The sequence below is a fragment of the Stenotrophomonas sp. Y-13 genome (assembly GCF_046267925.1).
GTDB lineage: Bacteria > Pseudomonadota > Gammaproteobacteria > Xanthomonadales > Xanthomonadaceae > Stenotrophomonas > Stenotrophomonas acidaminiphila_A.
The window spans coordinates 1-57,002 of the sequence record NZ_CP176501.1 but is presented as its reverse complement, the minus strand read 5'-3'; the positions used below and the strand labels follow the sequence as shown (position 1 = coordinate 57,002).

48 protein-coding genes (1 of these 48 running past the window's edge) are annotated in these 57,002 nt (G+C 69.2%); 16 read left to right on the top strand and 32 right to left on the bottom strand.

Annotated elements, in window-relative coordinates; genetic code table 11:
- A protein-coding gene (locus ACJ7VY_RS00240) for a benzoate/H(+) symporter BenE family transporter (protein WP_104937628.1) crosses the window boundary here: on the top strand, positions 1–851 show its 3' portion. Its footprint begins 334 nt before the window's first position; only the last 851 of its 1,185 coding nucleotides appear in the window; its start codon lies beyond the left edge, outside the window; it ends in the stop codon at positions 849–851.
- Between the two features lie 58 nt (positions 852–909).
- Here ACJ7VY_RS00240 and ACJ7VY_RS00235 read toward each other — a convergent pair whose 3' ends face one another.
- The 4 genes from ACJ7VY_RS00235 to ACJ7VY_RS00220 form a co-directional block, all read right to left on the bottom strand.
- Positions 910–3,069 carry a lytic murein transglycosylase gene (locus ACJ7VY_RS00235; RefSeq protein WP_409476104.1) on the bottom strand — a complete coding sequence of 720 codons (2,160 nt, stop codon included), beginning with the start codon at positions 3,067–3,069 and terminating at the stop codon, positions 910–912.
- Positions 3,070–3,134: 65 nt separating this feature from the next.
- Positions 3,135–4,109, bottom strand: coding sequence for an L-histidine N(alpha)-methyltransferase (gene egtD, locus ACJ7VY_RS00230; RefSeq protein WP_409476103.1), 975 nt, complete (start codon positions 4,107–4,109; stop codon positions 3,135–3,137).
- Between the two features lies 1 nt (position 4,110).
- The gene (gene egtB, locus ACJ7VY_RS00225) at positions 4,111–5,412 is read right to left on the bottom strand and encodes an ergothioneine biosynthesis protein EgtB (protein WP_409476102.1); all 1,302 of its coding nucleotides are present in this window, start codon (positions 5,410–5,412) and stop codon (positions 4,111–4,113) included.
- A gap of 55 nt (positions 5,413–5,467) precedes the next feature.
- Positions 5,468–5,863: a YchJ family protein gene (locus tag ACJ7VY_RS00220; RefSeq protein ID WP_240212980.1), complete on the bottom strand. Its 396-nt coding sequence runs from the start codon at positions 5,861–5,863 to the stop codon at positions 5,468–5,470.
- Positions 5,864–5,943: 80 nt separating this feature from the next.
- On the opposite strand from ACJ7VY_RS00220, the gene ACJ7VY_RS00215 reads away from it, so the two are divergent.
- The 3 genes from ACJ7VY_RS00215 (at position 5,944) to ACJ7VY_RS00205 (ending at position 10,594) form a co-directional block, all read left to right on the top strand.
- A complete protein-coding gene (locus ACJ7VY_RS00215; RefSeq protein WP_104937623.1) occupies positions 5,944–6,720 on the top strand; it encodes a sulfite exporter TauE/SafE family protein in 777 nt (258 codons plus the stop codon).
- A gap of 98 nt (positions 6,721–6,818) precedes the next feature.
- A complete protein-coding gene (locus tag ACJ7VY_RS00210) occupies positions 6,819–7,562 on the top strand; it encodes an SDR family NAD(P)-dependent oxidoreductase (RefSeq protein WP_409476101.1) in 744 nt (247 codons plus the stop codon).
- A 161-nt stretch (positions 7,563–7,723) separates the two neighbouring features.
- Positions 7,724–10,594: a TonB-dependent receptor gene (locus tag ACJ7VY_RS00205; protein ID WP_409476100.1), complete on the top strand. Its 2,871-nt coding sequence runs from the start codon at positions 7,724–7,726 to the stop codon at positions 10,592–10,594.
- 94 nt (positions 10,595–10,688) lie between these two features.
- Here the strand turns inward: ACJ7VY_RS00205 and ACJ7VY_RS00200 are convergent, their stop codons facing one another.
- From ACJ7VY_RS00200 to ACJ7VY_RS00155, 10 genes are all read right to left on the bottom strand, one after another.
- Positions 10,689–10,844 carry a hypothetical protein gene (locus ACJ7VY_RS00200; protein ID WP_158681773.1) on the bottom strand — a complete coding sequence of 52 codons (156 nt, stop codon included), beginning with the start codon at positions 10,842–10,844 and terminating at the stop codon, positions 10,689–10,691.
- An 80-nt stretch (positions 10,845–10,924) separates the two neighbouring features.
- Complete coding sequence (locus ACJ7VY_RS00195) at positions 10,925–11,302, bottom strand: MAPEG family protein (RefSeq protein ID WP_104937620.1); 378 nt, start codon at positions 11,300–11,302, stop codon at positions 10,925–10,927.
- Between the two features lie 69 nt (positions 11,303–11,371).
- A complete protein-coding gene (folE, locus tag ACJ7VY_RS00190; protein ID WP_054661311.1) occupies positions 11,372–11,971 on the bottom strand; it encodes a GTP cyclohydrolase I FolE in 600 nt (199 codons plus the stop codon).
- Positions 11,972–12,100: 129 nt separating this feature from the next.
- Complete coding sequence (locus tag ACJ7VY_RS00185; protein ID WP_313247948.1) at positions 12,101–12,739, bottom strand: RpiB/LacA/LacB family sugar-phosphate isomerase; 639 nt, start codon at positions 12,737–12,739, stop codon at positions 12,101–12,103.
- Between the two features lie 69 nt (positions 12,740–12,808).
- The gene (gene kduD, locus ACJ7VY_RS00180) at positions 12,809–13,564 is read right to left on the bottom strand and encodes a 2-dehydro-3-deoxy-D-gluconate 5-dehydrogenase KduD (protein WP_104937618.1); all 756 of its coding nucleotides are present in this window, start codon (positions 13,562–13,564) and stop codon (positions 12,809–12,811) included.
- A 203-nt stretch (positions 13,565–13,767) separates the two neighbouring features.
- Entirely contained in the window at positions 13,768–14,826 is a 1,059-nt protein-coding gene (locus ACJ7VY_RS00175; RefSeq protein ID WP_104940059.1) for a LacI family DNA-binding transcriptional regulator, read from the bottom strand.
- 204 nt (positions 14,827–15,030) lie between these two features.
- Positions 15,031–16,314, bottom strand: coding sequence for a TRAP transporter large permease (locus tag ACJ7VY_RS00170; RefSeq protein ID WP_293758815.1), 1,284 nt, complete (start codon positions 16,312–16,314; stop codon positions 15,031–15,033).
- A 3-nt stretch (positions 16,315–16,317) separates the two neighbouring features.
- Entirely contained in the window at positions 16,318–16,836 is a 519-nt protein-coding gene (locus ACJ7VY_RS00165) for a TRAP transporter small permease (protein ID WP_409476099.1), read from the bottom strand.
- 12 nt (positions 16,837–16,848) lie between these two features.
- Positions 16,849–17,853, bottom strand: a complete 1,005-nt coding sequence (locus tag ACJ7VY_RS00160; protein WP_409476098.1) for a TRAP transporter substrate-binding protein — start codon at positions 17,851–17,853, stop codon at positions 16,849–16,851.
- 36 nt (positions 17,854–17,889) lie between these two features.
- Positions 17,890–18,714, bottom strand: a complete 825-nt coding sequence (locus ACJ7VY_RS00155) for a 2-keto-4-pentenoate hydratase (RefSeq protein WP_409476097.1) — start codon at positions 18,712–18,714, stop codon at positions 17,890–17,892.
- A 129-nt stretch (positions 18,715–18,843) separates the two neighbouring features.
- Here ACJ7VY_RS00155 and ACJ7VY_RS00150 point away from each other — a divergent pair, with 129 nt between their 5' ends.
- From ACJ7VY_RS00150 to ACJ7VY_RS00140, 3 genes are all read left to right on the top strand, one after another.
- Complete coding sequence (locus ACJ7VY_RS00150) at positions 18,844–19,842, top strand: alpha/beta hydrolase (protein ID WP_409476096.1); 999 nt, start codon at positions 18,844–18,846, stop codon at positions 19,840–19,842.
- Positions 19,839–21,446 (top strand): carboxylesterase/lipase family protein, encoded by a 1,608-nt coding sequence (locus ACJ7VY_RS00145; protein ID WP_409476095.1) that lies wholly within the window; start codon positions 19,839–19,841, stop codon positions 21,444–21,446. Before ACJ7VY_RS00150 ends, ACJ7VY_RS00145 begins: the two co-directional genes overlap by 4 nt.
- 68 nt (positions 21,447–21,514) lie before the next feature.
- On the top strand, positions 21,515–22,114 hold the full coding sequence (locus ACJ7VY_RS00140; RefSeq protein WP_409476094.1) for a cysteine dioxygenase: 600 nt from the start codon (positions 21,515–21,517) through the stop codon (positions 22,112–22,114).
- A gap of 1,166 nt (positions 22,115–23,280) precedes the next feature.
- On the opposite strand, the gene ACJ7VY_RS00135 is transcribed toward ACJ7VY_RS00140, so the two are convergent.
- Positions 23,281–27,087 carry a LamG-like jellyroll fold domain-containing protein gene (locus ACJ7VY_RS00135; protein WP_409476093.1) on the bottom strand — a complete coding sequence of 1,269 codons (3,807 nt, stop codon included), beginning with the start codon at positions 27,085–27,087 and terminating at the stop codon, positions 23,281–23,283.
- A 135-nt stretch (positions 27,088–27,222) separates the two neighbouring features.
- Positions 27,223–29,973 carry a TonB-dependent receptor gene (locus ACJ7VY_RS00130; protein WP_409476092.1) on the bottom strand — a complete coding sequence of 917 codons (2,751 nt, stop codon included), beginning with the start codon at positions 29,971–29,973 and terminating at the stop codon, positions 27,223–27,225.
- Between the two features lie 272 nt (positions 29,974–30,245).
- Here ACJ7VY_RS00130 and ACJ7VY_RS00125 point away from each other — a divergent pair, with 272 nt between their 5' ends.
- The 3 genes from ACJ7VY_RS00125 to adhP all read left to right on the top strand — a co-directional run bounded on the left by ACJ7VY_RS00125 (position 30,246) and on the right by adhP (position 33,034).
- The gene (locus ACJ7VY_RS00125) at positions 30,246–31,268 is read left to right on the top strand and encodes a sugar kinase (RefSeq protein WP_293758832.1); all 1,023 of its coding nucleotides are present in this window, start codon (positions 30,246–30,248) and stop codon (positions 31,266–31,268) included.
- Complete coding sequence (gene eda, locus ACJ7VY_RS00120; RefSeq protein ID WP_312344701.1) at positions 31,255–31,893, top strand: bifunctional 4-hydroxy-2-oxoglutarate aldolase/2-dehydro-3-deoxy-phosphogluconate aldolase; 639 nt, start codon at positions 31,255–31,257, stop codon at positions 31,891–31,893. The genes ACJ7VY_RS00125 and eda overlap by 14 nt, the downstream gene beginning before the upstream one ends.
- 112 nt (positions 31,894–32,005) lie before the next feature.
- Complete coding sequence (gene adhP / locus ACJ7VY_RS00115; RefSeq protein WP_104937609.1) at positions 32,006–33,034, top strand: alcohol dehydrogenase AdhP; 1,029 nt, start codon at positions 32,006–32,008, stop codon at positions 33,032–33,034.
- 66 nt (positions 33,035–33,100) lie between these two features.
- On the opposite strand, the gene ACJ7VY_RS00110 is transcribed toward adhP, so the two are convergent.
- Complete coding sequence (locus ACJ7VY_RS00110) at positions 33,101–35,227, bottom strand: TonB-dependent receptor family protein (RefSeq protein ID WP_409476091.1); 2,127 nt, start codon at positions 35,225–35,227, stop codon at positions 33,101–33,103.
- Between the two features lie 164 nt (positions 35,228–35,391).
- Here ACJ7VY_RS00110 and ACJ7VY_RS00105 point away from each other — a divergent pair, with 164 nt between their 5' ends.
- Positions 35,392–36,594 (top strand): aromatic amino acid transaminase, encoded by a 1,203-nt coding sequence (locus tag ACJ7VY_RS00105; RefSeq protein ID WP_409476090.1) that lies wholly within the window; start codon positions 35,392–35,394, stop codon positions 36,592–36,594.
- Between the two features lie 81 nt (positions 36,595–36,675).
- On the opposite strand, the gene ACJ7VY_RS00100 is transcribed toward ACJ7VY_RS00105, so the two are convergent.
- On the bottom strand, positions 36,676–37,911 hold the full coding sequence (locus ACJ7VY_RS00100; RefSeq protein WP_409476089.1) for an MgtC/SapB family protein: 1,236 nt from the start codon (positions 37,909–37,911) through the stop codon (positions 36,676–36,678).
- Between the two features lie 187 nt (positions 37,912–38,098).
- On the opposite strand from ACJ7VY_RS00100, the gene ACJ7VY_RS00095 reads away from it, so the two are divergent.
- Together ACJ7VY_RS00095 and ACJ7VY_RS00090 are read left to right on the top strand one after the other, a co-directional pair.
- A complete protein-coding gene (locus ACJ7VY_RS00095) occupies positions 38,099–39,112 on the top strand; it encodes a class 1 fructose-bisphosphatase (RefSeq protein WP_104937606.1) in 1,014 nt (337 codons plus the stop codon).
- A 181-nt stretch (positions 39,113–39,293) separates the two neighbouring features.
- A complete protein-coding gene (locus ACJ7VY_RS00090) occupies positions 39,294–39,656 on the top strand; it encodes a nuclear transport factor 2 family protein (RefSeq protein ID WP_409476088.1) in 363 nt (120 codons plus the stop codon).
- A gap of 19 nt (positions 39,657–39,675) precedes the next feature.
- Here ACJ7VY_RS00090 and ACJ7VY_RS00085 read toward each other — a convergent pair whose 3' ends face one another.
- On the bottom strand, positions 39,676–40,767 hold the full coding sequence (locus ACJ7VY_RS00085) for a PA0069 family radical SAM protein (protein WP_313232061.1): 1,092 nt from the start codon (positions 40,765–40,767) through the stop codon (positions 39,676–39,678).
- A 112-nt stretch (positions 40,768–40,879) separates the two neighbouring features.
- Between ACJ7VY_RS00085 and cls the strand changes: the two genes are divergently transcribed.
- The 3 genes from cls (at position 40,880) to ACJ7VY_RS00070 (ending at position 43,440) form a co-directional block, all read left to right on the top strand.
- Positions 40,880–42,340 (top strand): cardiolipin synthase, encoded by a 1,461-nt coding sequence (cls, locus tag ACJ7VY_RS00080; RefSeq protein ID WP_312344706.1) that lies wholly within the window; start codon positions 40,880–40,882, stop codon positions 42,338–42,340.
- 69 nt (positions 42,341–42,409) lie between these two features.
- Entirely contained in the window at positions 42,410–42,688 is a 279-nt protein-coding gene (locus ACJ7VY_RS00075; protein WP_237723493.1) for a hypothetical protein, read from the top strand.
- Positions 42,685–43,440, top strand: a complete 756-nt coding sequence (locus ACJ7VY_RS00070; protein ID WP_312344709.1) for a pyridoxine 5'-phosphate synthase — start codon at positions 42,685–42,687, stop codon at positions 43,438–43,440. The genes ACJ7VY_RS00075 and ACJ7VY_RS00070 overlap by 4 nt, the downstream gene beginning before the upstream one ends.
- Before the next feature lie 302 nt (positions 43,441–43,742).
- Here the strand turns inward: ACJ7VY_RS00070 and ACJ7VY_RS00065 are convergent, their stop codons facing one another.
- From ACJ7VY_RS00065 to dnaA, 13 genes are all read right to left on the bottom strand, one after another.
- Complete coding sequence (locus ACJ7VY_RS00065; RefSeq protein ID WP_313232086.1) at positions 43,743–44,069, bottom strand: biopolymer transporter ExbD; 327 nt, start codon at positions 44,067–44,069, stop codon at positions 43,743–43,745.
- A gap of 251 nt (positions 44,070–44,320) precedes the next feature.
- Positions 44,321–44,731: an ExbD/TolR family protein gene (locus ACJ7VY_RS00060; RefSeq protein WP_055768671.1), complete on the bottom strand. Its 411-nt coding sequence runs from the start codon at positions 44,729–44,731 to the stop codon at positions 44,321–44,323.
- A 3-nt stretch (positions 44,732–44,734) separates the two neighbouring features.
- Positions 44,735–45,160, bottom strand: coding sequence for an ExbD/TolR family protein (locus tag ACJ7VY_RS00055; RefSeq protein WP_104937600.1), 426 nt, complete (start codon positions 45,158–45,160; stop codon positions 44,735–44,737).
- Between the two features lie 45 nt (positions 45,161–45,205).
- A complete protein-coding gene (gene exbB, locus ACJ7VY_RS00050) occupies positions 45,206–45,949 on the bottom strand; it encodes a TonB-system energizer ExbB (RefSeq protein ID WP_054661248.1) in 744 nt (247 codons plus the stop codon).
- An 85-nt stretch (positions 45,950–46,034) separates the two neighbouring features.
- Positions 46,035–46,706, bottom strand: a complete 672-nt coding sequence (locus tag ACJ7VY_RS00045) for an energy transducer TonB (protein WP_104937599.1) — start codon at positions 46,704–46,706, stop codon at positions 46,035–46,037.
- A gap of 146 nt (positions 46,707–46,852) precedes the next feature.
- Positions 46,853–48,046 carry a heme biosynthesis protein HemY gene (locus tag ACJ7VY_RS00040; protein WP_240212998.1) on the bottom strand — a complete coding sequence of 398 codons (1,194 nt, stop codon included), beginning with the start codon at positions 48,044–48,046 and terminating at the stop codon, positions 46,853–46,855.
- Positions 48,047–48,199: 153 nt separating this feature from the next.
- Positions 48,200–49,006 carry a M48 family metallopeptidase gene (locus ACJ7VY_RS00035; protein WP_104937597.1) on the bottom strand — a complete coding sequence of 269 codons (807 nt, stop codon included), beginning with the start codon at positions 49,004–49,006 and terminating at the stop codon, positions 48,200–48,202.
- 72 nt (positions 49,007–49,078) lie between these two features.
- Positions 49,079–49,921, bottom strand: coding sequence for a CPBP family intramembrane glutamic endopeptidase (locus ACJ7VY_RS00030; protein ID WP_161614261.1), 843 nt, complete (start codon positions 49,919–49,921; stop codon positions 49,079–49,081).
- A gap of 73 nt (positions 49,922–49,994) precedes the next feature.
- Positions 49,995–52,454: a DNA topoisomerase (ATP-hydrolyzing) subunit B gene (gyrB, locus tag ACJ7VY_RS00025; protein WP_240212999.1), complete on the bottom strand. Its 2,460-nt coding sequence runs from the start codon at positions 52,452–52,454 to the stop codon at positions 49,995–49,997.
- Positions 52,455–52,563: 109 nt separating this feature from the next.
- Entirely contained in the window at positions 52,564–53,664 is a 1,101-nt protein-coding gene (gene recF, locus ACJ7VY_RS00020) for a DNA replication/repair protein RecF (RefSeq protein WP_409476087.1), read from the bottom strand.
- A 254-nt stretch (positions 53,665–53,918) separates the two neighbouring features.
- On the bottom strand, positions 53,919–54,236 hold the full coding sequence (locus tag ACJ7VY_RS00015) for a hypothetical protein (protein WP_409476086.1): 318 nt from the start codon (positions 54,234–54,236) through the stop codon (positions 53,919–53,921).
- A gap of 15 nt (positions 54,237–54,251) precedes the next feature.
- On the bottom strand, positions 54,252–55,352 hold the full coding sequence (gene dnaN / locus ACJ7VY_RS00010; protein ID WP_409476085.1) for a DNA polymerase III subunit beta: 1,101 nt from the start codon (positions 55,350–55,352) through the stop codon (positions 54,252–54,254).
- Positions 55,353–55,673: 321 nt separating this feature from the next.
- On the bottom strand, positions 55,674–57,002 hold the full coding sequence (dnaA, locus tag ACJ7VY_RS00005; RefSeq protein ID WP_104937592.1) for a chromosomal replication initiator protein DnaA: 1,329 nt from the start codon (positions 57,000–57,002) through the stop codon (positions 55,674–55,676).

The following is a 57,002-nucleotide window of genomic DNA, read 5'->3' as shown; positions in this document are numbered from 1 at the left end:
CGCTGGCCGGCTTCTCCGGCGTATTCGAGAAAGCGATGCGGCGCATCCCGGTGTCGCTGGCCTCGGGCATGCTGGCCGGCGTGCTGCTGCGCTTCGGGCTGGACGTGTTCGTCTCGGTGGGCACCCAGCCGTTGCTGGTCCTGGCGATGTTCGCCACCTACCTGGGCGGACGCCGGCTGGCGCCGCGCTACGCGGTGATCGCCACCCTGCTGGTGGGCGTGGCCATCGCCGGCAGCCAGGGGTTGATGCACATGGACCAGGTGCAGCTGCAGTGGGCGCGGCCGCTGTTCACGATGCCGACGCTGTCGTGGGCGGCGGTGTTCGGCATCGCGTTGCCGCTGTTCATCGTCACCATGGCCTCGCAGAACGTCCCCGGCGTGGCGGTGTTGAAGGCTTCCGGCTACGACGCGCCGATATCGCCGGTGGTGGGCTGGATCGGCGTGGTCAATACGCTGCTGGCGCCATTCGGCGGGTACGCACTGAACCTGGCCGCGATCACCGCGGCGATCTGCATGGGCCGCGACGTGCACGAGGACCGGGCGCGGCGCTACCCGGCGGCGGTGAGCGCGGGCGTGTTCTATATCGTGATCGGGCTGTTCGGGGCGACGGTGGCGGCAGTGTTCGCCGCCTTCCCCAGGGAGCTGGTCGCCACCCTGGCCGGCATTGCGCTGCTCGGGACCATCGGCAACAGCCTGGCGGTGGCGCTGAAGGATGAGGGCGAGCGCGAACCGGCGCTGGTGACGTTCCTGGTGACGGCCTCGGGGCTGTCGATGGCCGGGATCGGGTCGGCGTTCTGGGGGCTGGTGGCGGGGGTGGTCGCGTTGCTGGTGTTGCGGCGGCCGGCGCGCTGACGTTCCGGCCCTCTCGCCCACCCCTCTCCGGCGGAGAGGGGCTTCAAAGGCAAGGGCGTTACAGCGGCCGGACCTCGAATACCTGTTTCAGCGTGTGGCGGCCGCCCGGCGCCAGTTCGATCACGTCCGGGCCGACGTTGCCGGCTTCGACGCACACGTAGTTGCGCCAGCCGGCGCCGATGTCGTCCATCTTCGCGGCGGCCGCTTCACCGGCGTTCCAGACAACGGCGGAACGGCTGCCTTGGGTGGTGATGTCGATGCTGCGGCCGAAACCCGGGTCGCGCAGCACGTAGTGACCGCGCGCCTGGGTGTAGATGCGGTCGCTGCGGCCGGGATCGCGCGGGTCGCGCAGGTTCCAGTCGCCCTGCTGGACATGGGCGTTGCCGCCGTCGAGCTTGTCCAGGTAGGTCAGGCCATCCAGCCCGGCGACGTCGACCTTGAGCGCATCGCTGACGTTGAAGTAGTTGTGCAGCGCCTGGGTGAAGACCGCCGGCTGGCTGCCGGTGTTCTCGGTGATGAGTTCCTGTTCCAGCGTGCGGCCGATGCGCAGGTTCATGGTCAGGCGCAGCGCCAGGCCTTCCAGCGCCGGCGGCGCCAGGGTCAGCAGCACGGTGCCGTCGGCCTCGCGCCGGGCTTCGCGCAGTTCCCATGGCACGGTGCGCACGAAACCGTGCGAGGGCACGTCGCTGCCCTGGCCCTGCCTGGCGAAATACGGCCAGCACACCGGGCTGCCGCCACGGATAGGCGTGGGCGGCTGCTTCGCGGCAGGCGAGAGCCACAGGACGTCGCGGCCGCCCGCGGGCACGAACGACAGCAGCTGGCCGCCGAATACGCTGATCGCCGCGGTGGAGAACGGGGTTTCCACCTTCCAGGCGGTGAAGCCGTTGAAATCGCCTGTGGCCAGGCCCTGCACATCCTTCATCGGAACCTTGCTCCGTACGATTGCTGAGTGGACGAACCGCGAATGGTCGGCGGGCAGCCGGAACACGGTGGGGGTTGCCTGCGTGGCCTCGCGCAACGCCTGCAGGATGCGGCTGCCGGCACGGCCATCGGCATCCTGCCAGCCCAACCGCTGTTGTTCGAGGCGGATCGCACGGCGGGTGGCGTCGCCGACCATGCCGTCGGCGCTGCCGATGTCGTGGCCACGCGCGAGCAGCAGGCCCTGCAGTTCACGGCGCTCGGCGCGGCCCAGGCCGGGGTCATCGGTGGGCCAGGCGGCCAGCAGTCCCGTGCCGCCGCGCAGGCGGTCGGCCAGGGTGGCGATGGCCAGTGCGTAGCTCTCGGCCGCGTTGTAGGAATAGATCGCGTCGTAGTTGCGGAACACCAGCAGCGCCGGCCCCGCGCTGCCCGCCGGCAGCAGCAGCGCGGCGGGGCTGTCGTCGGCTATTGCGGTGGCCTGCAATGCGCCCCCGTCGACCCCGGTGATGCCCAGCGCGCGCCATGCCGCCAGCGGCCTGCGCTTGCCGCGCCCGGCCACGCTGGCGTCGAAACCGGCGGGAATGCGTACTTCGATGCCCCAGGGCTGGCCGCTGCGCCACCCCGACTGCTTGAGGTAGTTGGCGGTGGAGGCCAGCGCATCGGGGATGCTGGCGACCAGGTCACGGCGGCCATCGCCGTCGCCGTCGACCGCGATGCGCGCGTAGGTGGATGGCATGAACTGGGTCTGCCCGAAGGCGCCGGCCCAGGAGCCGGTGAGGCCATCGGCGACCAGGTCGCCCTGGTCGATCAGCCGGAGCAGCGCCAGCAGTTCGCTGCGGAAGAACGCCTGGCGGCGCCCGTTGCAGGACAGGGTCGCCAGCGACTGCAGCAGCGGGCGCTTGCCGGCAACCCGGCCGTAGTCGCTCTCCACGCCCCATACCGCGACCACGGTGGCCGGATCGACGCCGTACCCGGTGGCGATCCGCTCCAGCAATGCGCGATGCGTGTCGAGCATGGCGCGGCCGTCGGCCACGCGCTGTGCATCCACCAGCGCGGCGAGGTAGTCCCAGATCGGGGTGGTGAATTCGGGCTGGGCATCAAGCAGCGCCAGCACGCCCAGGTCCGGCGTGACTTCGGCGAACAGCGCGTCGAAGCGTTCGCCGGCCATGCCCTGGACCTGCGCCGCGGCACGCAGGCCCGCGCCGCAGCTGCCGAAGTCGGCGATGGCGGCATGCGCCTGCGGCGCCACGGCAAGCACGGCGGCCAGGCCCAGTGCCGGCAATCCCCGCAACGATTTCATGCAACGGCTCCCTGCCAGCGCGGAACGGACCCCGATGATAAGAGGCACCGCGCCTGCCGTGGGGTTCAGGCCGGCCGCAGCAGGCGCAGGCCGAACATGCGCGCGGGCGCGTCCCAGGCCGCGGCCACCCGCAGTCCGGCCGCCGCGGCCATCGCCGCGAACTGCGCGTCGTCGTACTTGTGGCTGTATTCCACGTGCATGGCTTCGTCGCGCGCAAAAGCGAAGGCCTGCCCGGCCACGTGCACCACCTGCGCGCGGCGGCTGACCAGCGAGGTTTCGATGCGGCGCCATGGCACCACATAGCGCGCGCGATGGGCGAAGCCGGCCAGGTCGAAGTCGCTGCCGATCTCGCGGTTCAGCCGCACCAGCAGGTTGAGGGTGAAGTCGGCGGTGACCCCGGCGGCATCGTTGTAGGCGGCCTCGATGAGCGCGGGGTCCTTGTCCAGGTCGATGCCGATCAATGCCAGCCCATCCGGCCCCATCGCCTGGCGCATGCCATGCAGGATCGACACCGCCGCCGCTTCGGTGAAATTGCCCAGGGTCGAGCCGGGGAAGAACAGCAGCGTGCGCCGCGCCGCGCGGCGTGGGGGCGGCAGCGCGGGCAGCGCGGTGAAGTCGGCGCAGACCGGCAGCATCTCGATGGCGGGAAAGTCCACCGCCAGCGCGCGGACGCTGTCCAGCAGCGCGGTGCGCGAGATCTCCACCGGGGTATAGGCCACCACGTCTTCCAGTGCCTGCAGCAGCAGCCAGGTCTTGCGGCCGCTGCCGCTGCCGTACTCCACCACCCGCACCCGCGGCCCCGCATGCGCGGCGATCTGCGGCAGTACCCGCGGCAGCAGGTCCAGCTCGGCCCGGGTGAGGTAGTACTCCGGCTGCCGGGTGATGCACTCGAACAGCGCCGAGCCGCGCGCATCGTAGAAATACTTGGAGGGCAGCGCGCGCGGCCGCGCCGACAGCCCGGCGAGCACGTCGGCGGTGATGGTGGCCCGGTCGGGACGGTGGTCCAGCAACCCCTCCAGCAACGGATCGGCACTGCCCATTTCAGAGGTCCCTGGCCAGGCGCAGGCCGGCGAACTGCCAGCGTGCCGACGGCGGGAAGAAGTTGCGGTAACTGGCACGCACGTGTCCGGCCGGCGTGGCGCAGCTGCCGCCGCGCAGCACGAACTGGCCGCACATGAACTTGCCGTTGTACTCACCCGCACTGCCGGGCAGCGCGCGGAAGCCGGGATAGGCGGCATACGCGCTGCCGGTCCATTCCCAGACATCACCGAACAGCTGCCGCGGCATGCCGGGTTCAATGGCCGCGGCGGCAGCCGGGTGCAGCAGGCCGGCGTCGGCGAAGTTGCCGGCCAGCGGCGCCGCCGCAGCCGCGGATTCCCACTCGAATTCGGTGGGCAGGCGCGCGCCGGCCCAGCGCGCGCAGGCGTCGGCTTCGAACCAGCTGAGGTGGCAGACCGGCGCATCCGGATCCAGCGCGCGCCAGCCGCCCAGGGTGTATTCGCGCTCCAGCGCCGGGTCCCAGTACAGCGGGCGGCACCATCGCCCGGCCTGCAGCTGCGCCCAGCCGTCGCTCATCCACAGCAGCGGGTCGCGGTAGCCGCCGTCGTCGATGAAGGCGCGGTATTCGGCGTTGCTCAGCGGACGGTCGGCCAGCGCGTGCGCCGGCACCAGCACGCGGTGCCGCGGCGACTCGTGGTCGTAGGCGAAGGCGGCGCGCGCCGGCCAGGCGGGGGCGCCGATCTCGACGAGGCGTTCGGGGCGTTCGATCCACAGCGCGGGCCCGCCTGCCGGCGCGGCGCGCGGCGCCGGCAGGTCGTCGCGGTAGGCCGGCTGCAGCGGGTTGCTCCACAGTGCGTGCTTGATGTCGGTCAGCAGCAGCTCCTGGTGCTGCTGCTCGTGTTGCAGGCCCAGCAACAGCAGCCGTTGCGCCTGGTCATCCAGGCTGCCGGCGCGCAGGCACTGGCCGATGCGCTCGTCGACCCGGGCGCGGTACGCCAGCACCTGCGCCAGCGCCGGCCGCGACAGCAGCCCGCGTTGCGCGCGTGCATGCGCCGGGCCCACGCTCTGGTAGTAGCTGTTGAACAGGACCTGCCACTGCGGGTGCAGCGGCTGGTAACCGGGCTGGCGGGCGAGCACGAACTGCTCGAAGAACCAGCTGGTGTGCGCCAGGTGCCATTTGGCGGGGCTGGCGTCGGCCATGCTCTGCACCATGGCGTCCTCGGCCGACAGCGGCGCGGCCAGGTCCAGGCTGGCCTGGCGCACGGCGCGGTAGCGCTCGGCCAGCGTGGGCGGCGTTGTCGCAACGCTGGACGCCTTCAGCAATGCGGCACTGGAAATCTGCATGCCCCCGAGCTTAGCGATGCCCGGTTAGCGCGGCGTCATCGGCGCCGGGCGGGGTTCAGGCAAGCGCGTCCAGGTAATACCAGCGGCCGTCCTGGCGCACGAAGCGGCTGTGTTCCTGCAGGCGCACGGCACTGCAGCCGCCGATGCGGTAGCGGGCGACGAACTCCACCTCGGCGGTGTCGGTGCCGGTGACCCGGTGCCGCTTCACGTCCAGGCCCAGCCATTGCGTGCGCTGGCCCGGCGCATCCTCCAGCGACAGCACCTGCGGCCGCGTATCGGCATGCCAGGTGGCCAGCAGGTAGTCGCGGTTTCCGCTGACGTAGGCGCAGTAGCGCGAACGCATCAGCGCCTCGGCATCCGGCGCGGGCTCGCCGGCATGCCAGCGCGCGCAGCAGTGGCCGTGGGGGCGGCCGGAGCCGCAGGGACAAGGGGAGCTCGGGGTGATCGGCATGCGCGTATTTTCCCTCCCCGCCAGCGCCGCGGCCAGCCGGCACCGGCGTATGCTGTCGCGCCCCCCGTTCAGGTCCGACCATGCTGGAACTCCTGCCTGCCGAGCTGCCCTGGCTGCTCGCCATCGCCTTCATCGCCGGGCTGGTGGACGCCGCGGTCGGTGGCGGCGGGTTGATCCAGCTGCCGGGCCTGTTCACGGTGCTGCCACAGCACACGCCGGCCGCACTGCTGGGCACCAACAAGTTCAGCTCGGTGTTCGGCACCGGTGCGGCGACCTGGCGCTACGCACGTTCGGTGCGGTTCCCGTGGCGGCCGGTGCTGCTGGCCGCGGCGACCGCGTTCGTGTTCGCCTTCCTCGGCGCCACCGCGGTCAGCCTGCTGGCCAAGGACGCGGTGCGCCCGCTGGTGCTGGCGCTGCTGATCGTGATGCTCGGCTACACGCTGGCGAAGAAGGACTTCGGCGCCCTGCACCGCCCGCGCGAGGTCGGCCGCCGCGAACTGGGCATCGCGCTGGCGATGGGCGCGGTGATCGGCTTTTACGACGGCTTTTTCGGTCCGGGCACCGGCAGTTTCCTGATCTTCCTGTTCATCCGCTTCTTCGGCCTGGATTTCCTGCGTGCGTCGGCCGCCTCCAAGGTGGTCAACCTGGCCACCAACGTGGCCGCGCTGTCGTTCTTCGTGCCCAGCGGCAATGTGCTGCTGGCCTTCGCGGTGCCGATGGCGGCGGCCAACGTCGCCGGTTCGGTGACCGGCACCCGGCTGGCGCTGCGCGGTGGCACGCCGCTGATCCGCAAACTGTTCCTGCTGCTGGTGGTGGTGCTGATCGCGCGCATGGCGTGGGACACGTTCGCCGGCTGAACGCAGCAGAACGGCCGGACCGCAGCCGACGCCACCACCACGGGCGGATGTGGATGATGGGGTGATGGCGGCCCTCCCCGGCCGCCCGGAGACCCCCCATGCAACTGGATTTTTCCGGCAAGGTCGCGCTGGTCACCGGCGCCGCCTCGGGCATCGGCGAGGCCGTCGCCCGGCAGCTGGCCGCCGGCGGCGCGCAGGTCGTCGTCGCCGACCTCCACCGCGACGCCGCCGAGCGGGTGGCCGCGAGCATCGGCGCCCGTGCCCGTGCGCGCCAGCTGGACATCAGCGACGCCGACGCGGTGCGGCAACTGGTGGACGCCACCGTGGCCGAGTACGGCGGGCTGCACCTGGCGGTCAACAACGCCGGCATCGGCGGCGCCAGCCAGGCCACCGCCGACTACCCGCTGGAGGAATGGCACCGCGTGCTGGGAGTGAATCTGCACGGGGTGTTCTATTCGATGAAGTACGAGATCGCCGCGATGCTGGCCGGCGGCGGCGGGGCGATCGTCAACATGGCCTCGATCCTGGGCAGCAACGGCTGGGCCGGTTCCACCGCCTACGTGGCGGCCAAGCATGCGCTGGTGGGCATGACCAAGACCGCGGCGCTGGAGTACTCGGCGCGCGGGCTGCGCATCAACGCGGTCGGCCCCGGGTTCATCGACACGCCGCTGCTGGCCGGCATGGACCGCGCGGCCTACGACGGCCTGGTCGCGCTACACCCCGCCGGGCGCCTGGGCAAGGCCGAGGAGGTGGCGGCGCTGACCTGCTTCCTGCTTTCCGAGCAGGCGTCGTTCATCAGCGGCAGCTACCACCTGGTCGACGGCGGCTACTCGGCGCGCTGAGCCGCCGCGGCCGGTGGTGGCCGCATGCGCGGGGCCCGGCGGTTGCCGTCCGTCGGGTCCAACGGCGTCTTCACTTGTCCGCTCCTAACGAATTGCTTACATATCGCCCACGCCCGTCATGGTGGCGGGCGAGGTAGTCCGGCAATCCAAGGAGCTTCCCGATGACGTCGTTATCGCTGCATCCGCACCGCCTGACCAGAGCCATACAGCTTTCCCTGTTGTGCCTGTTGCCTGCCGTCGCCACCGCACAGGAAGCCACCAGCGCCCGCACCCTGGACACGATCCAGGTCACCGGCACCCGCATCAAGAAGGCCGAACTGGAAACCCAGGTGCCGGTGCAGGTGCTCACCCGCGAGACCATCAACCGTACCGGCTACACCTCGGTGGCGGACGTGGTGCAGCACCTCACCGCCAGCGGCGCCTCGTTGAGTACCAAGCTCAATTCCAGCGGCAACTTCGGCTTCCCGCCCGATGGCGGCGGCGTCGGTGCCGGCGCGGCGACGGTGGACCTGCGCCATCTCGGCCCCAAGCGCGTGCTGGTGCTGGTGGACGGCATCCGCTGGGTCAATGAATCCTCCGGCTCGGGCGTGGGCGCGTCGGTGGACCTGAACACGATTCCGCTGGCGCTGGTCGAGCGCATCGAAGTGCTGGAGGACGGCGCCTCGTCGATCTACGGTTCCGATGCCATCGCCGGCGTGGTCAACATCATCACCCGCAAGAATGTCGACGGCGGCCACGTCGAGGTCCAGTACGGCGACTACAACCTCAAGGGCGGCGGCACCACCGGCGTGGACTTCAGCTTCGGCGGCAGCGGCGACCGCGCGCAGTGGGTGGTCGGCGCGTCGTACTTCAAGCAGAAGGAAATCTCCTCGGCCGAGTACCTGTGGGCACGCGAGCCGGTGCCGGGCACCGGGCTGGCCAACGGCAGCTCGGCCACGCCGCAGGGCCGGCTGGTGTTCGCCGACCCGGGCGGCAATACCTACAGCATCACCTCCAACACGGGCGTTACCAGCCCGCGCTTCGATCCCACCCAGACCGGGTGCGTGCGCACCGACGACTATCACTGCTTCGCGACGCCGGACCGCTTCAACTTCGCGCCGTACAACCTGCTGCTGACCCCGAACGAGCGCAAATCGGTGTTCGGCCAGGTGCGCTTCGACTTCACCCCGGCGGTCAGCGGCTGGTTCCGCGGCCTGTACAGCGAGCGCACGTCGGCCAACCAGGCGGCGCCGGAGCCGATCTTCCTGGGCACCGATGCCGGCGTGTACAACGAATGGGCCGAGACCCGGCTGGTGATTCCCGCCAACCAGCGCTACAACCCGTTCGGCTTCGACCTGACCACCATCGGCCCGGACGCCAACCTGTTCCTGATCGGGCGCCGCCCGGTCGAAGGCGGGCCGCGCCGCTACGAGCAGGACGTCAAGACCTGGTACGCCGCCGGTGGGCTGGACGGCAGCTTCGAGGTCAACGGCCGGCCGTGGAGCTGGGACATCAACGCCATGTCCAGCCAGAGCAAGGCCACCCAGACCAACACCGGCAGCTACAACATCAAGCACATCAACCAGGCGCTGGGCGACCCGGCGGCGTGCGCGGCCATCGCCGGCTGCGTGCCGCTGAACATCTTCGGCGGCCCCGGCACCATCACCGCGGACATGCTGGCGTGGATCTCGCCGGTGGTGCGCGACCGCAGCAAGAACACCCTGAGCCAGGCCTCGGCCAACATCACCGGCGAACTGGCCGACCTGTGGGCCGGGCCGCTGTCCTTCGCCGCCGGTGCCGAATGGCGCCGCTACAAGGGCGAGTACTACCCCGACCCGATCACCGTGGCCGGTGAATACAACGGCGTGCCGTCGGGCGTCACCATCGGCAGCTATTCGGTGAAGGAAGCCTATGCCGAATTCGACGTGCCGCTGGCGCGCGGCGGCTTCTGGGGCAAGAGCGTGGACCTGAGCGTGGCCGGCCGTTATTCGGACTATTCCACCTTCGGCGGCACCGGCACCGGCAAGATCGGGCTGCGCTGGCAGCCGGCCGATGAACTGCTGCTGCGCATGTCCTTCGCGCAGGGCTTCCGCGCACCGTCCATCGGCGAGTTGTACGGCACCCTGAGCCGCTTCGACGCCACCCTGGTGGACCCGTGCAACAACGCCGCGTCCACCACCCCCAAGTGCGTGGCCGATGGCGTGCCGCCCGGTTACGAGCAGGTCAACCCGCAGATCTCGGTGGTCACCTCCGGCAACCGCGACCTGCAGCCGGAGAAGAGCCGTTCGTTCATGGCCGGCGCAGTGTGGAGCCCGGGCTGGGCCGAGGACAGCGGCTGGGCCAGCAAGCTGGACCTAGGCGTGACCTTCTACCGCCACACCATCGACGGCGCGATCCAGGCACCGGACGCACAGGCGATCCTCAACCGCTGCATCGACAGCCGCGACGCGGTGGCCTGCGCCAGCTACACCCGCAACGAACGCGGGCAGATCGTGCGTTTCGAGGACATCCTCGCCAACCTGGGCACGATCAACACCAGCGGCTGGGACTTCAGCGCGCACTGGCTGCTGCCGGAAACCGGCTGGGGGCAGCTGGGCCTGGACTGGAAGGCCACCTGGGTCACCCGCTACGAGCTGGTCAACGAGTCCGGGCAGGCCGAACCCAAGCGTCCCGGGGTGGAGGTCAACGACAGCTCGATCCCGGAATGGACCTCCAACCTGACCGCCAACTGGGACTACCGCAACTGGAACGCGAGCTGGTCGCTGCGCTACGTCGACCGCCTGCGCGAAAGCTGCGCCGGCGCCAACGGCTTCCCGATCTGCACCGACAGCGCGGCCGACCTGCACTGGCTGGGTGCCACCACCCTGCACGATGCGCAGGTCAGCTGGCGCACCGATGCGTGGATGAAGGGGCTGAAGATCACCGTGGGCGTCAACAACGTGTTCGACAAGAACCCGCCGATCTGCCTGAGCTGCACGCTCAACGGCTACGACCCGGGCACGTACGACCTGCCCGGCCGCTACAGCTACGCCCGGCTCAGCCTGGATTTCTGAGCCGCGGCACCGGCAACGCCGACAGGACGACAAAGGGAGCCGCCAGGCTCCCTTTGTCTTTTGCTGCTCTGCTCCGCTCCGTGACGGCCGCCGCTTACCGGCGGTGCTGGTGCGCCGCGTCCAGCTGGGCCAGCCGGCGCGCGGTGGCGTCATGCACGTCCAGCAGGTCGGCGCGGATTTCCCACAGACCGGCCAGCAGCAGCAATGCCAGCCAGGGCCAATGGCGGCGGAACAACGCGCGCATCGTCATCGCAACCTCCTGTCGTCAACGCATCCATCGTGAAACGCAGCCCCGGAGCCGCGCAACGCGGCTCCGGGCGGCCCCCGGCCCTAGCGCAGCAGCGCGCCGGCCAGCCCCATCAGCACCAGCAGCGTCACCGGCAGCATCGACAATACGAAGCCCAGCCCGCGGCTGGACGGGGCGCTCACGTAGGCGCGCCAATAGATGAAACGGCCGACCAGGTACACCGCGCCGATGCCGGCGACCCAGGCGGCCGGCCAGAAGCGCGCGGCGACGAACAGTGCCGGCAGCAACGCGACCAGCAGCTCCAGGGTGTTCATCTGCACCCGGTAGGCGCGCTCGAAGCCCTCGTGGCCACTGACCGCCGGCGCCTTGACCCCGTAGCGGCCGCGCGCGCGCCCGACCATCGCGCCGAAGAACAGGTACTGGGCCACTGCCAGCAATGCCACCAACTCTACGTAATGCATGGTTTCTCCGGGATGTTCGCGGGAATGCGGGGCGCGGGCTCCGCGCCTGCCGGTCGCCTGGCGCGCGGCTCAGCGCCGCGCGTGGCCCACTTCGATGAAGCGCAGGAACTCGGCGCGGGTGCGGGCATCGTCGTGGAAGCTGCCGCGCATGCGCGAGGTGACCATGCTGACGCCGCGCTTGTGGATGCCGCGGGTGGTCATGCACTCGTGCGAGCCCTCCACCACCACGCCCACGCCCAGCGGCTGCAGCACGTCCTGGATGACGTCGGCGATCTGCGCGGTCATCTTTTCCTGCACCTGGAAGCGGCGTGCATAGGCCTCGACCACGCGCGCCAGCTTGGAGATGCCTACCACGCGGCCGTTGGGCACGTAGCCCACGTGCACGCGGCCGATGATCGGCGCCATGTGGTGCTCGCAGTGGCTTTCGTACTCGATGTCGCGCAGCACGATCATCTCGTCGTAGCCGGCCACTTCCTCGAAGGTACGCGCCAGGTATTCACGCGGATCGTCCTGGTAGCCCTTGAACCAGTCGCCATAGGCCTCGGCCACCCGTCGCGGGGTGTCCAGCAGGCCCTCGCGGGCGGGGTCTTCGCCGGCCCAGCGCAGCAGGGTGCGCACGGCCTCCTCGGCCTGGGCCTGGGTGACGGACGGGTTGTTGGAGTCGGCCATGGGTGACGGCGCCTGGATTGCGGGGGTGGACATGCTACCAGCCGGGTGCCGCCGGGGCATCGCGGGCGGCGCCCGGAAACGACGAAGGCGCCCGCGGGCGCCTTCGTCCTCGGCGTCGACGCGCTGCGGTTACTGGCCGAGCACGCCCTTCACGTAGGCCACGATCTCCGCGTCCTGCGCGCTGTCGAAGAACGCCTGCTGGAAGCGCGCGCCGCCCACGGCCTGCTTCACCAGCGCCGGGTCGATCGACTTCAGGCCGGCGATGAAGTCCTTCGAGGCGCCCTGCTTGACCTGCGCCAGGATGCCGGCGTTGGTCATCTGCGACTCCCGGCGCTCGGCCGGGTAGCCCTGGCCACGCTCGCCGGCGAAGGCCTTCTCGAAGATGTAGCGGATGTTGATCTCCGCGCCCCAGCCGTAGCCCTTGGCGAACGGCAGCGACAGCGCGTTGCCGTTGTTGACCTGGGCGAACAGGAAGGCATCGGTCGGCTCGATGCAGTAGCCGCAGTACACGCCCGGCCAGGCGTTGAGCGACATCAGCGCGCCCTGCCCGGTGCCGCAGCCGGCGACCACGAAGTCCACGGCCCGGGCGTTGAGCAGCAGCGCGGCGCAGATGCCCAGGTGGATATAGGTCAGGCGGTGGTCGTTGTCGCCGTCCATGCCGACGTTGAACACCTGGTGGCCCTGCGCGGCGGCCACGGTCTGGAGCTGTTCCAGCACCACCGGGTTCTTGGCGGCCTGGCTGAACTCCTGCATCAAGGCGATCTTCATTGCGTCACTCTCTGTTCGATGGGGAAATGCGTGGCGCGCGGCCGTGGCCGCGCGCCGGGGAATGCCGGATCAGCGCGCCAGCCAGCCGCCGTCGACCGGGATGACCGCGCCATTGACGTAGTCCGAGGCGCTGGAGGCGAGGAACACGGCCGTGCCGCCGAGGTCTTCCGGCCTGCCCCAGCGGCCGGCCGGGATGCGGTCCAGGATCGCCTTGTTGCGGTCCTCGTCGGCGCGCAGCTGGGCGGTGTTGTCGGTGGCCATGTAACCGGGGGCGATGGCGTTGATGTTCACCCCCTGCTGCGCCCATTCGTTGGCCAGCAGCCGGGTGATGCCGGCGATGCCGCTTTTGGACGCGGTGTAGGACGGCACCCGGATGCCGCCCTGGAAGGACAGCATCGAGGCGATGTTGATGATCTTGCCGCGGCCCTGGGCGATGAAATGCCTGCCGGCGGCCTGGCACATGAAGAACGCGGACTTGATGTTGACGTTCATCACGTCGTCCCAGTCCTTTTCGCTGAACTCCACCGCGTCGGCGCGGCGGATCAACCCGGCGTTGTTGACCAGGATGTCCAGCCCGCCCAGGCCCTCGACGGCTTCGCGCACCACGCGCTCGACCGGTTCGATGCTGATCAGGTTGGCCTCGATGTTGACGAAGCGGCGGCCCAGCGCACGCACCTTCCCGGCGGTCTCCTCGGCCGGGACGATGCCGGCGCCGGCGATGTCGGCCCCGGCGGCGGCCAGCGCCAGCGCGATGCCCTGGCCCAGGCCGGTATTGGCACCGGTTACCAGCGCGACCTTGCCTTCGAGGCTGAATGGATTCGTCATGGTGTTCCTCTCCCTGAGCGGTGGTACGGGGGTGGGTTGCAGTGCCGCGTCCGGCCCGGTGGGCGATGCGGCGCGGTGGGTGCGCGTGGCGGTCATGGTCGGTCCCGCCGGCTGCGCTGCGGGGCCATCATAGCCAGTTTGGTAACCGGTGTCATTCTGCGCCGCAGAATACTGGCTTTCCTTTCCGGAACAATGGCTTGGGGTCAATCCAGGGGCGGTTGGCAGGAATCGCGCACGATCAGGTGCGGGCGCACGCTGGCGATCTGCAGTGCGGCCTGGCCCTCGGGCTGGATCAGCATCGCCGCGGCGGTGCGGCCGGTATCGCGGGTATTGCGCCGCACCGAGGTCAGCGACGGCCACAGCCGCGAGGCCAGCGGGCTGTCGTCGTAGCCGACCACCGACAGCTCGCGCGGGATGTTGATGCCGGCGCGCATGGCGACCTTGTAGACGCCAGCGGCCATCTCGTCGTTGCCGGTGAAGATCGCGGTCGGGCGCTGCTTGCCAAGCAGCAGCTTCTCGGCCGCGGCCACGCCCGATTCGAAGGTGTAGCCGGCTTCGATGATGCGTGCCGGCGGCAGTTCGATGCCGCGCCGCTGCAGCGCGTCGATGAAGCCGGCGGTGCGCTCGTGCGCCGAGCGGTAGGCCGACGGGCCGGTGATCAGGGCGATGTCGCGGTGGCCGAGCGAAAGCAGGTAATCGGCGGCCTCGGCGGCGCCGTCGCGGTCATGGGTGATGACCATCTGCGAGGTGTCGTCCAGCGGCAGCGAGGCGATGCGCGTGTAGCGGCAGCCGATCTCCTCCAGCATGTCGGCCAGCGCCTGGTCCTCGGACGCGCGCGGCACCAGGATCACGCCGTGCAGCTTCTGCTGCTGCACGAAGCGCTTCACGCCCTCGATGTAGCCGGGGCTGCGGGTGTCGCAGGGATGCACCACCAGCTCGAAGCTGGAGCCGCGCAGCGCGTCGAGCGCGCCGTACTGCATGTCCACCACGTACTGCGCGGTGGGGTTGTCGTAGACCATGCCGATCAGGAACGAGCGCCGGAACGCCAGCCCGCGCGCCAGCGGATCCGGTGCGTAGCCGACCTCGCGCATCAGCGCCTCGACCTTCTCGCGGGTGTCTTTGCGCACCAGCGGCGAGTTGTTGATGATCCGCGACACCGTCTTCTTGGACACACCGGACAGGCGCGCGATGTCGTTGATGGTCGCGGCCCTGCCCAGCGGCCGGGTCGTGGCGTCGGAATCGGCCTTCTTGCGCAATGACATGTCCTTGCAAACCATCCAGCGGAACGGGGTTCTGGCGGCGCCGCGCCCCCGTGGGGCACGGCGATGTGAGCGGCGCGGCGGCTTCCTGTCGCTGCCGGCGGCATCCGCCGGCGGCAGGGCAGGGAACCCGCGCCAGGCAGTGATGTTAGCCCGAGACGCCGCCGCGGGCCGGAAACGACGCCGGCCCGTTGCGGCCGGCCCGGCTCAGCCGCGCAGCAGCGCCGGCAGCCACAGCGACAGCTGCGGGAAGAACGTCACCACCAGCAGCACCGCCAGCCCGGCCAGCCAGAACGGCCAGATCGTCTTCATGCTCTGGCCGACGGTGATCTTGCCGATGGCGGTGCCGATGAACAGCACCGAGCCCACCGGCGGCGTCACCAGGCCCAGGCCGCCGGTCAGCACCAGCACCAGGCCGAAGTGGATCGGGTCGATGCCATAGGCTTTGGCCACCGGCAGGAAGATCGGGGTGCAGATCAGGATCATCGGCGCCAGGTCCATGAACGTGCCCAGCAACAGCAGCATCACCACGATCATCAGCAGCACCATGAACTTGCTGTGCGCGAACGACTGCAGGAACGCCACCGCCGCCGCCGGTACCTGCAGGTAGGCCAGCAGCCAGCCGAACACCGCCGCGGTGGCGATCACGAACAGGATCACGCCGGTACTGCGCGCGGCATGGGTCACCGTGTCCAGGAACGCGCGCCAGCGCAGCTGCCGGTACAGCACGGTGGTGACCAGCAGCGCGTAGACCACGGCGATGGCCGCCGACTCGACCGCGGTGAAGATGCCGGCGCGGATGCCGACGAAGATCAGCGCCACCAGCCCCAGCCCGGGCAGCGCGGCGACCAGCCGCAGCAGCACCGCGCGCAGGCCGGGGAAGGCTTCCACGCCATAGCCACGGCGCCGCGCCACGGCGTAGCCGGTGAGCATCAGCACCACCGTCATCAGCAGCGCCGGCACCACGCCGGCGGCGAACAGGTCGGCGATGGACAGGCCGCCGCCGGCCGCGGCCGAGAACAGGATCAGGTTGTGCGACGGCGGCACCAGCAACGCCACCAGCGCCGCGGTGATGCTGACGTTGACCGCGAAGTCGCGGTCGTAGCCACGCTGCACCATCTGCGGGATCATCGTGCCGCCGACCGCCGAGACATCGGCGATGGCCGAGCCGGAGACGCCGCCGAAGAACAGCGAGGACAGGATCGAGACCTGGCCGAGGCCGCCGCGCAGGCGCCCGACCAGCGACGCGGCCAGCGCGATCAGGCGCTCGGAGATGCCGCCGCGCATCATGATCTCGCCGGCGAAGATGAACAGCGGGATGGCGATCAGCGAGGCCGAACCGGTGCCGGCCGAGATCTGCTGCACCAGCACCACGCTGGGCAGGTCCAGGTAGAGCAGGGTGGCCAGCGCGGCGGCGGCCAGCGCATAGGCGACCGGCACGCCGATCAGCAGCAGCGCGGCGAACACCGCGAACAGGATTGCGATACCCATGGTTCAGCGGTCTCCTTCGATGGCGGCCGGCCGCAGCGCCAGCCACAGCCGGTTCAACGCGAACACCACCATCAGCGCGCCGCCCAGGCTCAGCGGCAGGTAGTTCACGCTCTGCGGCAGGTGGGCGCCGGCGGCCTTTATGTGCAGGCCGTCGATCCACAGCACCCAGCCCCACCAGGCGATCACCGCGCCGATGCTGGCCACCACCAGCGGCACCAGCGCATCGACCACGCGCCGCGCCAGCGGGTTGAGGTGCTCGGCCAGCAGGAAGAAGCCGAAGTGGCGGTGGGTATGCACGCCCGCGGCCGCGCCCATGCTCATCGCGGTGCTCAGCAGCAGCAGCGTCACCGGCTCGGTCCAGCTGGGCGAGTCGTTGATCACGTAGCGGGCGAACACCTGCCAGCCCTGCACCACCACCAGCCCCAGCAGGGCGACGACGGCAACGTGGATGACGACGGTGGCCAGGGCCTCCAGCGCGCGCTGCGGGCCGGCCTGGGTACTGCGGAAAGTGGCTTCGGTCATCGCGGCGGATCCTCAGGCGAAATCGCGGATGCGGCGGTGCAGGGCGGCGATCTCCGGCTGCTGCAGGTAATCGCGCAGCAGCGGCGCGGCGGCCTCGCGGAACGCGCCGATGTCCACCGCGTTGGCCTTCACGCCATGCGCCAGCACCGCCTGCCGCGCCTTGTCCTCGGACGCATCCCATTCGCCACGCATCACCTGCACCGACTGCCCCGCCAGCTCCAGCAGCAGGCGACGGTCGCCCGGCGCCAGCGCGTCGAAGCTGCGCCGCGACATCAGCAGCACGTCCGGCGCGTACGAATGCTGGCTTTCGGACCAGTAGTGCGCGGCCTCGAAATGGCGGCTGGAGTGGAAGCTGCGCATGTTGTTCTCGGCGCCGTCGATCATGTGCGTCTCCATGCCGGAGAACGTGTCGCCCAGCGACATCGGCGTCGGGTTGGCGCCGAACAGGCGCATCAGCTGCAGGAAGATGTCCGAGCTGGCCACGCGCAGCTTCAGGCCGTGCAGGTCGCGCGGCACCACGATCGGATGCTTGGTGTTGTAGAAGCAGCGCGCGCCGGAATCGTAGATCGCCAGGCCGACCAGGCCGCGCTGCTCGAAGCCGGCCAGCACCGCGTCGGCGATGCCGCCGTCCAGCGCGCGGCGCATGTGCGCGACCGAATCGAACACGTAGGGCAGGCACAGCGCGCGGGTCACCGGGAACGCGTTGTTCAATGCCCCCGAGTAGACCCGGGTGATGTCGATGGCGCCGAAGCGCGCCATGTCGATCGCCTCCGACTCGCGGCCAAGCTGGCCGGAGTGGTACTGCGCCAACCGCAGCCGGCCGCCGGTTTCGCGCTCGAGCTGCTGCCCGATCCATCGGACCGCGGTGACGGTGGGGTAGTCCGCCACGTGGACGTCGGAGGCGGTGAGCAGGCGGCCCTCGCCGGCAGCCCCGCGGCCACCGCCCGCACAGGCCACCAGCGCCGGCGCGGCAAGCGCGCCCAGCCCGGTGGCAAGAAAATTTCTGCGATTGATCATCGAACCCCCTCCACGTGCATCCATCGTGGCCGCCGCTCAGCCGGCGGCCACCGCTCTGCAGGCAATCTCGCCATGGCCCTCGAAGCGGATCACGGCCTGCTGGCCGACCGCAATGTCGTGGATGCCGGTGGCGTTGCCGGTGGCGATCAGGTCGCCGCGGCGCAGCGGCCGGCCGCGGCGCGCCGAGCGCGCCAGCGCGAACGCATAGGCCGCGCGCAGGCCGCCGGGCAGGTTGCCGGCGCCGCCGGTGCCCACGACCACCCCGTCGATCTCGGTGCGCGCCAGCAGCCGCGCTTCGTCCAGCCGCGTCCAGTCCACGATTTCCGTGCCCAGCACCAGGCCATTGTTGTTGCCGAAGTCGGACACCACCACCCGCGGCCCCAGTACGTTGATCGTCGCCAGCGGGCTGCTGGCCACTTCCACCCCGGTGAACAGGCGCGCGGGCAGGGCGGCGGCCTCGGCTGGCGTCCAGTCGAGCTTGCCGGCCGGTGCGTCGGCGTCGAGCCGCAGCACGTACTCGGCCTCGACCGCGGCGAACCCGCCGGCGCCGGAGAACACCGGGATGTCCACGATGCCACCGGTAGCATTCCAGAGCTGGCGCGCGAACACCGGGCCCAGCAGGCGCTCGTCGCCGGACGCGTCGCGGCGCTCGGGCGCGATATAGCCGACCTTCCAGCCGACCACCGCATCGTCCCAGCGGCCGATCGCCAGGTCCTGCACCTGGTAGGCGGTGACCAGGTCGGCCGGGATCGTGCCGGGAAAATCATCGAGCGAACGCCCGGCGCGGCGCGCGTCCACGAACTGGCGGGCGATGTCGTCCAGCGCGGCGGTCGGGGCCGGTCGGCCTTGGTCGATGCTCAAGTGGCTCTCCTGGTGGCGTTGCTGCACCGCCCATCGACAGTGCTGTGGGTGCTGTATATGGTAAACCGGTGTCATCTGGCAATACGCATCGCATCACGGCCATCCCCGTTCCGCATCGCGAGACTCCCCATGTCCCTGACCCTGCTTGGCAGATCCTTGTTGTCATTGGCTTTTTGCCTGAATTGCGATGGCGCCAGCGCCGCCACGGGCGACGGCCCGGACGGTGAACCGGTCGCGGGATCGGCGCGGCGGATCGCGCTGTGGCCGAACGGGGTGGCACCGGGGGACAAACCTCTCGCCCAGGCCGCGCGGATCGTCGAACGCAGCACCGACCCGGCGCTGCCGGACCGCTACATCACCCATGTCAGTGCGCCCTACCTGGTCATGTACCGGCCGGCCCGGCCCAACGGCACCGCACTGCTGGTGACGCCCGGCGGCGGCTATCAGCGCGTGGTGCTGGACAAGGAGGGCTCGGCGCTGGTGCCGGCCTTCGTCGAGCAGGGCGGCATCACCCTGTTCGTGCTGCGCTACCGGCTGCCGGGCGAGGGGCGCGACGACCGCGAAGCGGCGCTGGCCGATGCGCAGCGCGCATTGCGCCTGATCCGCGCGCGCGCCGGCGAGTGGCAGCTGGACCCGCGGCGCATCGGCGTGATCGGCTTCTCCGCCGGCGGGCACCTGGCCGCGCGGCTCGGCAACGGCTTCGACCAGCCCGCCTATCCGGCCACCGACGCCATCGACCGCGCCAGTGCGCGCCCGGATTTCCAGCTGCTGGTGTATCCGGTGATCGACATGGCCGGCGCGGACGCGCACCCCGGTTCGCGCGAACGGCTGCTCGGCGCGCGACCGGAGCCGGCGCTGCAGCGGCGTTATTCGATGCAGGACCAGGTCCGTGCCGACACGCCACCCACTTTCCTGGTGCATGCCGGCGACGATGCGGCGGTGCCGGTCGGCAACAGCCTGGCGTTCTACTCCGGCCTGCTCCGCGCCGGGGTCCCGGCCGAGTTGCACGTGTTCCCGCACGGCGGCCATGGCTTCGGCACCCGTGGCATCGCCGGCCTGACCACGGCCGCGTGGCCGCGGCTGGCACTGGACTGGATCGCCGCGCAGGGAACGGAGCGCACGCCATGAACGCCAGGACCGACGATCCGCAACGGCGCCGGCTGCTGCGCGCCGGCGCACTGTGTTCGCTCGGCGCGGGGCTGGCCGCTGCGGTCCCGGCCGGCGCCGCGCGCGGGCAGGCGAGCCCGCTCGCACGCGTGCGCGGCGGCCGTATCGCCGGGCAGACCGAGCAGGGCATCCATGTGTTCCGCGGCATTCCCTACGGCGCGGACACCGCACCGCGGCGCTTCCAGCCGGCAGTACAGGAAGCCCCCTGGCGCGGCATACGCGACGCCTTGGCCCATGGCCCGGCGGCGCCGCAGACCAGTGGCGAAGGCCCGGGCAGCGAGGATTGCCTGTATCTCAACGTGTGGACGCCGGCCCTGCGCGACGGCGGCCGCCGCCCGGTGCTGGTGTACCTTCACGGCGGCGCCTACAACAACGGCTCGGGCAGTGATCCGCTGTATGACGGCGGCAACCTGTGCCGGCGCGGCGACGTGGTGGTGGTCAGCGTCAACCACCGGCTCAACGTGTTCGGCTACCTGTACCTGGGCGGCCTCGGCGGCCCGGCGTTCGCCGATTCCGGCAACGTCGGCCAGCTGGACCTGGTGCAGGCGCTGCAGTGGGTGCGCCAGCATGCGGCGGAGTTCGGCGGCGACCCCGGCAACGTCACCGTGTTCGGCCAGTCCGGCGGCGGCGCCAAGATCGCCACGCTGATGGCAATGCCGGCGGCGGCGGGCCTGTTCCACCGCGCCTGGACGATGAGCGGCCAGCAGGTCACCGCCGCCGGGCCACGCGCGGCGACGCAGCGCGCGCGGCGCGTGCTGGAACACTTCGGCCTGCGCGACCCGCAGGCGCTGCGCACGCTGCCGATGGAAACGCTGCTGGACGCGATCAAGCTGCGCGATCCGTCGTGGGTCGAGGACACCGGCCTGTACTTCGGCCCGGTACTGGACGCGCGGCACCTGCCGGTGCACCCGTTCTGGCCGCAGGCGCCGCTGCAGTCGGCCACCGTCCCGATGGTCATCGGCAATACCCGCGACGAAACCCGCGCCTTCCTCGGCAACGATGCGCGCAACTTCACACTCGACTGGGAGGCGCTGCCGGCGAAGCTGGAGCGCGAGCAGTTCGTGGACCTGCCGGTCGCGGAGGTGATCGCCGCGTACCGGCGGATGTACCCGCACTACACCGCCTCGGAGGTGTTCTTCGCCGCGACCACCGCCGGCCGCTCCTGGCGCGGCGCGGTGGAGGAGCTGGAAGCGCGCGCACGCCAGGGCGCGCCGACCTGGGCCTACCAGCTGGACTGGTACGACCGCGGCGGCGAGGCCGACCGGCTGCGCGCCTTCCATACCCTGGACATCCCGCTGGTGTTCCACAACACGCACCAGCCCGGTTCGCGCACCGGCACCCGCGCGTCGGCCATGCGCATGGCCGACGCGATGAGCGATGCGCTGCTGGCGTTCGCCCGCCACGGCGACCCCAACCACGGCGGGCTGCCGCGCTGGGAACCGTACTCGCTGCAGCGCCGGCAGACCCTGGTGTTCGACGACGACAGCCGCCTGCAGGACGACCCGCGCGGCGGCGAGCGCCGGCTGTACGGACAGGTGCCGTTCGTGCAGCGCGGCACGTCATGAGCCGCACATGCCGCCCGGCCATGACGGCAGCGAACGGTTCGTTCACCGTTTTGCCCTAGACTGGCGGCATGATTTCAGATGCAAACGGTTACCCCGGCTTCACCGGCCGCGAACGACTGGTGGCGGCGATCGATGCCGCCATGGGCGCGGCCGATGTCGGCGGCACGGTGGCGCGGATCGAACACGCGCTGCGCGAGGCCATCGCCGACCCGGCGATCGTGCTGCCGGCATGCGTGCACGAGCCGATCACCGACCACTACGCGCGCCGCGAGCTGTACCGCAGCGCGCGCCACGGCTACAGCATCATCGCCATGACCTGGGGGCCCGGCCAGGGCACCCCGCTGCATGACCACGATGGCCTGTGGTGCGTGGAAGGCGTGTGGCAGGGCGCGCTGCGGATCACCCCGTACCGGTTGCGCGAAGACCGCGGCGACATCGCCCGGCTGCAGCCCCTGCCCGGCGTGGACGGTACGCGCGGCAGCGCCGGCAACCTGATCCCGCCGGATGAGTTCCATGTGCTGCGCAACGCCAGCGACACTGAGCTCGCGATCTCGGTACATGTCTACCAGCGGCCGATGGAGCACTGCACGGTGTTCGTTCCGGAAGCGGGGCAAGCGGACTGGTACAGGCGCGAAAGCCGGCAGATGCAGACAGACACCGCCGCGTAGATGCGGGGCTTGCCCCGCATGAATGCTCGCGGTAATGCCCCGTGCCGGGCAAGCCCGGCACCTACGGTGGTGTTCGCAGCGGCGCGCGAAGGCCGAAGATGCATACCGATACCCACATGGATGCGGGGCTCGCCCCGCATGCAACGCCCCCGGCAATGCCCCGTGCCGGGCGAGCCCGGCACCTACGGTGTGTTCGCGGCGGCGCGCGAAGGCCGCAGATGCACACCGATATCCCCGTAGATGCGGGGCTTGCCCCGCATGCAACGCACCCGGCAATGCCCCGTGCCGGGCGAGCCCGGCACCTACGGTGGTGTTCGCGGCGGCGCGCGAAGGGCCGAAGATGCACATCGATACGCCGTAGATGCGGGGCTTGCCCCGCATGAACGCACCCGGTAATGCCTCGTGCCGGGCAAGCCCGGCACCTACGGTGTGTTCGCGGCGGCGCGCGAAGGGCCGAAGATGCACACCGATACCCCCGTAGATGCGGGGCTTGCCCCGCATTTAACGCACCCGGTAATGCCCCGTGCCGGGCGAGCCCGGCACCTACGGTGTGTTCGGGGTGGCGTGCGAAGGGCCGAAGATGCACATCGATACGCCGTAGATGCGGGGCTTGCCCCGCATGAACGCACCCGGTAATGCCTCGTGCCGGGCAAGCCCGGCACCTACGGTGTGTTCGCAGTGGCGCGCGAAGGCCGCAGATGCACACCGATACCCCGTAGATGCGGGGCTTGCCCCGCATTTAACGCACCCGGTAATGCCCCGTGCCGGGCGAGCCCGGCACCTACGGTGTGTTCGGGGTGGCGTGCGAAGGGCCGAAGATGCACATCGATACGCCGTAGATGCGGGGCTTGCCCCGCATGAACGCACCCGGTAATGCCCCGTGCCGGGCAAGCCCGGCACCTACGGGGGTGTTCGGGATGGCGCGCGAAGGCCGCAGATGCACACCGATACCTCCGTAGATGCGGGGCTTGCCCTGCATTTAACGCACCCGGTAATGCCCCGTGCCGGGCGAGCCCGGCACCTACGGTGTGTTCGCAGCGGCGCGCGAAAGGCCGCGGATGCACACCGATACCCACATGGATGCGGGGCTTGCCCCGCATGAACGCTTCCGGCAATGCCACGTATGAACGCACCCGGCAAGGCCCCGTGCCGGGCGAGCCCGGCACCTACGGCAGCGGCAGGTGGTTGTTGAGCAGGGTCACTTCCTCGGCGTCGCCGTCCTGCAGCACCCGCACGCTGGCGCCACGGCGGTCGAAACCGGCGGGCAGCGGCAGTTCCAGGGTGAGCGTGCGCGGCTGCAGGTCCGATGGCGCTTCCAGTGCCGGGATCGCGACGCGCGCCACCTCGCGGCCGCGCGCATCCTCGAGCCACGCGTGGCCGGGCCGGGTGGCGACGTGGCCCAGGCTGTGCACGGTCAGGCGCACGCGTCCGTCCGCGACCTGCAGGTCGCCGCGGCCGATGCCGAGGTCGGCACGGGTTTCCACCGGCGTGCCCGCGGCGATCCGTTCGAACTCGAACACGTGCGCCTGCTTCGGCGCGAAACGCAGCGCGGTGGACGCGCTGCGCTCGAGCGCCACCTCGCGCACCTGCGGCTTGCCGTCGATCCGGTCGTCGCCGTCGCGGTCGATGCCGCTGCGGATGCGCCAGGTGCCGGCGGCGATGTTCCAGCCGGTCATTGTCGCCTCCAGCGGCACGTCTGCCATGTTCCAGGCGATCACCTTGAAGCGTTCGCGCGAGGGCGCGTGCACCAGCAGCGCCACCTGCTCGGCCGCGCCGGGGCGGGCGAAGCGCCAGCTCACGGTGTGCCCGGGGAAACTCTGGTTGCGCTTGAGCGCGATGCCGCCCAGGCGCAGGCGCTGCAGGAACTCGCTGGGCGCCTCGACGCGGTCGCTCCACCAGTGGCCCTCGGTATTCATGTACTCGCGCAGGGCCTTGGCCTGGATGCCTTCGGCATGCAGGGCTTCCAGATACGATTTGTCGCCGCTCAGCTGCCACGCGGTGATGGCGGCGAAGCCGGTGTCGCCCTTGTCGGCGGCGGCGACCAGCTGCCGGCCCCAGTCCTGCTGGCGGCCGAGCACTTCGATGATGTTCTCGCCCAGGTTGGACAGCGCGCCGGGGCCGCCACGCTGGACGCGGTAGTCCAGCGCCTTCAGGTAGCGGTCGTCGCCGCTCCAGCGCCACGCCGCCCAGAACGTGTGCATGACGTCGCCGGCGCCCGAACCCTGGTTCAGTTCGCCACCCCGGGTCTTGCCGGTGGCCCAGTGGATCTCGTTGGGCAGCGTCCAGCGGCCGGTGTCGTCGGTATAGGCGTGGGCGAGGTAGCTGTCGGCCAGTCCGGTGACCAGGGTGCGGCCGGTCGGGTCGGCGTTGTACTCGCCCAGCAGGAACGCCGGGTGCAGCGCCGGGAACGAGTAGGGCTTCTGCCACTGCCAGTTCGGCTCGCGGTAGACCTTGTTGCCACCGAACCAGTTGCTGGAGAACAGCAGGTGGCCCTGCGGGTTGCGCAGGATGATGCGCTCGTCGAACGCGCGCACCGTTTCCATCAGCCGCTCGACGGTCAGCGGGTCGCCCCAGTTGAGGTAGAGCATGGCGCTGTTGGTGTTGATGCCTTCCTCGTAGGCGTGCAGTTCGTCGGTCTCGATGGTGCTCAGGCCGTTGGCGAACATGCCGTTGCGGTACACCGCGTCGGACAGTGCGGTCAGCGAGGCATTGAGGCGGTCCGGCTCCACGCCCATCAACGCCAGCCCCGGCCACTGCTGGGTCAGGTCGGTGTCGTCGGAAATGCCGCCGCCGAAGTCGCCATACTCGACCTGGCGGTGGTCGATCCACCAGTCGACGAAGCGGCGCACGCGCCTGAGGTCCTCCAGCTGCCGGAACGCCCACAGCGGCACGCCCTTCGGTGGCTGCGGCTGCTGGAACGGCGGCCGGCCCTGGCTGTTGTAGCTGATGTAGTTCCAGTACAGCCGGCCCAGCGCGTGGTCCGGGTCCACCCGCAGCAGGTCGCTGAGGTCGGCATATACCCGCGCGTACAGGCGCTGGCGCTTGGAAGTGGTGTGTTCCTCCACCAGGAAACCCCAGTTGTCGCGCACCTGGTTGAAGCGGTCGGCGACATGCTCCCGCAGCGCCTCGCTGCGGTCCTTGAACACCAGCCGCACCTCGGCGCCGTCCAGCGAGGCGGCGTTGAAGCCGGGCGCGGCCGCGGCGATGGCGATCCACAGACTGTCAGCGGTAAGGATGCGGTCGCGCAGGTCCAGCCACAGCGTGCGCGGCTGCCCGGGGCGGACCGAGACCGACACGTCGATCAGGTCGCGCGCCGGCCAGATCGGGTCCTTGATGCGGATGTTCAGCGGGATCACGCCGCCGCCGGGGCCGTCGTGGGTGGCGGGCAGGTCCAGCGCCGGCAGGTCGATGGCGATGCCGTCCAGGCCATCGTGCATGTTCTCCCAGCTGTGCGCCCAGCTGCGGATCAGCGGCTGCGCCGCCGGGGCGTCGCCGACCCCGGACGGCACCAGTACGTGGACGATGGGCCGCGGCTGCGCCGGAAGCGTGTCGGCGCTTCGCTTGCGCGAACCGGCACCCTTGGGGAGCGCCATCACCACGCTGCGCTCGTCCGGCGCGAAGCGGCCATCGATGTAGTCGCGCAGCGCGGCGATGTTGGTGTAGTCCGGCAGTACGCGGCTGTCGATCAGGTAGCGCTGCTTGACCGTGCCCTGCGGCTCGGCGGCATCGCTCACGTGGTAGCCCCAGATCTCCTGGATCGGCGTTTCCTGCTCGGCATTGGAAAAGCGCAGCGTGCCGCCGGTCTGGGCGGGGAACTCATCGACGCTGCGGACCACGCCCCGCGGCCGGGTGAACAGGGTGCCGGCATCGCCGCCGAGCGTGCCGAAGGCGGCACCGCGGATCTCGATGCGGTTGATGGCTTCGCCATCGGGCACGGTCAGGTCCAGGTGCTGGCCACCTTCGACATAGGTGTTCCAGTCCGGCAGCTGGAAGTAGTCGTTGCGGCCGGGCAGGCGCGAGCGGTTGTAGACGCCGGGCCAGGTGGTCTCGGCGATGCCGTCGGTCCCCTTCCACATCCACTGCTTCTTGTCCTTGACGTCGGCGAACTCGACCTTGCGGATCGTCGTCACCGCCGCGTCCAGGAGCGGCGGCGGCGCGCTCTCCCAGCCGTAACGGTGCCACCACGCACGCTGCGTGGCAGCCGCGGTCTGGCCCGCGTCCGGTGCCGCATTGCGTGCCAGTGCGGCCACGCCGGTAGCGTCGAGCATGCGGTCATAGACGCGTATCTCGTCGAAATCGCCGCCGCGCAGGAAGTTGTAGCGGCTCTGCACCTGGTAGGGCGCCATCACCCGCCCGGCCAGGCCGAGCTGGTCGAGCGCGGCGTCGTAGTCGCCGGTGGTATCCACGCGTGCCACTTCGCGGCCGTCGAGGAACAGGCGCACGCCCTGGTCCTCGTCCCAGGCGAAGGCGATGTGCTGCCACTGGTCGGGCGACGGGTTGCGGTCCAGGCGGAAGGAGACACGGGTCCGCGCCAGGTTGGCATCGGTGACGAAGGCATCGAAACCGTGGCCGTTCCAGTCGATGCGCAGCCAGGTCATGTCCCAGCTGCTGTGGTCGGCGTAGCCGACGCGGAAGATCACGAACGGCGCCTCGCCCACGGCGTAGCGCGGGCGCCAGAAGAACGACAGGGTGCCGCGTTCGGCGCGGATGTTGCCCGGTGCGTTCCACGACAGCACGCCGTCGTCTTCCCAGCGGATCGCGCGGCCATGGGCACCGTCGTCGACCAGGCTCACCTTGTCCTGGAAGTTGGGAACGGCATCGCCCTGCGCCTGGTCGGCGACGAAGCCCTGGTCGGCCGATACGCGGAACAGCAGGTTCGGCGGGGAAGAATGCGCCGCCGCCGGGAGCGCGGACGACAGCGCGCAGGCCAGCAGCAGGGTACGCGACAGCGGGCGGGTGGAACGTGGTGACATCGGGCGTCTCTTGGAAGCGCGCGGCGCGTGCCTGCGCCGCGCGCGGTGGGCCAAGTTAGCGACGCCAACGCGTCATCACATCCTGCGTCGCACCATCGGCTGGCTCCCGGCAACATGCCGGCAGCGCAGCCCGGATCAGAACCGGTAACGCAGCCCCAGGGTGTAGGTGCGCCCGGTCTGGCTGTACTCCAGCGGCAGCGACACCGACGGGTTGGCCACCCACGATTCCTGCGCCTCGTTGGTCAGGTTGGCGCCCTCCAGGCTCAGCTCCAGCTGGTCGCTGATGCGGTAGTGGATCGACGCATCGACGATGGTGGTGCCGCTCTGGCCGTGCACGCCGTTGGCGTCGCTGTTGAAGCCGGCCTCGGTGCCGGGCACCTGGATCAGGTAGTCGTTGCGGTTGGTCGCCGAGACGCGCCCGGAGAAGCGCTCGCCTTCGTAGAACAGCGTCGCGTTCCACGAATTCTTGGACTGGCCGGTCATCGCCGCCTTCTGCGCCGTCGCGCCGGAGGACAGCAGGTACTGGATGTCCGAATCGACGTAGGTGTAGTTCAGCTGCGTACCCAGGTTGGACCACTTGCCCGGCAGGAAGGTGAACGGCTGCACGTAGTTCAGCTCCACGCCCTGCAGCTTGCCGCCCGGGGTGTTGACCGGCACGGTGAAGGTGAACTCGTCGCTGGGGCTGGCGTTGAGGTTGTCCAGCAGGCTGGCCGGCAGGCCGCTGTCGGCATAGACCCGGGTTTCGCGGGTGTTCTGGATGTAGCTGCCGATATCCTTGTAGAACACGGTGGCGCCGAGCATCGCGCCTTCGTCGAAGTACCACTCCAGGCTCAGGTCGTAGCTCTTGGCGCGCACCGGGTCGAGCATCGGGTTGCCGCCGCTGACCGTCTTCGCGCTGCCGCTGACGTTGACGGTGACGCCCGGGGTCAGGCTACCCAGGCCGGGACGCGACATCACCTTGGCCGCGGCGAAGCGCAGCAGGAAATCCGGGGTGAGTTCGGCCACCACGTTCAGCGAGGGCAGGGTGTCGTTGTACTCGCGGGTCACAGTGGCGGCCACGGGCGTGCCACTGGCGGTGGCGATGCCCGACGAGGTCTGCTTGGTACGGACGTGGCGCACGCCGAGGTTGCCGTACACCGGGATCGAACCGATCTCGGTGGAGAACTTGCCCATCAGCCAGCCGCTGCGGTCCTGCTCCTCGACGCCGCGCATGCTGGCCGCGTAGTCCGCCAACGCGTAGATGCCCTCGCCGTTGAGGACGCCGAACATATTGGCGATGGCACCGAAGTTGGGCACCACCCACGTGCCGGGCGAGCCGGCCAGGCCGCCGAGGCTGGCCAGCTCGGTCATGTCGGCCGGCACGATCCTGTTGCCGGTGCTGAAGTTCGGCACCGTGGTCTCGTTGCCGACGCGCCGGCGCTCCATCGAATCGAAGCTGTAGTTCTTGGCCTGCACGCCGCCGCTCAGGGTGAACGAGGGGCCGATGACCCAGGAGAAATCCAGCTCGCCGTTGTTGAACTCGTTGGTCACGTAGTTCTGGCGCAGGCGGATGGTGGACAGGGTCCAGCCGTTCGGATCGGTCGGGCTGACACCGTAGTTGAACACCGGCTTGTTGGCGTTGCCACGGTAGTCGTAGCTGTAGCCCTTGACGTTGAGCTTGTCCATCATGATGGTCGCCTGGACCGGGTTGTCATGCTTGGACCGCGAGGTGCCGACCCTGCCGCTGACGGTGAAGCTGTCGCTCAGCCTGTGCTCGCCGTCGAGGCTGACCTGGTAGAAATCCGTGCTCCATTCGTCGTGGCGGTTCTCGGCGCGGATATCCACGTTGTCCATCTGCGCGTAGACCAGCGCGCCATTGCGCACTTCGCCGGCATTGACCAGGATTTCCCGCTTGCCCAGTGCGTCGGACTTGCTCAGGCCATTGGCCTCGATGTACTTCTCGTCACGCTGCGCGTCGATCTTCGAGTACAGCGCATCCAGGCTGAAGGTGGTGCGGTCACTGGGCTTGAACTGCAGCGAACCGGTCACGCCCAGGCGCTTCTGGTCGTGCTCCATCAGCGTGTAGCGCGGGAAGCGCGGCGCATAGACGTCGGACCTGAGCGCTTCCTTGAACGCGGAATTCGGATTGAAGCCGCCATTGGTGGTGCCGCCGGCCCAGCGCACGGTGCCGGTGCCTTCTTCCACGGTCTCGCGCTCGGAGTACGCCACCGACAGCAGCGCGCCGACCTTGCCGTCGGCCCAGCTGTTGGCGATCAGGCCCGCGAAACGCGGCATCGCCGCCTGCGAGGCGTCGTTGTAGGCGGTCTGCACGTTGGTCACCAGGGTGAAGCCGTCGTAGTCGAACGGCCGCGCGGTGCGCAGGTCCACGGTGGCGCCGAGCGAGCCTTCCTCGACGTCGGCCGAGGCGGTCTTGCGCGCGATCAGCTGCGAGAACAGATCCGAGGCGAACACGTTGAAGTCGAAACCGCGGCTGCGGTTGGTGCCGCCCTGGCCATCGCTGCTGCCGACGGTGCTCAGCGCTTCCATGCCGTTGATGCGCACCCGGGTGAAATCCGGGCCCAGGCCGCGCACGGTGATCTGGCGGCCTTCGCCGCCGTCGCGGGTGATGACCACGCCGGGGATGCGCTGCAGCGATTCGGCCAGGTTGCTGTCCGGGAACTTGCCGATGTCCTCGGCGACCACGGCGTCGACCATGCCGGCTTCGCCGCGCTTGATGTCCAGTGCCTTCTCCACGCTGGCGCGGTAGCCGGTGACGGTCACGGTATCCAGTTCGGTGGCGGCGGCGCCCGCGTCCTGGGCGGCGGCAGCGCCGGCCTGCAGCGCCAGCGCGATCGACAGCGCGAGCAAGGTAACCGGTGTCTTTTTCTGCTTGCTGTGTGGATACATGTGTTTCCCCCTCTCCAAAGGTTTACATGCGAAACGGCGATTCCTGTAGTGCCAAAGGCATATGACACCGCTGGTCAAAACCGAAAGTAGCAGGAGCTCCGGGAGCGAGCATCTTGCACTGCAACAGGCGAGGAAACACCTGCAACCCCTTGTCTTTGGGACATTACGGCGCCGATATCGACAGGGACAGGAGACATTTGGCTTTAGATGACACCGATGGTCAAACTATCGTGCCATCATTCCCGCCCGTGTAGACCGCGACAGGAGTCCCGATGAGTTCCCCCCGTGTTGTCTGTTTCGGCGAGCTGCTGTTGCGGCTCGGCGCCCCCGGCCACCAGTTGCTGCTGCAGAGCCCGGCGCTGGAGGTGCACTGCGGCGGTGCCGAGGCCAACGTCGGCGTCTGCCTGGCGCATCTGGGCCATGCGGTGGCGATGGTCGGCGTGGTCGCCGACAACCCGCTGGGCGCGGCGGCCACCGGCGAGCTGCGCCGGCACGGGGTGGATACCACGCGGGTGCGGCGCGGCGACGGCCGCATGGGCCTGTATTTCCTGACCACCGGTGCCGGCCACCGGCCCAGCGAGGTGGTCTACGACCGCGCCGATTCGGCGTTCGCCAGCGCGCGCGCCGACAGCTACGACTGGCCGGCGCTGCTGCACGGCGCGCAGTGGCTGCACCTGTCCGGCGTCAGCCCGGCGCTCGGCGCCGAGGCCGCACAGGCCACGCTGGCCGCGGCACGCGCGGCCAACGCCATGGGCATCAAGGTGTCGTTCGACGGCAACTTCCGGCCGAAGCTGTGGGAGCGCTGGGGCGGCGACGCCAGAGCGATCCTGCGCGACCTGTTCGACTGCGCGCACATCGTGTTCGCCGACTATCGCGACATCGGCGTGGTGCTGGGCGGGGAGTTCGCGCAGGCCGAGGCGCAGGCGCGCGTGGACGCGGCGGCGGCGATGGCGTTCGCCGCGTTCCCGCGGCTGCAGTACATGGCCTGCACCCAGCGCACCGCGCACAGCGCCGGCCACCATTCGATCGGCGCGATGCTGCTGGGCCGTGACGGTACCCGTGCGGTCGCGCCGGCGATGGAGTTGACCGCCATCATCGACCGCATCGGTGGCGGCGACGCCTTCGCCGCCGGGGTGCTGCATGGCCTGATCGAAGGCTTCGACGCCGATGCCACGGTCCGCTTCGGGCTGGCTTGCGGCTGCCTGAAGCACTCCATTCCCGGCGACTTCAACCCGGTCGGCGTGGCCGACGTGATGGCCCTGTTGGGCGAAGGAAAGTTCGATGTCCGGCGCTGATCCGCGCGTACGCGCCGTGCTCAAACTGGCCCCGGTGATCCCGGTGTTCACCCCCGACGCCATCGACGATGCGGTGCAGGTGGCACAGGCGCTGTTCCGCGGCGGCCTGCCGGTGATCGAAGTGACCCTGCGCACGGCCACCGCGATGGACGCGATCCGGGCGATGGCCGAAGCAGTGCCCGACGCGGTGATCGGTGCCGGCACCGTGCTCGATGCGCGGCAGATGGCGCAGGTCAGGGACGCCGGTGGCCGCTTCGCGGTCTCTCCCGGTGCCACCGACCGGCTGTATGCCGCCGCGCGCGACATCGACCTGCCGTTCCTGCCCGGCGTGGCCACCGCGTCGGAGCTGATGCGCGGGCTGGAGCAGGGGCTGGACACGTTCAAGTTCTTCCCGGCGGTGCAGGCCGGCGGCGCAGCGATGCTGGCGGCGTGGAACGGCCCGTTCGGCGACGTGCGCTTCTGTCCCACCGGCGGCATCGGCGTGCAGACCGCCGCGCAGTTCCTGCACCTGCCCAACGTGCTGTGCGTCGGTGGCTCGTGGCTGACCACGCGCGATCTGCTGGCGGCGCGCGACTGGGCCGGGATCGAACGGCTGGCGCGCGAGGCGGCGTTGCTGGCCGGCTGAACGGGCTGCCGTCCGTCGGGCCGCGCGCGTTTGCCGCCAGGGCGTGATCACGATCAATGCGCCGGCCCGCGGACGGCGCCAGAGTAGGCGCGTTCCCCCACGGAGATCGCGCATGGACAGGACAATGAAGGCCGCGGTGGTGCGTGCGTTCGGCCAGCCGCTGGTCATCGAGGAAGTACCGGTGCCGCGCCCGGGTGCCGGCGACATTCTGGTGAAGATCGAAGCCTGCGGCGTCTGCCACACCGACCTGCATGCCGCCGAAGGCGACTGGCCGGTGAAGCCGGAGCCGCCGTTCATTCCCGGCCACGAAGGCGTCGGCCACGTGGTCGCGGTGGGCGCGGGCGTCCACCATGTCCGCGAAGGCGACCGCGTCGGCATTCCCTGGCTGTACTCGGCCTGCGGCCATTGCGAACACTGCCTTGGCGGCTGGGAGACGCTGTGCGAAAGCCAGCGCAACACCGGCTACTCGGTCAATGGCGGGTTCGCCCAGTACGCGCTGGCCAACGCCGACTACGTCGGCCACCTGCCCGACAGCGTGGGCTTCGTCGAGATCGCGCCGGTGCTGTGCGCCGGGGTGACCGTCTACAAGGGCCTGAAGGTCACCGACACCAAGCCCGGCGACTGGGTGGTGATCTCCGGCATCGGCGGGCTCGGCCACATGGCCGTGCAGTACGCGCGGGCGATGGGGCTGAACGTGGCCGCGGTGGACGTGGACGAGGACAAGCTGGCCCTGGCGCGCCGTCTGGGCGCGACGGTCACCGTCGACGCCCGCGCCACCGACCCGGCGGCCTTCCTGAAGAAGGAGATCGGCGGCGCCCATGGCGCACTGGTGACCGCGGTATCGCCCAAGGCATTCGCCCAGGCGCTGGGCATGGTCCGCCGCGGCGGCACGGTGTCGCTCAACGGCCTGCCGCCAGGTGACTTCCCGCTGGACATCTTCGGCATGGTGCTCAACGGCATCACCGTGCGCGGCTCCATCGTCGGCACCCGCCTGGACCTGCAGGAATCGCTGCAGTTCGCGGCCGACGGCAAGGTCGCCGCGACCGTCTCCACCGATGCGCTGGAAAACATCAACGCGGTGTTCGCGCGCATGCGCGCCGGCCAGATCGAAGGGCGCGTGGTCCTGGACCTGAACGCCTGAGCGTCCCTGCATGGCCGCCGTCGCCCGCTCCCCCTCCCGCGGGCGCGGCGGCCGTGCATTGCCGCCTCAGTGCGGTGACCACTGCCATTCCACGCCCAGGGTCCAGCCGCGGCCGCGGCCGGGTTCGTAGTAGCGACGGTTGCCGTCGTTGACGATGACCGAGCCGATGTAGCGCCGGTCCAGCAGGTTGTCCACGCGCGCGAACAGGCGCAGCGGGCCGTTCGCGGTGCGCCACTGGCGGGCCGCTTCCAGGTTCAGGAGTGCGTAGCCCGGCGCGCGTCCGTCGCCCAGGTCGGTGCTCGTCGTGGCGCCCGCGGCCAGCGCGTCGGCGGCCAGTTGCCAATGGCCCGGCTGCCAGTCCCATCGTGCCTGCAGCAGTTGCCGCGGGACCCCCGGCAGGGCGGTGCCGGGTGCCACCGGGTTGCGCGGCACGGTACAGGGCGCCGGCACGCCCGTGCAGGTCAGGTAGCCCTCGCGCACGCTGGCCTGCAGCCAGGTCCAGGCCAGCTGCAGGTGCTGGGTGTCGCCCAGCGGCTGCCGCCAGCCCAGTTCCATGCCGCGGCGGCGGGTGGCGCCGATGTTGCGGTAGCTGGCGCGGCCACCGCTGTTGCTGGCGACCGCCAGTTCGTCGTCGGTATCGGTGTGGAACAGGGCCAGGTCCAGCCGGGTGCCGGCCTGGGTGCGCCATTTGGCGCCAACCTCCAGGTTGCGGCTGGTGGCCGGCGCAAGATCCAGCGCCAGCCCGGCAGCGCCATCGGCGCGGTAGCCGAGCTCGTTGAAGGTCGGGGTCTCGAAACCGCGCCCGGCCGAGGCATACAGGCGCAGGTCCGGGCCGGCGCGGAACACCACGCCGGCCACCGGCGTGGTGGCGGCGTACTGGCGGCGGCCACTGTCGTCCGGATTGCCGGCGGCGATATAGCGGTCATCGGAGCGGAAATGCACCCGGCTGTGGCGCGCGCCGGCCAGCAGCGACCAGCGCGGCGCGACCTGCCACCAGGCCTGCGCGAACTGGTCGACGTTGCCGACCCGGTCGCGCTGGTCGCGGCGCAGCCGGCCGCTCACGCCCAGCACCTCGCCGACGAAGTTCTCGTGGCCGGTGCGGTGCTGCCGCTGGCGGTCGGCGTTGGCTCCAAGCACCAGTTCCAGCGGGCGCGCGGCCAGGCTGCCGTGCCAGGCCCAGCGCGCGTCCACGCCGCCGTAGCCACCGTCCAGGCCGATCACCCCGCCGGCATGCAGCGGGTTGGCCTGCGCCGCGGGCGGAATGGCCAGGAACTGCGCCACCGTGCGCTGCCCGGCATAGGCCATCAGCCGCCAGGTCTGGCCGCTGCGCTGCAGCGTGTACACCGCGCCGGCCTGCGCCTGCCGCACCGACTTTCGGGTGTCGTACAGGGAGGCGACGGCGGTGGCCTGGCGCGGGTCCTCGCGCACCTGCTCGCGGTCCAGGCCCAGCGGGTCCTGCGCGCGCGGCGCATCGAGCACGTTGAACAGCAGGTCCAGGCGCTGGCCCGGGGCCAGCTCGAACCCGAGCCGGGCGTTGAGCGATTGCCGCCGCGCCGCACTGTGCCTGCGCCAGCCGTCGGTGCGGTAGTCGCTGGCGGCGACGTTGTAGTGCATGGCACCGGCCTGGCCGCGCAGCTGCACGCCCAGGCTGCGGCTGTGGTCGCTGCCGGCACTGGCGCGCAGCCGCCACGGGTCGCCCGCCTGGCCATCGGCACTCCACAGCTGCACCACGCCGCCGGAGGAGTTGCCGTACAGCGCCGAGAACGGCCCGCGCAGCACCTCGATGCGTTCGGCACCGAGCAGGTTGAAGTGCGACAGCTGGCCCTGGCCGTCGGGCATGGTCGCCGGCACCCCGTCGACCAGCAGGCGTACGCCGCGCACGCCGAAGGTGGAGCGCGCGCCGAAACCGCGGATCGACAGCTGCGTGTCCTGCGCCAGGTTCTGCCGCTCGCGCGCCAGCAGGCCCGGCACTCCGCCCAGCGCTTCGGACACCAGCGCGCCACGGCCATTGCCGTAAGCGTCCACGGCCTGGGTGGTGATCGACGCGGGCAGGTCGAAATCGTCCACCGCATGCACCCGCGCCGCCTGCACCTGCACCGCGTCCAGGGTCGCCGGGGCCGGCGCCGCCAGCGCCACCACCGGCAGCGCCACTGCCACTTGCATCATCGGGAACCACCGCCTGCGTCGCTTCATGCCGGCATCATCGCCGATCACCGGCAAGTGGTGGACCGTGCGCGACGGTTCCGGCTGAAACCCCCTGCGGCCAAGCGCCCCCGGCCCTGTTAGGATGGGGCGGTTTGACCGCGCTGCGCGGTCGTCCCGAAGTTCCCCCTCCCGCCACCGTGACGAGTACCGCCGTGTCCTTCTTTGCAAACGTGGAACAGGTTCCTGGCGACCCGATCCTGGGTCTGACCGAGGCCTACAACGCCGATCCGCGCCCGACCAAGGTCAATCTTGGCGTCGGCATCTATTACGACGAAGACGGCCGCATCCCGTTGCTGCGCGCCGTGCAGCTGATCGAACAGCAGCTGGCCGCCGAAGCCAAGCCGCGCGGCTATCTGCCGATCGACGGCCTGCCCGCCTACACCCAGGCCACGCAGAAGCTGGTGTTCGGCGAGGGTTCGGAGCTGATCGCCAGCGGCCGCGTCGCCACCGCGCAGACCATCGGCGGCAGCGGCGCGCTGCGCGTGGGCGCGGACCTGCTGCACAAGCTGCTGCCGCACGCCACCGTGGCCATCAGCAACCCGAGCTGGGAGAACCACCGCGCGGTGTTCGGCGCCGCCGGCTTCGAGGTGGTCGATTACACCTACTTCGACAACGCCAGCCACGGGCTGGATTTCGCCGGCATGATCGCCGACCTGCAGAAGCTGCAGCCCGGCACCGTGGTGCTGCTGCACGCCTGCTGCCACAACCCGACCGGCGCCGACCTGGACACCGCGCAGTGGCAGCAGGTCGCCGCGCTGCTCAAGGAGCGCCAGCTGTTCCCCTTCATCGACATGGCCTACCAGGGCTTCGACAAGGGCATCGAGCAGGACGGCCAGGCGGTGCGCATCATCGCCGAGGCCGGGATCGACAGCTTCATCGTCGCCAATTCGTACTCCAAGTCGTTCTCGCTGTACGGCGAGCGCGTCGGCGCGCTGTCGGTGGTGGGCCCGGACGCGACCTCGACCAAGGCCGTGCAGTCGCAGGTCAAGCGCATCATCCGCACCATCTACTCCAGCCCGTCCACCCACGGCGCCGCGCTGGTGGCCGGGGTGCTGGGCAGCGCCGAGCTGCGCGGCATGTGGGGCGCCGAGCTGACCGCGATGCGCGAGCGCATCCACGCCCTGCGCGCCGGCATGGTGCAGAAGCTGGCCGCCCTGGGCGCGCCGGAGTTCGGCTTCATCCAGCAGCAGGCCGGCATGTTCTCCTACTCGGGCCTGAGCAAGGCGCAGGTGGACCGGCTGCGCGACGAGTTCGGCATCTATGCCGTCGGCACCGGCCGCATCTGCGTGGCCGCGCTCAGCCAGAAGAACCTGGACTACGTGGCCAAGGCGGTCTACGACGTCAGCCGCGGTTGATCCGCGGCCCGCGCCATGACCCGGAAAAGCCCGGCGGACGCCGGGCTTTTTCATGCCTGGACCACGCCGGCCGGCGTGGTCTCAGGCCGGCACCAGCCAGGTGGCCGCCGCGGCCGCGGCCACCATCGCCACCAGCCCCGCGCCGACCGCGGCACCGTAGCGCGGCCCGCCGCTGGCGAACGCGAGCACCGACTTGGCCAGCGAGGCCGACGCCAGCAGCGCCACCACGCCCCAGCGCGCCGGTTCCAGCTGCAGGCCGCCGGCGGCGTTCAGGCTGGCAATGCCAGCCGCCGCGGCGTGCAGTTCGCCAAGCGCGGCAATGGTCGCGCCCACCAGCGCCCCGGCCTGGCCGAACACCTGGCGCAGCCATTCGGACACCAGCAGCACCGCGGCGATCACCAGCGCGATCATCAGCGCGTGCCCGAGGCGGAACGCCTTGGCGGTGGCGGTGCGCGGCACGGCTTCCTCCTTCACGTGGCGCAGCCCGAGCAGCGAGAGCGCCAGCAACGCCAGCGCCGCGGCCAGCAACGGCCAGGCGCTGGCGCGCAGCAGCGCCGGCGACGTGGTGCCGATCACCGCCGCGAACAGCAGCAACGAAGCCAGGTTGGCCAACAACGCCGCCGCCGCCGAAGGGCCGACCAGTTCCGCCGCTGCCCTGCTGCCGCGGCCGAAGCCGGCCACCGCCGCGGTGGACGAGGCGAAGCCCGAGAAGAAGCCCGCCACCGGCAGCCCCCAGCGCGCGCCGACCGCGCGCAATGCGAGGTGGCCGAGCATGCCCACGCCCATCACCAGCACCACGATCTGCCAGAGCTTGGACGGCACCAGTACCCCCCAGGGGTCGATCGCCTCATCCGGCAGCAACGGCAGCACCACCAGCGCGCACGCCGCCAGCAGCAACGCGTCGCGCATCTCCTGGTCGCTGATCAGGTCGCGGCTCAGCCGTGCCAGCGGCGCCTTGGCCCACAGCAGGATCGCCACCACCACCCCGAGTGCCGCCGCCAGTTCGGGGGCGTCAAATGCCAGCGCGCCGAGCAGCACGGTGATCAGCAGTGCGATCTCGCCGGTGAGGCCGGGGTCGTCGCGGGCGGTGATGCGGTAGCTGCTCCACGCCAGCAGCGCAGCCGCCAACAGCAGCACCAGGAACACCGCCGGTCCGAAGGCGATGCCGACCGCGCCCATCAACGCCAGCAGGGCGTGGGTGCGCACCCCGGCCTGCAGCGTAGTGGCATCGCCATGCTGGCGCTCGCGCACCGCGCCGATCAGCAGGCCGATGCCGAGCGCTGCGGGCAGACCCTGCGTTGCCTGGTCCCAGTCCATTTCTCTCCCTCCGGAACGCGCATGTTAAGCCAGCACCGGCCGGCGCCGATGGCGCGCGCCGGTGGCCGCAGGCGTCATCGCGTGGCCGTTTCCGCGCCGCCCCGGGACAGGACCGGGCCATGACCTCGTAAATGCCGGGACAACCCGCGACAATAGCGCTCCTTTCGTCTGAAGGTAGCCCCCGAACATGTCCCGCACGTCGCTGACCCGCTTCCTGATCGAAGAGCAGCATGCCCGGCGCATCAACGCCGACCTGCGCCAGCTGGTGGCGGTGGTGGCCCGCGCCTGCACCAGCATCTCGATCGCGGTGAGCAAGGGCGCGCTGGGCGGCGTGCTCGGCGATGCCGGCACCGGCAACGTGCAGGGCGAGGCGCAGAAGAAGCTGGACGTGATCTCCAACGAGATCCTGCTCGAGGCCAATGCCTGGGGTGGCCACCTGGCCGCCTGCGCGTCGGAGGAAATGGACCACAGCCAGCCGGTGCCGTCGGAGTACCCGCAGGGCGACTTCCTGCTGCTGTTCGATCCGCTGGACGGCAGCTCCAACATCGACGTGAACGTGTCCGTCGGCACCATCTTCTCGGTACTGCGCGCGCCGGCCGGCGTGGAACAGCCCGGCGACGAACACTTCCTGCAGCCGGGCGTGCAGCAGGTCGCGGCCGGCTACTGCATCTACGGGCCGAGCACGATGCTGGTGCTCAGCGTCGGCCACGGCACTCATGCCTTCACCCTGGACCGCGAGACCGGCGAGTTCGTGCTGACCCAGCGCGGTATGCAGGTGCCGGCCGACACGAAGGAATTCGCCATCAACATGTCCAACCAGCGGCATTGGGAAGCGCCGATGCAGGGTTATGTCGCGGACCTGCTGGCCGGCCGCGAAGGCGTGCGCGGCAAGGACTTCAACATGCGCTGGATCGCCTCGATGGTGGCCGACGTGCACCGCATCCTTACCCGCGGCGGCATCTTCATCTATCCGTGGGACCGCAAGGATCCGTCCAAGCCGGGCAAGCTGCGGCTGATGTACGAGGCCAACCCGATGGCGATGCTGGTCGAGCAGGCCGGCGGTGCCGCCACCGATGGCCGCCGCCGCATCCTCGACATCCAGCCCGGACAGCTGCACCAGCGCGTGCCGGTGTTCCTGGGTTCGCGCAACGAGGTGGCCGAGGCCACCCGTTACCACCGCGAGCACGACGCGCAGGCCTGAATCCCCGCGCCTGCGCGCAGCCCGGCACGCGCTGTGGCGGCTGCCGGGCATGACCCGGCACAACCGCGGCAGCCGGGTCCGCGCCACCCTCGGGGTTTCGCCGGAGGATAGGCCGATGCGCGCATGGCTCGCCCCGGGGTTGTGACTGGTTGCCGGCTGGGCCGGGCCACAGACGCCCTCATTGGCGCAGGCTGACGACGCCTGGAACCGCCTGCGCCTGCAGGGCGAGGCGGCGGCGTTGGCGCCGCTGCTGGCCGAAGATTGGCTGCTCACCCATTCCGACGGCCGCGTGCAGCACAGGGCCGACGACCTGCAGGCGCTGGCCACGCGCCCGCGCCGCAACACCCGCATGGACAATGAGGACGTGCGGATACGCCGTTACGGCGACACCGCGGTGGTCACCGGCACCAGCGTGCAGGCCGCGCTCAGCGACGGCCAGCCGTGGCAAGGGCGCTTGCGCTTCACGCGCGTGTGGGTGTTGCGCACTGGCCGCTGGCAGAGGGTCGCCTCGCATTCGTCGCGCCTGGCGCCGACCGGGCCCTGAAAGTCGGCGCCAGGGCCGGTCAGAACAGCTCGCCCTGTGGCGAGGCCTTCTTCGGCGGCGTCGGCGCCACGAAACGGCTGCAGTCCAACCATGGCCACTGCTCGCGCGAAGCATTGAAGCCCAGGCGCCTGCTGGCCAGCGCGAAGCGCCGCGACAGCAGCTGCGCATAGACGCCTTCGCCGCGCATGCGCTTGCCGAACTGGCTGTCGTAGTCCTTGCCGCCGCGCAACTGGTTGAGGGTGCTCATCACGTGTCCGGCGCGCTGCGGGTGGTGTGCCTGCAGCCAGTCGCGGAACAACGGCGCCACTTCATGCGGCAGCCGCAGCAGCACGTAGCCGGCACTGCGCGCGCCAGCATCGCGCGCCGCTTCCAGCACCGCCTCCAGCTCGGCGTCGTTGATCCACGGGATCACCGGCGCCACCATCACCCCGACCGGGATGCCCGCCTCGTGCAGCCGGCGCATCGCCCGCAGCCGCGCATGCGGTGCCGAGGCCCGCGGCTCCAGCTTCGCCGACAGGTGCGGGTCCAGCGACGTCACCGAAAAATGCACGCTGACCAGGCGCTGCGCGGCCAGCGGCGCCAGCAGGTCGATGTCGCGTTCCACCAGCGCGTTCTTGGTGATCAGCGAGAACGGGTGGCGGGTCTCGAGCATCACCTCGATCAGCTGCCGGGTGATGCCCAGCCGGCGTTCGATCGGCTGGTAGGCGTCGGTGTTGATGCCCAGCGCGATCGGCTTGACCACGTAGCCGGGTTTGCCCAGCTCCCTGCGCAACAGCTCGGCGGCATTGGTCTTAGCGAAGATCCTGGTCTCGAAATCCAGCCCCGGCGACAGGTTCAGGTAGGCGTGGGTTGGCCGCGCGAAGCAGTACGAGCAGCCATGCTCGCAGCCGCGGTAGGGGTTCACCGACTGCTCGAAACCCACGTCTGGCGAGCTGTTGCGGCTGATGATGCTGCGCGCGGTTTCCGCGCGTACTTCGGTACGCAGCCGCGGCGTGGCGAACTCGTCGGTGGCGTCGGCCAGCCAGCCGTCGTCCACGGCATCGGTGGTGGTGGTTTCGAAACGGCCGGGCAGGTGGCCGGTGGCACCGCGGCCCTTGATCGGAGTCGGCATCGGCTTACGCTAGCGCGGCCGCGTCGCAGATGCAGCGACCTGGCGTTCATGCGGGCGGGCGTGGCGCTGCAGCCATCGCGCGCCCTGCACCGCCCATGGCTAGAATCGGCGCATGCGCGAAGCCTTGCACAGCCTCTGGACCAGCGTGTCCGCCATTCCGCACGCGGCCCAGATCCTGGCGGCGGCCTACGTCGTCTACCTGGTACTGCTGGCCGGTTACATCGTGCTGCAGAAGCGCGAGCCGGTGGCCACGCTCAGCTGGATCCTGTCACTGGCGGCGCTGCCCTACATCGGCCTGTTCGTGTTCTACCTGATAGGTCCGCAGAAGATCGTGCGCCAGCGGTTGCGGCGCGGGCGCTCGCGCGAGGGCATGGAGGCGTACAACACGGTCTGCCCGGCCGACGTGCACTGCACCGAGCTGGCACGCATCGGCCAGGCCACCACCGGGCTGCCGCCGAGCACCGCCACCGCCGTGGACTGGCTGGTGGACGGCGCCGCGACATACGCCGCGATCCTGGCGGCGGTCGCCGTGGCGCGGCGCCACGTGAACCTGGAGTACTACATTTTCGAGCCCGACCACGCCGGAACCGCGCTGCGCGACGCGCTGGTGGAGCGTGCCCGGGCCGGGGTGAAGGTACGCCTGCTGCTGGACGCGGTGGGGTCGTCGCGGGTCAGGCGCAGCTTCCTGCGCCCGCTGCTGGACGCCGGCGCCGAAGTGGAGTGGTTCCACCCCCGGCAGCTGCTCAAGCCGTTCAAGCGGCCGTGGCTGAACCTGCGTACCCACCGCAAGCTGGTGGTGATCGACGGCACGGTCGCCTTCACCGGCGGCATCAACATCACCGACGACGAGGACGACAGCCGCAACCCGGACGCGTACCGCGACCTGCACACCCGCCTGACCGGGCACGTGGTGCGCAGCCTGCAGCTGGTGTTCCTGGAGGACTGGATCTACGCGAGCGGGCAGGGCATGGCGCACTTCGACCGCGAGGACCTGTTCCCGTCGGCCGGCCCGGCGCGGGAGGACGGTGCGGTGCAGGCACAGGTGCTGGTCTCCGGCCCGGATTCTTCCTGGGAGGCGATCCACCGCATGCACGTGGCGGCGATCCACGAGGCGTCGCGCCGGGTATGGCTGGTCACGCCCTACTTCGTCCCCGGCGAGGCGGCGCGGATGGCGCTGACCTCGGCCGCGCTCGGCGGGCTGGACACACGCCTGCTGGTGCCGCGGCGCAGCGATTCGCTGTTCGTCACCCTGGCCGGCCGCTCCTACTACGACGAGCTGCTGCAGGCCGGGGTCAGGATCTACGAGTACGGCCCGCGCATGCTGCACACCAAGGCGTTCATCGCCGACGACGACACCTGCATCGTCGGCAGCGCCAATTTCGACCACCGCAGCTTCCGCCTGAACTTCGAACTGTCCATGCTTTACCACGACCGCGGCCTGACCGCGGAGCTGGAAGCCATCCTGGCGCAGGAGTTCGAGCGCGCCACGCCGGTGCTGCCCGACCGCCATCGCCCGCTGTGGCGGCAGCGCCTGCCCGAGGCGTTCGCCCGGCTCGCCTCGCCGCTGCTGTAGGGCGGTGCGCACGCGTGGAACCCGCACCGGGCGGGCCGCTACACTGTGCGCCTCCACCGGGAGATCGTCATGTACTGGCTGTTCCTGCTGCTCGCGCTGGGCGCCTTCACCGTTTCCCTCACGACCACGCATGCCGGGCTCCTGCTGCTGTCGCTGCTGGCCGCGCTGCTCCTGTTCCTGTTGTGGATAAGGGGCTTGTACGTGGCCCGTTTCGCCGGCAGCAGCCGGCAGGCGCCGCGCGCCCTGCACCCGGCCGAGCTGCAGGCCCTGCGCAACCAGCTGCGCCCCCCGGTACCGCCGGCGACGCCGCCTTCCCCTCCTGCTCCCGAAGAACACCCGCCGTCATGACCCGCCTGAGCGTCAACGTCAACAAGATCGCCGTGCTGCGCAATTCGCGCGGTGGCAACGACCCGGACGTGCTGCGCGCGGCGACCGCGTGCCTGGACGCCGGCGCGCACGGCATCACCGTGCACCCGCGGCCGGACCAGCGGCATATCCGCGCCGATGACGTGCACGTGCTTTCGACGCTCACCCGCGCGCGCGGCGTCGAGTTCAATATCGAGGGCAATCCCTTCGCGCCACCACGCCCGGGCTATCCAGGGCTGCTGCCATTGTGCGAGCAGACCCGCCCGGCGCAGGCAACCCTGGTCCCGGACAGCGATGGCCAGCTGACATCGGACCACGGCTTCGATTTCGCCCGCGACGGCGAACGCCTGCGCCCGCTGATCGCCGCCCTGAAGGGCTACGGTTGCCGGGTCAGCCTGTTCGTCGACGCCGGCAACCCGGATATCGCCGCCGCCGCCGCACTCGGCGCGGACCGCATCGAGCTCTATACCGGTCCTTATGCCGAGGCCTTCGCCGCTGGCGCCCCGGACGACGCATTGGCGCTGTTCGCCGATGCCGCGCGCCGTGCCCAGGCCACCGGGCTGGGAGTCAACGCGGGCCATGACCTGTCGCAGTCCAACCTGGGCCGCTTTCTCGCGCACGTACCGCAGGTGCTGGAAGTTTCCATCGGCCACGCGCTGATCGGCGAAGCCCTGTACGACGGGCTGGATGCGACGGTGAAAGGCTACCTGCGCGTCATCGCGCAGCGTCCCTGATCGCGCCGCCCAGCGCTATCGGTGGGTAGCGGGGTAGTGCGGCGGCTTCGGGCGAACGGTCCTACGCCATAGGGGATAGATGCAGCCGGACGGCGGCCGGAAAGAGGGGGGACAGCTATCGCAGCCCGTCTCGGAACCCCTGCATTCCGGGTCCTCTTCCTGTCACCCGGCATGGCACCCTCGCGCATGGGCCGGTGTCCCGCTTCGTTCCGCCGCACATCGCCGCCGACAGGGCACGCCAAGTGCGGCGGAAGAAGAGAGAGCGGGGCGGTTTTGCAACCGCGTCATGATCCGGTATTGCGCTACCGCACGAAACCGATCTTCTTGATCTGGGCGTTCTTGGCCTGGGCCAGGATCTTGGCCATGACCTCGTAGTCAGAGTCCGGATCGACATCGATGCGAAGTTCCAGCATGTGGGTCGGATCCTTGCGGACCTCGTCCTCCATCCTTTGCTGGAGCTCACTGACATCAACCGGACTTTCCTTCCAGTAAATCTGATTACGGGCATCCACGCGCAGGTCGATTGGCCGCAGCTCGCTCTGCTGCTGTGACGGATTGATCACCCGTTGCGGCAGATCCACCGAGATTGGATAGGTCATGATCGGTGCGGTCACCATCAAGGCACCCATTGCCAGGCCAATCACAGCCACGGCCAGCGCCACCACAACCCATATCAGCTTCTTCCCCTTCAGCATCCCAGGTTCCCTTTGGGCTTCCGTGTCTGCGGGCCTTATCCGCTCCTGACCCAAAGCTCCGGGGTCGAAGCCGGTCGCCAGCAGCCTGCGGCATCACCCGTAGGCAAGGGAACAAACTTCCAGGCAAAAAAAACGCCCCCGGCTAGCGGGGGCGTTTTCCAGTCGCGTCATGACTTGGTATTGCGTTACTGCACGAAACCGATCTTCTTCATCTGAGCGTTCTTGGCCTGGGCCAGGATCTTGGCCATGACCTCGTACTCGGAATCCGGATTGGCATCGATGCGAAGTTCCGGCTGGTTGGTCGGATCCTTCTGTACTTCTTCTTCCATCTTCTGCTGCAGCTCGTTCACGTTCACCGGGCTGTTGTTCCAGTAAACCTGATTGCTCGCATCCACGCGCAGATCAATCGGCGGCGGCGGCTCGCGCAGCTGCGGCGGCGGGTTGATGACCCGCTGCGGCAGGTCCACGGCGATCGGGTACGTCATGATCGGCGCGGTCACGATGAAGATGATCAGCAGCACCAGCATCACGTCCACGAGGGGCGTGACGTTGATGTCGGCCATGGGGCCCCTGTTTCCACCACTACTGAAAGCCATCGCTTATTGCCCCTTTTCTTTGGTGGCAACGAAACCGACGTCCAGCATGCCCTGGCTCTGCGCGATCTTGGTCACTTCATTGATCACGCTCATCTTGGTGGTCTTGTCACCACGCAGGTTGAGCGGCGGCTGCGGCGTCTGCTGGGCAGCAGTGGCGAAACGCGATTCCAGGGTCTCCTTCGACACCGGCTCATCGTTCCAGTAGAGCGAACCGTCTTCCTTGACCGCCACCGTGATCGGACCCGAACGCTTCTCAGCGTCGTCCGGGTTGATGTTCAGGTTGGCCTCGGGCAGCTCGACCTTGACCTTGTGGGACATCAGGGGAGCCGTGATGATGAAGATGATCAGCAGCACCAGCATCACGTCCACGAGGGGCGTGACGTTGATGTCGGCCATGGGGCCGCCGCTGTTACCACTACTGAAAGCCATAACGGGCTCCGTCTATATCGTTGCGAGGACTGCTCTGCTGCCGGCTCAGCGAACGCGCGAGCCGGTGGCGAAGAAGTCGTGCAGATCGTGCGCGAAGGTGTCGAACTTGCTGACGGTGGCGCTGTTGATCTTGCTGAAGAAGTTGAAGGCGAACACGGCCGGGATCGCGACGAACAGACCGATCGCGGTCATGATCAGCGCTTCACCCACCGGGCCGGCAACGGCGTCGATCGAGGCCGAACCGGTGGCACCGATCTTGATCAGCGCGCCGTAGATGCCCCACACAGTACCCAGCAGACCCACGAACGGAGCGGTCGCGCCGACGGTGGCCAGCAGGATCATGCCGCCCTGCAGCTTGTTGGATTCGCGGGTGACGGCCTGGCGCAGGGCGCGGTCGACGAACTCCGAACGGCTCAGGGTCTCGGCGGCGCCGGCCTGCTGGTGGTGCGCAGCGGCCTGGGCGGCGTCCAGCGCGATCTTCGAGAACGGCTCCGAAGCCGGCTGCTCTTCCATGGCGCGGATCGCGTCCTGGGCATTGGCGGCGTCCCAGAACATGCCCGGCACGCGGTCGGAAGCCGACTTCAGGCGGGTGGAACGGAAGATGTTGATGACGGTCCAGTACCACGACATCGCCGACATCGCGACCAGGGTCAGCAGCACGACCCAGGAAACCGCGAAGTCACCCGGCTTGGAGGTCATTTCGTGAATCAGATGCTCGAAGCCCATCTGCGAGAGCGCGTTGTTTGCGTTGCCCCCGGCAGCAGCGGCGATGAAGATTTCCTGCAGCATGACGCTTACCTTTGTTGTGTGTGGTGTTAAAGGGTGTAGCTAAAGTCGAACGGTTCCCTGCGGGCGGCCGCTGGCCGCCGGGGGATCAGCTCAGCGCAAAGTTGACCGGGACGCGGACGCGACCAGCCGCCTTTTGTCCATTGATGACGGAAGGATTGAACTTCCACTTGCGTGCCGCATCCATGGCGGCGCGGTCGAGATCACGGTTACGGCTGGACTTCTCGACGGACACATTGGTGACGTTGCCGCTGGCGTCGACATCAATGATGAGGATGACCTCGCCCTGGATACCGGCGCGGAAGGCGGCCGGCGGGTAACGCGGCGGGTTCATGTTCTTGGACGAGATGTCCACGCTGGCCTGGATGTCGGTGACCTGCGCCGGCGGCGACGGCGGCGACGGCGGCGTCACCACGTCGTTCGGGCGCGGTTCCGGCACGTCCACCACCGGCGCTTCCGGCGGCGGCGGCAGCGGCGAGGGCTTCGGCGGCGCCAGGTTCTTGACCGGCGGCGGCGGCGTGTCCTGCGGCGGCGGCGGCGGCGGCGGCGGCGGTGGCGGCGGCGGGGCGTCGACCAGCGTCACCATGACGTTGCGTTCCTTTTCCTTGGCGGCCTTGGGGGCCACGGCGGGAATCAGGAGCATCATCAGGGCTGCCAAATGGAGTGCGATTACAAAGGCGATACCGGCGATGCGGGGCCAGCTCAGACCCGTCTCTTTCTCGCCGTCATACCTGTGGTGGAAAACCAGTTGTTCCGTCATGCGCCAAGAGCTCATTAGTGGGGCCGGGGCGGCGCTGTTCCGACGCCCCTGATTCAGCGGTGCATGACACCGCAGGAACCTCCAAGCTTATACCAATCCTGACCGGCTGCGCATCACAAATGCAGCTGTTCAGGCGTTATTCCTGCTTACTTCAGGTTGATGATCTTGTCTGCATCGGCCGGGTTCTTCACACCTTTAGCCTTTGCATCCCGGGCCGCCTGCTTGGCTTCGGGAATCCGCCCTTCAGAGTGCAGCACACGCGCCAGATTCAGGTAGGTCTCGCCATCCTTGGAAAGCGGGGCGGCCTTCTGCCACGCCTCGATGGCCTGCGGGATCTGGTCGGAGTAGTAGTACGACTGCGCCAGCGCCAGGTAGACCTGGTAGTCCGGCTTGAGGATGCCCTTGGACATGCCCTCGTTGATCACCGCAATGACGTCCTTTTCCTTGTTCTCGGTGTTGGCATAGATCGAGTACAGCTGCTTGTACTCGCGCTCTTCGGTGAGCTGTCCGGCCGCGCGCAGCTTGTCCATCACCGCGGCGGCCTTGTCCATCTGGTCGGCCTGCATGTACATGCTGGCCAGGTTCAGTTGCGCCTTCTTGTCGGCCGGGTTCCTGGCGGCCAGGGCCTCGGCCTCCTTGACCGCTTCGCCGGTCTGGCCGGCTTCGGCGTAGGCCGCCATCAGCAGCTGGTTCCAGCTGTCCTTCGGCTCGGGCGAGGCGGCGATGGCCGCCTTCAGCACCGGGATGGCCTCGGCGTACTTTTCGGTCTGGTACAGGGCCTGGCCCTTGATCACCAGCTCCTCGGGCTTGTGCGACTTGGACTCGGCGAAGTACTTGTCCAGATTGGCCAGGCCTTCGGCGTACTGCTCGTCCTGCAGCTGCAGCTGGGCCAGCATCAGCATCGCCTGGAGGTGGCCGTTGTTGTCCAGCTGGTTCAGCGCGATGGCCTGTTGCAGGTACTGCTTGGCAGCGGCGGTGTCGTCCAGGTTGTAGGCCGCCTGCGAGGCGAGCTGGTTGGCGACCGCCTTGTCATAGTCATTGGCGCCCTCGGCGGCGATGATCTCATCGGCCAGGGTGCGGGTCTGCTCGTAGTCGTCCTTGTTGTAGGCGGCGAACAGCTTCTGCAGCTTGCCGCCCATCTTCGAGGACGACTTGCCATTGGGTTCCTGGCGGGTCGCTTCCGGATACAGCACCTCGGCCTTGGCCGAACCGCGGCTGCGGCGCTCGCTCCCGCGATCGGACGAACGCGCCTGGGCGGCGGCGTCGGCAACCACGACACCACCCAGTACGGTGGCGACGAGGACGGAAAGCAGGGCCTGCTTATGGCTGCGGGAGATCATGGGTCACCTCGATGGAACCGCGGGGGCGGGGCTGTAGACGGACTGTCTGTGCAGACAGAGCCGCCAAACGTAACAGAAAAATTTTGACGGAGAAATCACTTCCGATGCTGTATTGCACCAATGTCCAAGGCCCGGGATGGTGATGTCCACGGGTCAACCGCAGCGCGGCGTCCTTCCGGACTGGCGCGCCTGGCGGTAGACGGGTTCCAGCACGGCCACATCGCGCTGCAGTTCACGGATGCGGTTGGTCGGATCGGGGTGGGTGGAAAGCCACTGCGGGGGACGTCCGCCGCCGGCCGCCATCATGTTCTGCCACAGGTCCACGGCCTGGGCCGGGTCGAACCCGGCCTGCGCCATCAGCCGCTGGCCGACCACGTCGGCCTCGCTTTCCTGGGTGCGCGAGCCGGGCAGCAGGATCAGTCCCTGTGCGCCCAGGCCGCCGAACTGGTTGACCGCGCTGGCCGCGGTATCGCCATAGGCCGCGCCGGCCAGCGCGCCGATTATGCCCAGGCCCAGCTGCGTGCCCTGCTGGCGGGTCAGGCGCTCTTCGTGGTGACGCGAGATCACATGGCCGATCTCATGCCCGATCACCGCGGCCAGCTGGTCCTGGTTCTTCGCCACCGTGAAGATGCCGCTGTTGACTCCGACCTTGCCGCCGGGCAGGGCGAACGCATTGGGTTCCTTCTCGACGAACAGCGCGGTCTCCCAACGTACGCCCCGGTACTGTTGGGGCAGTTCGGCGACCAGCGCATTGACCACGCACTGTACGTACGCGTTCTGGCGGGCGTCCCGGCTCAGGGTCTGCTTGGCCTTGGTTTCGGCGAAGGCCTGCGCGCCGAGCTGGTCCAGCTGCTGCTGCGAGATCCCACCCACCACCTGGCGGCGGCCGGTGGGTGAGGTTGTGGTCGCGCAGGCGCCCAGCAGCAGGGCGATGGCGGCGCCGAACAGCAGGGGTTTCATGGCGTATTTCCCTTCATTCATGCCCGCAGTGTGCGAGCGCCCGGCTTAAATTTCCGTCAACCTGTTGCGCACTTACTGCAGCCCGAAAAACACCAGCGCGGTCAGTGCGATGGCGTTGTTGAGCGTATGCGCGGCAATCGCCGCCCACAAGGTGCCGGTGCGGCGGTAGAGCCAGGCGAAGGCCACGCCCATGCCACCGTAGACCAGCCACAGCTGCAGGACTTCCGGCAGTCCGTTGGCGGTGGTCCCGGGAATCTCATGGATGAAGGCGAAGGCCGCGCCACTGAGCGCCATGCCCAGCCACGGCCGTCCCGCCGCCCACAGCCGTCCGAACAGCACCCGGCGGAACAGCAGTTCCTCGTAGGCCGGGGCCAGGAACACGGCGAACACCACCAGGAACACCGGGTAGTGCGCCAGGGCCTGTTCCATCAGCGGCAGATTGGTCGGCACCGGCTCGATGCCGAGCTGCTTGCCGAGCCAGGCGATCAGGCTGCTGCCGGCGAATACCCCGGCAGCCACCAGCAGGGTCCAGCCCCAGGTGGACGCACGGCGGACGGCGGCATGGGAAGCGGTACGCTCGGCTTGTGAGGCCGGCCGGCGCCAGAAGTACAGCACCAGGGCGGCAAGGCCGGTGGACACCAGTGCGATCAGCATCTGCGCCAGGGCACCGGGCTGGCCGAGTTGCGCGCCCAGCTGCGCCGCATCCGGCGCTCCGCCGCCTTCGCGCGCGACAGCCATGCCGACCTCGAACCCGCGCCACAGGCCCCACGCCAGGCCGCAGAGCAGGCTCAGCCCCAGCAGGATGCTGGCTGCCAGCAGGATGTCCAGGCCAAAGCCCAGCAGCGGCGAGCCCGGGCGCGATACCGGCGGCGTGGCGGGCGGGACGGACAACGGAACCGGTGGTGGGGCGGACATCGTGTTCCTGCGGCAGCGGGAGAGGCGGCGGGCGGGGGCCGGGTGCGGCACCCGCCCGTGTTGCAGGATTGTGTCAGATATCCAGGTTGGTGACCTTCAGCGCATTGTCCTCGATGAAGTCGCGGCGCGGTTCGACCACGTCGCCCATCAGGGTGCTGAAGATCTGGTCGGCGGCCACCGCATCCTCGATCCGCACCTGCAGCAGGCGGCGGGTATCGGGGTTCACGGTGGTGTCCCACAACTGTTCCGGGTTCATTTCGCCCAGGCCCTTGAAGCGCTGGATCTGGCGGCCCTTCTTGGCTTCCTCCATCAGCCAGGCCTGGGCCTGGGCGAAGCCGGTGACCTCGGTCGAGCGGTTGCCACGGTTGATGGTCGCGCCTTCGCGGATCAGGCCATGCAGCAGCTGCGAGGCCTGGTGCAGCGGGCGCAGGTCGCCCGATTCGAAGGCCGCCAGCGGCAGCACCTGGATGTGCTCCTCGCCCATGTGGCGGCGGGTGACCAGCACCGCGGCCGGGCGCTGTTCGGTCGGTTCCTGCAGGACCAGGCTGAAACGCGGGGTGCCAAGACTGCCCTGGTTCAGGCGCCTGGCCAGCGCGTCCAGGCCCTCGCCGGCCGGCGCGTTGCGCAGGTGCTCCAGGTCCATCGGAGTGAAATCGACCAGGGCTTCGAGCAGGCTGCGATCGTAGCGGTGGGCGTTGCGGTCGATGGCGTCCTGGGCGCTGGCGTAGGTCATCAGCAGCTTCTCCAGCGCCACGCCCTCGATCGGCGGTTCGCCGGCAGCCGGAACCAGCGAGGCGTTCTCCACCGCGCTGTTGGCCAGGTAGGCGTCCAGCGCCGGGTCGTCCTTCAGGTACAGCTCGGTCTTGCCCTGCTTGATCTTGTACAGCGGCGGCAGGCCGATGTAGACGTAGCCGCGCTCGATCAGCTCCGGCATCTGCCGGTAGAAGAACGTCAGCAGCAGGGTGCGGATGTGCGCGCCGTCGACGTCGGCGTCGGTCATGATGATGATCTTGTGGTAGCGCAGCTTGTCCGGGTTGTACTCATCGCGGCCGATGCCGGTACCCAGCGCGGTGATCAGCGTACCCACCTGGTCGGAGGACAGCATGCGGTCGAAACGCGCGCGTTCCACGTTGAGGATCTTGCCGCGCAGCGGCAGCACCGCCTGGTTCTTGCGGTTGCGGCCCTGCTTGGCCGAGCCACCCGCCGAGTCACCCTCGACGATGAACAGCTCGGACAGCGCCGGATCCTTTTCCTGGCAGTCGGCCAGCTTGCCGGGCAGGCCGGCGATGTCCAGCGCGCCCTTGCGGCGGGTCAGGTCGCGGGCCTTGCGCGCGGCCTCGCGGGCGCGGGCGGCATCGACGATCTTGCCGGCGATGGCCTTGGCTTCGTTCGGGTTCTCCTGCAGGAACTCCTCCAGGCGCGCGCCGAAGGCGTTTTCCACGGCCGGGCGCACGTCGGAGCTGACCAGCTTTTCCTTGGTCTGGCTGGAGAAGCTCGGGTCCGGCACCTTCACCGACAGCACCGCGATCATGCCTTCGCGCATGTCATCGCCGGTCAGGCTGATCTTGGCCTGCTTGGCGATGCCGTTCTGCTCGATGTAGTTGTTCAGCACGCGGGTCAGCGCGCCGCGGAAACCGGCCAGGTGGGTGCCGCCATCCTTCTGCGGGATGTTGTTGGTGAAGCAGTACATCGTTTCCTGGTAGGAATCGGTCCACTGCAGCGCCACTTCCACGGTGATGCCGTTGTGCTCGCCGCTGACCGCGATGACGTTCGGGTGCAGCGGGGTCTTCAGCTGCGCCAGATGCTCGACGAAGCTCTTGATGCCGCCTTCGTAGTGGAAATCGTCGCGACGGCCCTCGCCACGCTCGTCGGCCAAGGTGACCTTGACGCCGGAGTTGAGGAACGACAGCTCGCGCAGCCGGCGCGCCAGGATTTCGTAATGGAATTCGACGTTGCCATGGAACGCGACGGTCGAGGGCCAGAAGCGCACGGTGGTGCCGCGCTTGCTGGTGGTGCCCAGCTGCTTCAGCGGGCCGACCGCGGCACCGTTGCTGAATTCCTGCTGGTAATGGAAGCCGCCCTGGAAGACGTCCAGCAGCAGCTTCTCCGACAGCGCGTTGACCACGCTGACGCCCACGCCGTGCAGGCCACCGGACACCTTGTAGCTGTTGTCGTCGAACTTGCCACCGGCGTGCAGGACCGTCATCACCACCTCGGCGGCGGATACCTCGCGGCCGAGCTTGGCGCTCATCTGCTCGTGCTTGCCCACCGGGATGCCGCGGCCGTTGTCCGACACCGACACCGAGCCATCGGCATGGATCGTCACCAGCACGTTGTCGGCGTGTCCGGCCAGCGCTTCGTCGATGGAGTTGTCGACGACTTCGAACACCATGTGGTGCAGGCCGGTGCCATCGTGGACATCGCCGATGTACATGCCGGGACGCTTGCGGACAGCCTCCAGGCCTTCAAGGGCGGTGATGCTGTTGGCGTCGTAATTGCCGTTGCTGGCCGGAGTGTTCTGTTCTTCGCTCATCGCGCTTGCCGTTGGCTCCACAGGTCACGCGCCGGCCCGGAGGTCGGGGCGTGAGTAAAGAGGGGATCGTCGAAAGTATACCAGCCGGGCCCTTGCGCACCCGGAACCGTCATGGGCGGACCTGGATGGCGCCGTGTTCCACGTGGAACACGGCGGACGGGTGCAGGTGTTCGGACAGGGCGACAGGGGTCTCGGTGGCGGTAATGAAAACCTGGGCGGGGGTTGCGGCCAGCAGATGCAGTACGCGTTGCTGGTGGTGCCGGTCCAGTTCCGCCCCGAGGTCGTCGAGGGCGATCACCGGCCACTCGCCGCGCTGGGCCGCGTAATCGTCCGCCTGGGCCAGCAAGCAGGCCAGGGCGGTGAGCTTGGCCTGGCCGCGCGACAACGCATCGCGGCCAGGAATCTCCCCATAGCCGACCGACCAGTCGGCCCGGTGTGGCCCCACCGAGGTGTGGCCCATGGTGCGGTCGCGCTCGCGGGACAGCAACAGCGCGTCGGCCAGCGACATCTCGTGCCGGCGCCAGCCCGGTTGCAGTTCCAGGCGCTGCAACTGCAGCCCAGGCGCCAGATCCGCCGCTATGGCCACCGCGCGTTCCTGTAGCCGGTCGAGGTAATGCTGGCGCCGCGAGGTCAGCGGCGCCCCCGCCTCGGCCAGTTCATGATCCCAGGCATCGAGCTGGCGCGGGGCGGCGCCCGCCTTCAGCAGGGCATTACGCTGCTTGAGTGCCCGGGTGTAACGACGCCACAGCGAAAGAAAGTCAGGTTCCACGTGGAACAACCCCCAATCGATGAAACGTCGGCGCGGCTCGCTGCCGCCACTGGCCAGGGCGTGGCTGCCCGGCTCGAAAGTGACCACCGCGAGAGCCGCGCACAGCGTTCCGAGTTGCGCTACATCCTCTCCATCAAGACGGCCCTTCCACGCCTGGCCGGCATGACGCAGGCCAGCACGGCGCAGCCGTTCGCCACCGCCGGCTCCCACGCGCTCCTGCCACTCGACGAAGACTTCCAGCGCCTCGGCGCCCTTCTGCACCAGGCCATCGCGGACCCGGCCACGGAAACTCCGCCCGTACGCCATCAGATGCAGGGCCTCCAGCAGGCTGGTCTTGCCCGCACCGTTGTCGCCGGTGATCAGGTTGAGGCCCGGGCGGGGAGCGAGCTCCACGGAATCGAACCGGCGGACCCGGTTCAGCGAGAGACGGACGATGTGCATTGATGCTCGGGGGTAGATGCAACGCCCCGGCGGTTACCCCCGGGGAAAGATCCGCAGCTTAAAGCATCCATCCCCCGTACCGCGTGGTGAGGGGAGTGCCGCCGATCGTCGCCTTCGGGCGCCGCCCAACCCTGTGGTGGGCCAGTGGGTCCTCCCTGCGTACCCTGTGGATAAATCCGCCGATTTCTTCCCCCGATCTGGCTACCCACAGCTATCCACAGGGCAATCCCCGCCTTTTCCGCAGGGGTTTCGCCCTATAAATATCCTTTTAAAACAAATAGATAACCTAGTTTTACATGAAATCCAGCACTACCATCACCACAAAGCTTTTGATTTATTTCCAGATTTAAAGCTTTGCAGCCCCTCACGCAGACGTTCCCAAGGGGGATCTTTTCTGAGTGCCGACGCATCCCGGAACGGGAACCTTCAACAGGCACCTCGTCGGCTTGGACTGGCAGGCGTTCCACACCGGGCAGGGCAGATAGCAACCTCGTCGCTGCCGCGTTCCACGTGAAACGTTGCGTGGACTGCAAGGCGAAAAAAAGCCCGGCATTGCCGGGCTTGTGTTCCACGTGGAACTGCGCGCCTCAGAGACGCAACGGCATGACCACATGCCGGGATTTCTCACTGCTGGCTTCACGTACCAGGGCGGAGGAGTTGGAATCGCGCAACTGGATGACGATGTGCTCATCGCGCAGTGCCGACAGCGCATCGAGCAGGTAGTTCACGTTGAAGCCAATGGCCAGGTCGCTGACCTGGGTATCGGCCTCGATCTCTTCCTGCGCTTCTTCCTGCTCGGGGTTGTGCGCGCTGATCTTCAGCTGGCCCGGCGTGACTTCAACGCGGACGCCGCGGTACTTCTCGTTGGACAGGATGGCCGCACGCTGCAGCGACGCACGCAGGGTTTCGCGGTCCACCTTCACTTCGCGGTCGGCGCCGATCGGGATCACCGCTTCGTAATCCGGGAAACGGCCATCGATCAGCTTCGAGGTGAAGGTGACATCGTCGCGCTTGACCCGCACGTGGCTGCGGCCGACTTCCAGCTCCACTTCGCGGTCGCCGCCCTCGAGCAGGCGCTGCAACTCGGTCACGCCCTTGCGCGGCACGATGATCTGGCGCTTGGAGCCGGTGCTGTTCTCCAGCGCCGTTTCGCACAGCGCCAGGCGGTGGCCGTCGGTGGCCACGCAGCGCAGCAGCTGGTCGCGCAGGTCGAACAGCAGGCCATTGAGGTAATAGCGCACGTCCTGCTGCGCCATCGCGAACGCGGTGCGCTCGATCAGTTCCTTCAGTGCCGATTCGGGCACTGCCACGCGCTCGGTCGCCTCGACCTCGTCCACGGACGGGAAATCGTTAGCCGGCAGGGTGGCCAGGGTGAAGCGGCTGCGCCCGGCCTGCACGCTGATCTTCTCGCCGGTCTGCGACACGGTTACGCGGCTGCCGTCGGGCAGGGCGCGGACGATCTCGAACAGCTTGCGTGCCGGAATCGTGGTTTCGCCGTCCTGCGCATCCTCAACCGCGATGCGGGAGACCATTTCCACTTCCAGGTCGGTACCGGTCAACGACAGCTGGCCGCCCTGCACCTGGACCAGGAAGTTGGCCAGAACCGGAAGGGTCTGACGGCGTTCAACCACGTTGACGACCTGGGCCAACGGCTTGAGGAAGGCTTCGCGCTGCAGTGTGAAACGCATGTGGTTTCGTGCCCCTATGCTTTTAAAGATGTGGGTTAAATCAAAAGCTTGGTGGTGCTGGTAGAGCCAGATTTGGTTTAAAACACACCCAAGTATTTGTTTTTAAAGGATTTCATTGCATCGAAACCCTCTGTACTACTGGCCCGGAACGGGTGGGGAAAGCTGTGGATAACCTGGCGCCGATCTGGCAGCACATTTTTATCCACAGATTCCCCAACGTCTGCCCCCGAATGATGCACCGTTTTGTGCGATGACGCCTGTCTCGCGCCGATGCATCATTCGCTGGCCCTGTTGCCACGTCGTTGCCGGTGTCCCGATGCTTTACTCACTCAACTTGCGGATGAGCTTGTCCCAGTCTTCGCGCAGCTTGCCGTCGGTCTCCATCAGCGTGCGGATCTGGCGGCAGGCATGCAGCACCGTGGTGTGGTCGCGGCCGGCGAAGGCGTCGCCGATTTCCGGCAGGCTGTGTTCGGTCAGCTCCTTGGTCAGCGCCATCGCTACCTGCCGCGGCCGCGCCAGCGAACGGGTGCGGCGCTTGGACAACAGGTCCTTGATCTGCAGGCCGTAATAGTCGGCCACGGTCTTCTGGATGTTGGGAATGCTGATCGCCTGCTGCTGCGCGCGCAGCAGGTCGCGCAGGGTTTCCTGGGCGAACTCGGTGGTGATCGCACGTCCGGTGAAATTGGCGCGCGCGGTCAGCGTGTTGAGCGCGCCTTCCAGGTCGCGCACGTTGGAGCGCATCTTCTTGGCGATCAGGAACGCGACGTCATCGGGAATCTCGGCGCCGCGCTCGCGGGCCTTGGCCAGCACGATGGCCGCGCGGGTCTCGAAATCCGGCGGTTCGATCGCCACCGACAGGCCCCAGGCCAGGCGCGACTTCAGCCGCGCTTCCAGGCCCTCGACTTCGCGCGGATAGCGGTCGCAGGTCAGGATGATCTGCTGCTTGCCGTCGAACAGCGCGTTGAAGGTGTGGAAAAACTCCTCCTGGGTGCGGTCCTTGCCGGCGAAGAACTGGATGTCGTCGATCAGCAGCGCGTCCACCTGCTGGAACTGGCGCTTGAACTGGTCCATGGTCTTTTCCTGCAGCGCCCGGATCATGGCGCTGAAGAACTGCTCCGAACGCAGGTACAGCACCCGCGCGGCCGGGTTGGCCTGGCGCATGGCGTTGCCGGCGGCCAGCATCAGGTGGGTCTTGCCCAGGCCGGTGCCGCCGTACAGCAGCAGCGGGTTGTGCGCACGGTCGCCGGGCTTCTGCGCCGCCTGGAAGGCGGCGGCCAGGCCCAACTGGTTGCTGCGGCCTTCGACGAAGTTGGCGAAGGTGTAATGCGCGTCCAGGTTGCCGTTGAACGGCACCGCCGGTGCGGCGGCCGCGGCAGTGGCCGCAGGCGCGGCCGCCACCACCGGTTCGGCCGCGCGCGGGCGCGAACCGATCTCCAGCTGCACGTCGGTGACGTCGGCGAAATAGCGCAACAGCTCCTGGATGCGCGGCAGGTAGCGCTCGCGCACCTGGTCGACGATGAAGGCATTCGGGGCGTACAGCACCATGCTGTCGGCGCGGTGGTCGGCCTGCAACGGCTTCAACCAGGTGTGGACATCTTCGGGCGGGAACTCCGCTTCAAGACGTTCGATACAACGGGACCAGGCATCCAT

Bases quoted from the DNA above. Each gene is read 5' to 3' on its own strand.
- ACJ7VY_RS00195 (WP_104937620.1), bottom strand. From the start codon at position 11,302: ATGCATTACGTAGAGTTGGTGGCATTGCTGGCAGTGGCCCAGTACCTG.
- ACJ7VY_RS00110 (WP_409476091.1), bottom strand. From the start codon at position 35,227: ATGAAGCGACGCAGGCGGTGGTTCCCGATGATGCAAGTGGCAGTGGCG.
- ACJ7VY_RS00095 (WP_104937606.1), top strand. From the start codon at position 38,099: ATGTCCCGCACGTCGCTGACCCGCTTCCTGATCGAAGAGCAGCATGCC.
- ACJ7VY_RS00130 (WP_409476092.1), bottom strand. From the start codon at position 29,973: ATGTATCCACACAGCAAGCAGAAAAAGACACCGGTTACCTTGCTCGCG.
- exbB (WP_054661248.1), bottom strand. From the start codon at position 45,949: ATGCTGCAGGAAATCTTCATCGCCGCTGCTGCCGGGGGCAACGCAAAC.
- ACJ7VY_RS00185 (WP_313247948.1), bottom strand. From the start codon at position 12,739: ATGAAGATCGCCTTGATGCAGGAGTTCAGCCAGGCCGCCAAGAACCCG.
- recF (WP_409476087.1), bottom strand. From the start codon at position 53,664: ATGCACATCGTCCGTCTCTCGCTGAACCGGGTCCGCCGGTTCGATTCC.
- ACJ7VY_RS00030 (WP_161614261.1), bottom strand. From the start codon at position 49,921: ATGTCCGCCCCACCACCGGTTCCGTTGTCCGTCCCGCCCGCCACGCCG.
- ACJ7VY_RS00045 (WP_104937599.1), bottom strand. From the start codon at position 46,706: ATGACGGAACAACTGGTTTTCCACCACAGGTATGACGGCGAGAAAGAG.
- ACJ7VY_RS00215 (WP_104937623.1), top strand. From the start codon at position 5,944: ATGCTGGAACTCCTGCCTGCCGAGCTGCCCTGGCTGCTCGCCATCGCC.
- ACJ7VY_RS00075 (WP_237723493.1), top strand. From the start codon at position 42,410: ATGTACTGGCTGTTCCTGCTGCTCGCGCTGGGCGCCTTCACCGTTTCC.
- ACJ7VY_RS00085 (WP_313232061.1), bottom strand. From the start codon at position 40,767: ATGCCGACTCCGATCAAGGGCCGCGGTGCCACCGGCCACCTGCCCGGC.
- adhP (WP_104937609.1), top strand. From the start codon at position 32,006: ATGGACAGGACAATGAAGGCCGCGGTGGTGCGTGCGTTCGGCCAGCCG.
- ACJ7VY_RS00165 (WP_409476099.1), bottom strand. From the start codon at position 16,836: ATGACCGAAGCCACTTTCCGCAGTACCCAGGCCGGCCCGCAGCGCGCG.
- cls (WP_312344706.1), top strand. From the start codon at position 40,880: ATGCGCGAAGCCTTGCACAGCCTCTGGACCAGCGTGTCCGCCATTCCG.
- ACJ7VY_RS00145 (WP_409476095.1), top strand. From the start codon at position 19,839: ATGAACGCCAGGACCGACGATCCGCAACGGCGCCGGCTGCTGCGCGCC.
- ACJ7VY_RS00150 (WP_409476096.1), top strand. From the start codon at position 18,844: ATGTCCCTGACCCTGCTTGGCAGATCCTTGTTGTCATTGGCTTTTTGC.
- ACJ7VY_RS00035 (WP_104937597.1), bottom strand. From the start codon at position 49,006: ATGAAACCCCTGCTGTTCGGCGCCGCCATCGCCCTGCTGCTGGGCGCC.
- ACJ7VY_RS00220 (WP_240212980.1), bottom strand. From the start codon at position 5,863: ATGCCGATCACCCCGAGCTCCCCTTGTCCCTGCGGCTCCGGCCGCCCC.
- ACJ7VY_RS00205 (WP_409476100.1), top strand. From the start codon at position 7,724: ATGACGTCGTTATCGCTGCATCCGCACCGCCTGACCAGAGCCATACAG.
- dnaA (WP_104937592.1), bottom strand. From the start codon at position 57,002: ATGGATGCCTGGTCCCGTTGTATCGAACGTCTTGAAGCGGAGTTCCCG.
- ACJ7VY_RS00135 (WP_409476093.1), bottom strand. From the start codon at position 27,087: ATGTCACCACGTTCCACCCGCCCGCTGTCGCGTACCCTGCTGCTGGCC.
- ACJ7VY_RS00065 (WP_313232086.1), bottom strand. From the start codon at position 44,069: ATGGGTGCCTTGATGGTGACCGCACCGATCATGACCTATCCAATCTCG.
- ACJ7VY_RS00200 (WP_158681773.1), bottom strand. From the start codon at position 10,844: ATGACGATGCGCGCGTTGTTCCGCCGCCATTGGCCCTGGCTGGCATTG.
- gyrB (WP_240212999.1), bottom strand. From the start codon at position 52,454: ATGAGCGAAGAACAGAACACTCCGGCCAGCAACGGCAATTACGACGCC.
- ACJ7VY_RS00040 (WP_240212998.1), bottom strand. From the start codon at position 48,046: ATGATCTCCCGCAGCCATAAGCAGGCCCTGCTTTCCGTCCTCGTCGCC.
- ACJ7VY_RS00175 (WP_104940059.1), bottom strand. From the start codon at position 14,826: ATGTCATTGCGCAAGAAGGCCGATTCCGACGCCACGACCCGGCCGCTG.
- ACJ7VY_RS00125 (WP_293758832.1), top strand. From the start codon at position 30,246: ATGAGTTCCCCCCGTGTTGTCTGTTTCGGCGAGCTGCTGTTGCGGCTC.
- ACJ7VY_RS00235 (WP_409476104.1), bottom strand. From the start codon at position 3,069: ATGAAATCGTTGCGGGGATTGCCGGCACTGGGCCTGGCCGCCGTGCTT.
- ACJ7VY_RS00160 (WP_409476098.1), bottom strand. From the start codon at position 17,853: ATGATCAATCGCAGAAATTTTCTTGCCACCGGGCTGGGCGCGCTTGCC.
- ACJ7VY_RS00100 (WP_409476089.1), bottom strand. From the start codon at position 37,911: ATGGACTGGGACCAGGCAACGCAGGGTCTGCCCGCAGCGCTCGGCATC.
- ACJ7VY_RS00060 (WP_055768671.1), bottom strand. From the start codon at position 44,731: ATGGCTTTCAGTAGTGGTGGAAACAGGGGCCCCATGGCCGACATCAAC.
- folE (WP_054661311.1), bottom strand. From the start codon at position 11,971: ATGGCCGACTCCAACAACCCGTCCGTCACCCAGGCCCAGGCCGAGGAG.
- kduD (WP_104937618.1), bottom strand. From the start codon at position 13,564: ATGACGAATCCATTCAGCCTCGAAGGCAAGGTCGCGCTGGTAACCGGT.
- ACJ7VY_RS00055 (WP_104937600.1), bottom strand. From the start codon at position 45,160: ATGGCTTTCAGTAGTGGTAACAGCGGCGGCCCCATGGCCGACATCAAC.
- ACJ7VY_RS00170 (WP_293758815.1), bottom strand. From the start codon at position 16,314: ATGGGTATCGCAATCCTGTTCGCGGTGTTCGCCGCGCTGCTGCTGATC.
- egtD (WP_409476103.1), bottom strand. From the start codon at position 4,109: ATGGGCAGTGCCGATCCGTTGCTGGAGGGGTTGCTGGACCACCGTCCC.
- ACJ7VY_RS00140 (WP_409476094.1), top strand. From the start codon at position 21,515: ATGATTTCAGATGCAAACGGTTACCCCGGCTTCACCGGCCGCGAACGA.
- egtB (WP_409476102.1), bottom strand. From the start codon at position 5,412: ATGCAGATTTCCAGTGCCGCATTGCTGAAGGCGTCCAGCGTTGCGACA.
- ACJ7VY_RS00210 (WP_409476101.1), top strand. From the start codon at position 6,819: ATGCAACTGGATTTTTCCGGCAAGGTCGCGCTGGTCACCGGCGCCGCC.
- ACJ7VY_RS00070 (WP_312344709.1), top strand. From the start codon at position 42,685: ATGACCCGCCTGAGCGTCAACGTCAACAAGATCGCCGTGCTGCGCAAT.
- dnaN (WP_409476085.1), bottom strand. From the start codon at position 55,352: ATGCGTTTCACACTGCAGCGCGAAGCCTTCCTCAAGCCGTTGGCCCAG.
- eda (WP_312344701.1), top strand. From the start codon at position 31,255: ATGTCCGGCGCTGATCCGCGCGTACGCGCCGTGCTCAAACTGGCCCCG.